The sequence below is a fragment of the Streptomyces sp. NPDC004838 genome, assembly GCF_053600955.1.
Window position 1 is genome coordinate 114,275 of record NZ_JBSGAW010000011.1, and the last position, 54,715, is coordinate 168,989.

The following is a 54,715-nucleotide window of genomic DNA, read 5'->3' on the forward strand; positions in this document are numbered from 1 at the left end:
GATCCGGCGACCCTCGCTGCCCGCGCTCTCCCCGCTCGGGGCCTCCGGAAGCCTCCCGGCCCCGCGCAAGTGACCCGGCGCCGACGCGCACAGCGCCGCCGCTGCGGTCGGATGGATTCGCCGGTCGGCCCGCGGCCCCGGTGCGGCGCCCCTCACGAGTGCGGCGCCCCTTACAAGGGGGAGGTCAGCGGCTCGTGCGTACGCGGCCGTGCCCGCGCGGTGCGTCAACACCGCGTGGGGCTTCCTCCGGGCCGCCGGGCCCTCACGGCGACGGGGATCCGGGCCGTCACGCGAGGGGGATCCGGGCCGTCACGCGAGGGGGAGCCGGGCCGTCACGGCGACGGGGAGCCGGGCGTCGCGGGCCGGTGAAATGCGCCGGTCACGGCGCTACGCAGAGGCCAGGACCTTCGCGGCGAACCCGTCCAGATTCCCCATGGCCCTGTCGATCTTCTCGTCCACCGTCAGGCTCTCCTCGTACCGCGCCGTCCGCAGCTTCGGCTGGCGCTTGCCCCGGATGTAGAGCGAGCAGGCGAGATCGGCGCAGAGGTAGAGCCCCACCGTGCTGCCCTCCCGGCCGCGCGTCCCCGCCAGCGGTGCGACGAGCAGGCTCACGCCGGAGGAGGCGTGGCCCGTCAGACAGACGTCGCAGAGGCTCGACTTGAACGCGCTGGACCTGGAGGCGCTGGGCACGCGGAGGGCGAGGCCCAGCGGGCCGTCCGTCTTCCTCGGGATGACGAGGTACGCCCGCAGGGGCGCGCCCGGATCTGTCCAGCCGAGGAAATCGAGGTCCTGCCAGGGCAGCTCGCCGAAGTCGAGCGGCAGCCGGAGCCGGTTCGCCTCGCCCTTGGTGCAGTTCACGAAGGACGAGCGGATCTCTTTGTCGCTGAGCGGGTCCACGGCTCGGACGCTACCGAGGTCCACCGGCCGGGTCATCCGATTTTCCGTGCGCCCGAGCGCGTGCGCCCGACCGCGTACGGCAGGGCGGGAGCGCGCAGGGCGCGTACGGCCACGGGGCGGCCCGGGGACGGAACCGGTCGCGGCAGCGCGGCGTCACGACCCCTTGGCCTCGTCGAGTGTGTGCTTGACGAGGGCGTTGGCGTGACCGTGGCCCATCCCGTGCTCCGTCTTGAGCCAGGCGACCAGTTCCATGTGCTTGGTCAGTGGGGAGGAGCGGATGAGTTCCTTCCACTCCGCGACGGGACGGCCGTACTTCTTCTCGATCGAGGGGAAGTAGCTGGCGGGGCCTTTTACGGGTTCGGTCATGGCGGCGGTGTCCTTTCGTGCGGTGCGCGCCGTCGCGGTGGTGCGCGCCGGCGAACCGGTCGGGCTTGTCACCTTGATGACCGTCGGGGCGGAGCGGAATCACCGCGCCGTGGGAGTGATGCATGTTACATGCGACGTGACGGGCCCCGTCGGCGGAAGGCCCCCGGCGGCCTCGGTACGTCGGCCGGGCCCGCCCGTCGACGAACTCACCGGAGGGGACATCAACGACGACACCGGCGGGGACTTCGACGACGATCACGCGACACCGCGGCCCCCGCTCACCTGGTGGGCTCGCGGTTGTAGAGCTTCTTGGCCCAGAGGTAGCCGCCCAGAGCGATCAGGGCGCACCAGCCGACGGCCAGGATTGCGCTGTTGTCGATCGGGGTGCCCATCAGCAGCCCGCGCAGGGTTTCGATGAACGGGGTGAACGGCTGGTACTCGGCGAACCACTTCAGCCCGTCCGGCATCGTGTCGGTAGGGGCGAACCCGCTGCCCATCATGGGCAGGATCATCAGCGGCGTCAGCATGTTGCTCGCGGTGGCGACGCTCTTCGCGACCATGGCCAGTGCGACCGAGAGCCAGGTGAGCGCGAGGATGATCAGGACGAGCACGCCGATCGCGCTGATCCATTCGCCGAAGTCCGCGGTGGGCTCGAATCCCACCAGCAGCGCGACCCCGATGACGGCGGCGATACTCAGCAGGGTCTGGATCAGGCTGCCCAGCACATGACCGGTGAGCACCGAGACCCGGGCGATGGCCATGGTACGGAACCGGGCGACGATGCCCTCGGTCATGTCGATGGATACGGAGATCGCCGTGCCCTGGGCCGCGGTCGCCACGGTCATCAGGATGACGCCGGGGACGACGTAGTCCACGTAGGCGTCCCGGCCGCCCGACGGCCCGCCGAGGCCGGTGCCGGTGCCAAGGCCGGTGCCGAGGCCGGTGCCGAGGATGCCGCCGAGCACGTAGACGAACAGCAGCAGGAAGACCACCGGAACCCCGGCGGCCGTCAGGATGAGCGTCGGATAACGCAGCATGTGCCGCAACTGGCGGCGCAACATGGTCGCCGAGTCGGCGAAGGCGAGCGAAACAGCACTCATCGGGCGGGCTCCTGCGCCGAGACCAGGTTGCCCGTCAGGGCGAAGAAGACGTCATCGAGGTCGGGGGTGTGGACCTGGAGTTCGTCCACGGTGAGCGCGGCGTGGTCGAGCCGGTCCAGCAGCGCGCGCAACGACCGCACATCGCCCTGATGGGGGACCTGTAGGGTGCGCGTCTCATCGTTGCGGGACACCACGTCCAACGTCCGGGCCGCGTGGTCGTAACCGTGTGGGTCGGCGAACCGCAGGGTGACATGGCCGCCGCCGACCTGCCGTTTGAGCTCCTCCGGCGAGCCCTGCGCCACCAGCTTTCCCCGGTGCAGCACCGCGATCCGGTCGGCGATCCGGTCGGCCTCCTCCAGATACTGGGTGGTGAGGAAGATCGTGACGCCCTCGTCGGCCACCAGCCCGCGGATGATCGCCCACATGGTCCGCCTGCTGCGCGGGTCCAGCCCGGTGGTCGGCTCGTCGAGGAAGATCACCCGAGGTCGGCCGACCAGCGTCATCGCGAGGTCCAGGCGGCGGCGCATCCCGCCGGAGTACGTCACCGCGGGCCTCCGGGCCGCGTCCACCAGATCGAACCGCGCCAGCAGGTCCGCGGCACAGGGTCGCCGTTCCCGGCGGGGCATGTGGTTCAGACAGGCCATCAACAGCAGGTTCTCCTCGCCGGTGAGGAAACCGTCCACCGCGGAGAACTGGCCGGTGACGCCGATCGCGGCGCGTACCGCGTCCGGATCCCGGACCACATCGTGGCCGGCGACCCGCATCTCCCCCGCGTCGGCGCGGATCAGCGTGGACAGGATCTGCACCACGGTGGTCTTGCCGGCGCCGTTCGGGCCGAGCAGCGCGAAGACGGACCCCGCGGGGATGTCGAGGTCGATGCCGTCGAGCACCACGTGGTCGCCGTACGCCTTGCGTAGCGCGGTCGCCGCGACCGCGGGTCGACCGAGATCGGTGGTCATGGGTTTCACTCCCGTCAGTGAGATCCGGCGCCGCATAAACGCCTTTACAACTTTACGGAAGTTACGTTGCATACACGAGATCGTCAATCACAACTATGTGAAGCAATGGCATAGTTGCAGGTAAGCTGCTTGAATCATTGCATGGGCTGTGTCCACTAATGCAACGGCGATCGTTGCATTAAGCTGGCCTCGACGCCGACAGCGGAGGACGCCCGATGCCTGGTGACAGACTCACCCTCCAGGACCGACAGCAGATCGCCGCGGGACTGCGCGAGGAGCTGACCTACGCCGCCATCGGCCGCCGCATCGGGCGGCCGACCTCCACCGTCACCCGCGAAGTGATGCGCAACGGCGGGCCGCGCGGCTACCACGCCGAGGCGGCCCACCGGGCCGGCGCACGGCACGCGCGCCGGCGCAGGACCACCGCGCCGACACCGTCACCGGGAAGGGCCGACCCCGGCGGGCGCGATCCACGGCTCGTGGACGAGGTGGAGGCGCAGAGCATGGAGCTGATGATTCAGGCCGGGCTCCCGCAGATGATGGCCAGGGTGCTCGCCGCGCTGTTCACCACCGACACCGGCAGCCTCACCTCCGCGGAACTCGTGCGACGCCTGCACGTCAGCCCCGCCTCCATCTCCAAGGCCATCGGCTACCTGGAGACCCAGGCACTCGTCACCCGCGAACGCGACCCCCACAGCCGCGCCGAACGTTACGCCGTCGACGACGACGTGGCGTTCCAGTCCGTCATCGCCAGCGCGCGCAACCAGACCCAGATCGCCGAGGCTTGCAAGGTCGCGGCCCAGAAGCTCGGCACCTCCACGCCCGCCGGCGCCCGACTGGAGAACACGAGCGAGTTCCTCCTCCACGTCATCGACGACCTGGTCCGCTCAGCCCGGCACTGGCACCGGATCTACTCCACCCACCCCGGGGAGACGTCCGAGAACGACGACTGAACAGATCACGTCGACCTCGGGTCCCGCCGTGTCACCAAGTCGGGCCGGTTCAGCGGCCGGTGGCCGACCCCAGCGCCTTCGCGATCTTGCGCGCGTCGATCGCCATCTCACGGAACATCCCGCTGATGGGGTTCGTGAAACCCGTGAAGTACAGCCCGGGGGCCTGCTTTGGTGTACGGCCTCCGTGCACCAGGGGCTTTCCCCGCGCGTCGAGCACGCCGAGGTGGCCGATCATGCCCTCCAGCCCGCGCCGGTAGCCCGTCGCCGCGATCACCGCGTCGGGGGAGACGCGCGTGCCGTCCTCGAGGACCGCCTTGTCCGCGTCGAAGGAGGCCAGCGCGGCGACCGGTTCGACCCGGCCCGTGCGTACCGCGTCGATCAGCCCGACGTCCTGGACCGGGATCGCGCCTTGCCTGGCCCGCGAGTACAGACCCTTGTCGGGGCGGGGCAGCCCGTGGGCGGTCAGGTCCGGTACCGCGACACGGGACAGCACTCCGGCCAGCCGGTCGACGAGCCACACGGGCAGCCTCCGCACCAGGATGCCGGTGCGCTGGGCGGGCCAGCCGACCGTGGAGCGGCGGACGATGTGCGGGGGCGTGCGGACCGCGAGCCGTACCCGCGCCGCGCCGCCCTCCGCCAGATCGACGGCTATCTCCGCGCCCGTGTTGCCGACGCCGACGACCAGAACGTCCTTGCCCTCGTACGGAGAAGGGTCGCGGTACTCGGCGGCGTGCAGCACTTCGCCGGTGTACGTGTCCCGGCCCGGCCAGTCGGGCAGTCGCGGGGTGTGGTTGTGGCCGGTGGCCACGACGACCGCGCGCCCGGTCAGCCGCCTGCCGCCCGTGGCGTGCAGCAGCCAGTCGGGACCGGCCGCCTCGACACGCGAGACCTCGACGCCGGTGACGATCTCCAGCTCGTGGAACTCCGCGTACTTCTCCAGGTAGCGGACCACGTCGTCGCGGGACACCCAGCGTCCGAACGCCCTCGGCATCGGGAGTCCCGGCAGCCCGGACAGCCGCCGGGTGGTGTGCAGATGGAGCCGGTCGTAGTGGCGTCGCCAGGAGTCGCCGGCTGCCTCGGACTTCTCCAGCACCACGGCCCGTACGCCCTTGTTCCGCAGCGCCGCCGCGGCGGCGAGGCCACCGGGGCCGCCGCCGATGACGTAGACGGGTCTGTCGTCGGTGCGGTCGATGCCCCCGCGTCGGTCCTTTGCGGACTTCCCTCTTTCACCGGCCATGAGGCGTGAGCGTAATACCGTGCTCGGTTGATGGGTCTCAGTCAAGATGGGAATCGGTTGCGAATTGATCACGTGCGTTCGGTCTCTTTCCGGCTCCTTCCGGCTCCTTCCGTTGTCTTCCGTCGCCTTGCGCCTCGTTTCCGTTGCGGCTCCGCTTTCCGCCGTGTTTCTGTCCGGTCCCTCATCCGGCCCCGCGCGTACGCCTGTTGCGTGCGGGCGGCCTCATCCGCTGAATTGACGTACAGTCAGAAACTGGTGGGAGAGGCCCCGACGGTGCCCCGTGCCCCCGACGGTGCCCCCGAAGGCGCTCGTCCCGCTCCTGGCACCACCGCGTGAACGACGGATCGTCCCGCCTCGGGCAGCGCCCGGCCGTACGTTCAAGGCCGTCGTCTACGGCCGTCGTTCAAGGCCGTCGTTCACGGCCAGAGCATCTCCCGTACCCACCCGTCATGGTCCGCCGGACGGCGGCGGTAGCGCAGCCGTACGTGCCGCCGCTCCGCGTCCCCCTGGAAGTACTCCACCTCGCGCGGCTCCAGCACATACCGCGTCCACGTCTCCACGGGCGCGTCGGGCTCGGCCCGCGCCCGCTCCCAAGCGGCCCGCGACGCCTCAGCCAGCTCCTCCCGGGAGCCCAGCACCTCACTCTGCCGCCCGGTGAGCGCGGCGGCCAGCGCCCCCGTCGACCGGGCCCGCAGATCGGCCAGGCTCTCCGCCGCCCCGGCCGCGGCGACCGTGCCGCGCACCCGGATCTGGCGGCCCTGCGCGGCCCAGTAGAAACCGAGGGCGGCCTCGGGCCGGGCGGCGAGCTGGCGGCCCTTCGCGCTGGTGGAGTGGGAGGCGAAGTGCCAGCCGCGTTCATCGGCGTCGTGCAGCATCAGCGTGCGCACATCGGGACGGGAGCGTTCGTCCACCGTGGCCAGGGTCATGGTGTGCAGCTCGGGCTGCCCCGCCGCCACCGCCTCGGCGAACCACCGGTGGAACAGCGGCAGCGGCGCGTCCGGCGCACCGGCCGGGTCGAACGCGGGCAGGTCGGTGTCCCAGACGCGCTGGGCGTGGAGGAGCTCCCGGAAGGCGGCCTGCTGATCGTTGTCCATCGCCTCAGTCAACCGCACGTGGCAGGGATCCTCAGTCGCGCGAGGTCTCGGCTACGTCGACCGTTTCGGAGCCTTCGCGACGCATCCGCGCGACCCCCCAGGTGCTGAGCGGCCTGAGCGCTTGATTGAGCGTGCGCCCGTGCTCGGTCAGGGAGTACTCCACCCGCGGCGGCACCTCGGCATAGACCTTTCGGTGCACGAGACCGTCCGCCTCCATTTCACGCAGGTGCTGCGTCAGCATCTTCTCGCTCACTCCCGGCAGACCGCGACGGAGTTCGGCGAAGCGGCGTACGCGATGGGCGTCGAGTTCCCAGAGGATCAGTCCCTTCCACTTGCCGCTCACCACGTCGAGCGCGGCGTCGATGCCGCAGATGTAAGGCCCGCGCCTCGGTGCCTTGGCCATCGCCGATCCCCCTTACGAAAAGGTGAGTACCGCAGAAAATAGTAGGTACTTCCGGAGGTGGTGACACTCTCCGAGCATGGAGGGGTGAACGAGCGACAGGACCACACCACCAGCCAGGACAGCGCTGTCACCGTGATCGGGCTCGGTCCGATGGGCCGGGCGATGACCCGCACCCTCCTCGCCGCCGGCCACCCGGTCACCGTCTGGAACCGCACCGCCGGCCGGGCCGACGGCGTCGTCGCCGACGGAGCGACGCTCGCGGCGACGCCCAGGGAAGCGGTCGAAGCGAGTGACCTCGTGATCCTCAGCCTCACCGACTACCAGGCGATGTACGACATCCTCGACGGCGCCACCGCATCGCTCGCCGGCCGGACGCTGGTCAATCTCAGCTCTGACACCCCCGACCGCTCACGCGAGGCGGCGACCTGGGCGGCGGGCCACGGCGCCGCCTTCCTCACCGGAGGTGTCATGGTCCCCGCGCCGATGGTCGGCACGGAGGCGGCCCATGTCTACTACAGCGGCCGCGACCACGTGCCGGCGAGCCATCTGGCGGCGTTGACACTGCTGGGAACACCCAGGCACCTGGGCGAGGACCCGGGCCTCGCCCAGATGATGTATCAAGCCCAACTCACGGTGTTCCTCACCACCTTGTCCGGACTGATGCACGCGACCGCGATGCTGGGTACCGCCGGAATGAAGGCCGAGGAAGCGCTGCCGGAGTTGCTCTCCTCCGCCGGCTCGATCGGCGACATCCTGAGCGCCGGTGGAGAGAATCCCGGCATCGCGCTCGACGCCGGGGAACATCCCGGCGACCTCAGCACGGTCACCATGATGGGCGCGACGTCCGACCACATCGTCGAGACCAGCACGTCAGTCGGCCTCGACCTCGCGCTCCCGCTGGCCGTGCAGGCCCACTATGGGCGCGCGATCGAGAACGGACACGGCGGCGACAACTGGACCCGCATCATCGACAGCATCCGAGGACCGCGCTGACCTGCTGGAACGTCTCGCTCCGTCTCGCTCTCCGTCTTGCCTGCGCCGGGTACGCCGGCATGGACACCGGTGTTCGCTGGTTCGCCCAAACGGGTGGTCGGGGCCCGGTGTCCGGGACGCGCCGCTGGTCGACGCGCGACGCTGGCCGACGGATACGAAGGAGACCCCGCCGTGCTGCCGACCCCGCCCCGATGCCCTCACTGCCCCCAGCGCCCGTCCCTGTGGAAGGACACGACCACCACGGGCGGCACCGGGGGAGGGCTCCGCTGGCGCTGGACCTGCGCGGGTTGCCGCAGGGCGTGGGAGCCGACCGCCGAACAGAAGGAGAGGTTCGTGTGCGGGCCGCCGGGAGGGGTGCGTCACGCCCTGCGGTGACGGCGGCCAGCGGAGGCCGAGGGGCTACGGAGGCCGAGTGGCTGTGGAATCCGCTGGATGAAGGCGACCGGATCGATCTCCGGGGTTCCGAGCCGCGAACGGACGGCCGATCCGACGCGGCGATGCCTGCCCCGGTAAGGCGAAGGCGAATGCGAAGGCGGACCCGGTACGGCGAACGCGAAGGCGATGTCCGATCCGGTACGGGGAGCGCGAAGACGATGCCTGTTCCGGCACGGGGGACGCGAAGGCGGACCTGGTACGGGGAGCGCGAAGGCGATGCCTGTTCCGGTACGGCGAATATGAACGCGGATCCGGTACGGCGGACGCGATGGCGGATCCGGATCCCGGTCTCGGTCCCGCGCCCGTGTCGGCGAAGGCGGATCCGGCTGGACAGGAAGGAAAAGGGGCGGGGCGAGGGACGCCCGTCGGCCCGACGTATGGCGCGGGCGAGCGCGCCTCCGCCGGCCTCTCTTACTTGAGCGGCTTCTTGCCCGTGATGCCGAGATGCACCAAAAGCGCGAGGTTCGGCCGCAGTTCGGCCTGCTTCACGCCCCAGGTGGTGAACCCCTTCTGATGCGAGGCCACGGCCGCCAGCATGGCCACCAGCGAACCGGCCATCGCCGCGGGGCTGACGTCCTTGTCGACTCTGCCCTTGGCCTGGAGTTCCTTGACCGCGTCAGTAAGGGAGTTGGTGACGGAGTTCAGGATCTTCATGCGGATCTTGTAGAACCGCTTGTCGCCCTCCGCCGCCCCGAGGTCCACAACCCGCAGGATCGCGTCGTTGCGACGCCAGAAGTCGAGGAATCCCTCGACGAGTTCCTCCGAGGTCTGCCAGGCCGCTTTGCCCACCCAGGCCCGCCCGGCGACCAGTTCGGTCAGTCCCGTCCCTTCCTTCGCCATCTCCTCGGCGATCTCCAGGACGGCGCCCTCGACGTCCGGGAAATACTGGTAGAAGGTCGCGGGTGAAGTGCCCGCTTTCCGTGCTACGTCGATGACTTTGACGTCCCGGTACGGCGATGAGCTGAGCATCTCGCTGAGGCAGTCGAGCAGCTTCTGCCGCGTCGCCTGTCCCCGTCGTCCGGCCACGCGGCCGTCGACAGTGCGTACTTGTCCTGTCATGCCGTCAGCTTACCGAGGGGTGATCCGCGCGCGATTCGGCCGAGTGCAAATGGGGTTGCCGGACCCGGAGATCGCTCGCGTGTTCGATTCATCCCCGCCGATTCATTCCTTTCGTGGTGGATTCCCTCTGCTGCAATGTCCGTGATGCCCGGTTAGCTTGGGTTGTGACGCTTACGTAGACAGGGAGCCGACGCCATGGCCGTATTCCCCGAGGGCGCGCCGTGCTGGGTGGACGCGGCGCTGCCCGACGTCGAGGCGGGCAGGCGTTTCTACGGCGGACTGTTCGGCTGGACGTTCCGGCAGGAGAACGGCGATCCGTATGTGGACGCCCTCAGTGACGGGAAGCTCGTGGCCGCCCTGGCCCCCAAGAGCGACGGCCGGATGCCCACGGTCTGGAATGTCTACTTCGCGACTCCGGACGCCGTGGCGCTCTCCCGGCGGATCGAGTCGGAGGGGGGCCGGCTGATCGTTCCGCCGCGACGGGTCGGCACCCTCGGCGGGGTGGCGGTGGCCGCCGATCCGGGCGGGGCGGTCTTCGGGCTCTGGCAGGCGGGGGAGCGGGTGGGCTTCGAGAAGCAGGCGCGGCCGGGCTCCTTCTGCTGGACCGAGGTCTATACGTGGGACAAGGAACGGGCCGACCCGTTCTACGAGACGGTCTTCGGCTTCACGGGCACGGACCTGCGATTCGCCGCCGCGCCCGGCGCCCCCGCCGACGCCGCCCCCTCCGGCGAGGCGGCCGAGGCCGATATCCGCGTCTGGTCCCCGCGAGGCGCCGAACCGGGTGAGGACACCGCCGTCGGCGGGCGCTGCGTACTCACCGAGCCCGCCTTCCCCGCCGAGCTGCCCGACCACTTCCTCGTCTATTTCTGTGTCAAGGATTGTGACGCGACGGTCGCGGCGGCCATCCGCCTCGGCGGCCGTGTCCAGGCCCGGCCCTTCGACATCCCCCACGGACGGATCGCCGTTCTCACGGACGATCAGGGCGCGACTTTCGCCGTACTGGCGGAACCACGTGCGGATACGGGTACGGAGAAGACGGCACGGAGCGCCGAGGCCCCCGAAGACCCCGAAGCCCCCGAAGACGACGCGGCAGACGCGGCAGACGCGGCGGACACGGAAGATATCGGGTCCGGTCCGCGCCCCGTGCCCGATTCCGGCTGAGACACCCCGATCCGCCCCCGGGTTAGCCACCGTCGACTCCGGCAGGAAGAATCGGGGTGCGCGACCGCTGAGGCGCTCGGTGGTGAGACGCTGCACAGGGCTGTGAATGACGGGCCCATAGGGATCCGGGGCCCGTACGGGGAGGTGGCAGGCAAGATGGAGCAGCTGACGCAGCACGATCCGAGACGGATCGGTCCGTTCGAGGTGCTGGGCCGGCTCGGTGCCGGCGGCATGGGGCTGGTCTATCTCGCCCGGTCGGCGTCCGGCCGGCGCGTGGCGATCAAGACCGTCCGTACCGAACTCGCCGAGGACCAGCTGTTCCGCGTCCGCTTCACACGGGAGGTGGAGGCGGCCCGTGCCGTCAGCGGCTTCTACACGGCCGCCGTGGTGGACGCCGACCCCCGTGCCGCCGTGCCCTGGCTGGCCACCGCGTACGTCCCCGCGCCCTCGCTCGAGGAGATAGTGAACGAGTGCGGGCCGATGCCCGCGCAGGCCGTGCGCTGGCTGGCGGCGGGCATCGCCGAGGCGCTCCAGTCCATCCACGGCGCGGGCCTCGTGCACCGCGACCTCAAGCCGTCGAACGTGCTCGTCGTGGAGGACGGCCCCCGCGTCATCGACTTCGGCATCGCGTCCGGCGTCTCCAACACCCGGCTGACCATGACGAACGTCGCCGTCGGCACACCCGCGTACATGTCACCGGAGCAGGCGCGGGACTCGCGGAGCGTGACCGGCGCGAGCGATGTGTTCTCCCTCGGCTCCACGCTCGTCTTCGCGGCGACCGGCCATGCGCCCTTCCACGGCGCGAACCCGGTGGAGACCGTCTTCCAGCTGCTGCGCGAAGGCCCCGATCTGACGGGCCTGCCGCCCGAGCTGCGCCCGCTGATCGAGTCCTGCATGGGGAGGGACGCCACGCGTCGCCCCACGCCCGAGGACCTTCAGGCCCAGCTCGCTCCGCATCTCTTCTCCTCCGGCAGCGACGACAGCGGCACGGCGTCCGCGTGGCTGCCGGGCCGGGCGACGGCGATGATCGAGGCGCGCCGGGGCGGCGGCCGGGCTCCCGTGCCCGTACCTCCGCAGCCCTCGCAGCCGCCTCCCAGGCCGTCCCACGCGCCCCCGGAGCCTTCGGAGGCCCCGACCCGCCGGAATCCGGACTGGGCCCGTCGCGGCGGCGCCGACCCACGGACGAACGCGGCCCCGGCCCCGGCGGGTCCCGTACGACTGCCGGGGGTGCAGACGCCGATCGGTCCGGGCCCCCGGGTCGCCGACAATCGGAGCGCTCTGGCGAAAGCGCCCGCCGCGACGGAGTGGGTCCGGCCCCCGTCCGCCCTGAACGGCTCCCCGGCCCCCGCTGCCGCCACCGCCTCCGCGCCCCCCGTGCCCGTCCAGCAGCCGGCCTCTCCCCCCGCCGACGGCGGCGCCCACTGGCGGCCGTGGCGGTTCCGGATGTCGAACGACGTCTGGGGCACCCCGGTCGTCGCGGGCGATTCGCTGTACGTCACCTCCTTCGAGGTCCACGCCCTGGACGTGGCCACGGGCCGCCGCCGGTTCAAGACGCGTGACGTGGCCTGGGCGATGGCCGTCGACGGCGGCCGTATCCACGCGGCCGACGGACCCACGCTGTACGCGCTCGACGCCTCCGACGGCCAGGAGCGGTGGCGGCTCCAGGCCGACGCCTGGGTCTACTCCCTCAAGACCGACCGCGGCACCGTCCTCACCGGGACGCGCGGCGGCGGCGTACAGGCGTGGGAGGCGTCCAACGGCGAGAAGCTGTGGGAGCTGACCGGCGCGCAGACCGATTTCGAGACCCCGGAGGCTGGTCCCGCGCTCCTCGGCGACACGGTGTACGTGTGGAAGGACGCGAGGCTGCGCGCCCTGGAGACCCGTACCGGCATCGAGCGCTGGTCGTACCCGATCGGCGACGCGGCCTCCTGCGGCAACGTCCCGGTCCGGGTGCATCCCGCGGCCGACGGCCATGTGTACGTCAGTGCGGGCACCCGCGTCCTCGCCATCGACATCGCGACCGGCCTGGTCCGCTGGCACTTCGAGGCTCCCGCGGTGTTCCTCTCCCCGCCCGCGTACGCGCCCGGCCCGGCCGTCTCGGGCGGCGGCGTCTACCTCGCGGACTACCTCGGCACGGTGTACGCCCTCGACGCGGCCACCGGCAAGGACCGCTGGCGCATCGCCACCGAATCCCGTCAGTCCGTCGAGCCGGTCCTCGTCACCGGCGGTAACGTCCACGTCGGCAGCGGATCCGCCCTCTACACCCTCGACTCCGTGACCGGCACGCCCATGTGGCGTTTCGCCGCCGGCGGCGAGGTCATCGGCGCGCCCGTCGTCGCCGACGGCCGCGTCCACTTCGGTTCCGCGGACCATGTCCTCTACACCCTCGACGCGAGCGGCGGCCAACTCCGCTGGAAGCTCGCCACGGGCGGGGAGATCACCGGCTCCCCGGTGGTGGAGGGCGGCGTCGTCTACGCCTGTAGCAAGGACCGCTGCGTCTACGCCCTGGACGCGGTGAAGGGGACGGCCACGGGCCGGGGCCGCTGAGACTCGGCGAGGCTCGGCTCACGGGTTGGGACCGCGCGGCTTGCGAGGCGCGTGTGGGGGGGCGAGGCCGCAGGCGCGGTGCGCCCGTGGTCAGGGCGGCGGGCGGTCGCGGCGACGGGCAGGATGTGGCGGATTTCGGCCCCTCCGCGTTAGGGGCGCGCGGTCCGGGACGGAGCCCCGGCTCACGGCTGTGTGCCGCGAGAAGACCCAAATCACCGGCAATCCTGTTACTAAACATCAGTTCCCCCATGGCTTGGCAAAGACCTTGCTCGGCCCTGGCCTCGCTGTCGGCGCCCGCTGCTAACGTGACGCGCGTCTCGCCAGGGGAGCGAGTACAACACGCCTTATTTAACCGGGGGGTTGAGACGTGAATATTCGTCATGCTCGTGCCATAGCCGTCTTCGGGATCGTGCTGATCACCCTGACAGGGGCGCGCGGTTCGGGCGGCGGAGGCTGCAAGAGCGACAGCGACAACGGCAGCAGCAGTAGCAGCAGTTCCAGCTCGGGTGGTTCCATCGGCTCCACGACCGGCGGCACGGTCAAGCACGATCCCATGCGTGATGTCACGATCGACAAGTGCGGTATGGCCGAGAGCGGGAAGCTCGCCGCGAACGTCACCGTGAGGAACCCGGACGCCAAGGCGTACTCCTACCTGGTCACCGTCGAGTTCAAGGGCGACCTCGGTGACGTCGACGTCCCGAGCGAGTTCGCGAGCGTCACCACACAGGTCGGGGCGAACGCCACCGTCGCGGCCGAGGCGTCGGCGCGGTACACCGGCACCGATCAGGGCCGCGAGTACAAGAAGTGCGAGCTGACGAGCGTCACCCGCACACCGGTCTGACCGCCGAGGTCCTTTCGTACGGCCCCGTCCGCCCGGAAGTCTGGACCGGACGGGGCCGTTCCGCCGGTTCCGATGATTTCGCGCCGCCGCGCCGGTCCCTCCTTCGGCCACCCCTACGAGAAGGTGCGACGATGACCGAACTCCGCGACGTTCTGACGTCGCACACCAGCAAGGGAACGGTGCCCGGAGCGGTGGGCCTGGTGGCCCGCGGCGACCGGATCGAGGTGCGGACGGCCGGCTCCGTCGACATCGACCGATCCGCTCCGATGGCCAGGGACTCGATCTTCCGGATCGCCTCGCTCACCAAGCCCATCGTCGCCGCGGCCGTCATGACACTGGTCGACGACGGCCGCCTCGGACTGTACGACCCGGTCGCCGAGTGGCTGCCGGAGTTGACGTCACCGATGGTCGTACGCACACCGCGGAGCCCGGTCGACGACGTGGTCCCGGCCGCCCGGCCGATCACCGTGTTCGATCTGCTCACCGCCCGCGCCGGCTACGGCTACCCCGCCGACTTCGCGCTCCCCGCCGTTCAGTCGCTCTTCACCGAACTGCGCCAGACCCCGCCGTTGCCCGACAACGTCCCGCCGCCGGACGAGTGGACGGCCGCGCTCTCCCGTATCCCTCTGCTGCACCAGCCGGGTGACGCCTGGCTCTACAACACGACCTCCGACATCCAGGGCGTCCTGGCCGCCCGCGCCTCGGGCCGTACGCTGCCGGAGCTGCTCGCGGAGCGGCTGTTCGAGCCGCTGGGCATGTCCGACACCGGCTTCGGCGTCCCGCCCGCGAAGCTCGGCCGTCTCACCAGCCTCTACCGTCCCGACGAGTTCGGCGGCCTCGTCCTGTGGGACGCGCCCGACGGTCAGTGGAGCCATGTGCCGAAGTTCCCGTCCGGCGGAGGCGGCCTGGTCTCCACCGCCGACGACCTGCACTCCTTCGCCCGGATGCTGCTGGCCGACGGAACGGCCGACGGCCGCCGCGTCCTGACGCCCGAGTCGGTGCGCCTGATGACGACCGACCACCTCACCCCGTCCCAGCGCGCGGCGAGCCACACCTTCCTGAATGGCCAGGGCTGGGGCTTCGGGGGCTCGGTGGACGTCGAGCCCATCGATCCCTGGAACATCCCGGGCCGCTACGGCTGGGTCGGCGGCACCGGCACGGCCGCGCATATCGTCCCGTCCACGGGAACGGTCACCGTCCTCCTCACCCAGGTGGCGCTGACGGGCCCGACGTCGCCCCAGTTGATGCGGGACTTCTGGCGCTGCACGGCGGACGCTTGACCGGCGCTGGGCGCTGGGCGCTGGGCGTTCGGTGCTCGGCGTTCGGCGTTCGGCGTTCGGTGCTCGGCGTTCTGGGTTGTGGGTTGTGGGTTCTGCTTACGCGCCGGGCGTCCGGGGCGGGGGCGGGGTTCACGTCCTGCGCCAGGCGCTGAGCAGTTCTTCGGGGCCGTACACCGCCTGAAGACCGGAACAACCGACCCCGTTGCGAGAGACCGCCACGAGCGGTACCGGCTCGTCGGTGATCGCGGCTCTGTGCTTCTGCAGCGCGGCCAGATCGTGGCTGTCGAACGCGGAATTCTCCAGCCACTTGACCGAGCCGAGGAAGAGCAGGCGCTTGGCCACAGGCTGCCTGTCGGCGCCCACCAAGTCGATTTCGACGTCGTTGCCACGGGTCCAGTACCCGCCGATCGCCGGGGCGGCGGGCAGGAGCCCGTCCGGCAGGAGGCGCGCGAGGGATTCCCGTACCAGGGGCTCGATCGCACGGCCCCGCCAGCTCGTCCATTGCTCCTTGATCCGGCTCAGGGTCAGATCTCCCCGCATCCTCTCGATCTCCGCCATATGCGGATCCAGGAACGCGAGCCAGAACCGCAGATAGGGGTCGGCCACTCGGTAGCGACGTTCCTTCGACGGCTTCGGCGAAAGGGGCAGCTCGCCCGCCACCACCCGTTTCTCGACCAAGACGCCGGTGGCTCGGGTGAGAGTGGTGTGGGCGATGCCGCCGGCGGCGCGCGCGATATTGGTGAAGGTCCGCTCCCCGGTTCCGATGGCTCGCAGGACCTCCCTGCTCATCGCCTGCGGTGGAAACTCCGCGGCGAGTGAACGCTCGGCGGAGACCAGAAGCGCCGAGGTCGGGTTGTCCAGCGAGTCGCGGAGGAAGTCCCAGACATCCGCTCCGACCTGCCACTCCGTGCAGATCAGCGGGAGTCCCCCCGTGATCAGAGCGGCGTCGAACGCGGCCGCCGGTGACAGGCCGAGCATCTCGCCGATGTCGGCCGGGTTCAGCGGTCCCACGACCATTTCCCGGCCGCGCTGATGGAAGGGACGGTCGTAGCTGTTCAGCGCTTCCATCATCGACAGGTCGGATCCGACCAGCAGGAGAAGTACCGGCTTTCGGCTGAGCAGGCGGTCCCATGCCCGCTGGAGCATGCCCTCGAAGGCGTCGATGCGGTTCATGAGATACGGAACCTCATCGATCACCACGACGCTCGGGGTGTCGTCGGGCAGGACCTCCGCAAGGAGCCTGAACGCCGCATTCCACTGATCCGGGGTCTCCTGCGAGTACAGTCCCCGCTCCGGCAGGGTGGATCTGGCGACGGCGTCGAGCAGCTCCGACAGTTCGTCCTCTGCCGTGCCGCCCGCCGCTGTGAAGAAGAGGTGGGGCGTCTCGGTGCGCCGGAGGAACTCCTCGACCAGGCTGGACTTGCCGACCCGCCGCCTTCCCCGCATGAGGATGCACTGCCCCGGCTTCGCCGACCCGACGGCATCGTGAACCGTCCGCAAGGCGTTGGCGAGAACGTTCAGCTCGCGGTCCCGCCCGATGAAACGTCGCACTGAGAATACCTCCACGAGAGATAGTATCTGTAGCGATACTATCTCTGCCGATACCATCGTGCTTCATTTATGCGTGGGGCTGTGGACGCGGAAGAGGTGAAAAACACGCTCGGCATCGCGCACGCGGCACTGGGCTTCGAGGCGGGGCGGGTCGAGTGCGGGTCGGCTGACCAGCACTGGCGCCTCGGCCGGCCGAGCCGGTGCCGCCGCCCCCCGGCGGCGGCACCGGGGATCGTCACCGTCGGGCGGGCCACCAGGCGGGGGTCTCGCGGAGGGTGTTCGTTCCGCAGTGCACTTCGCCCGATCCGACGTGGTAGCTGTAGTAGTCGTCGATGTACATGGTCTTGAATCCGGCCTTGCGGTAGGCCGTGCTGACGGCGTGGGTGAAGATGTCCTTGCCGTTGATCACCGGGCCCCACTGCTTGGGGGCGAGGTAGTGCTTCGGGCTCAGTACGACACCGTTGATAGGCCCGGGCACATACGCGACCTTCTGATTGTCCTGCGGACCCGGACGCTGGGACCGCTCCTGCTGTCCGTTGGGCTGGCCGAGGCGTCCCAGTGGGTCCGAGGCCATCCGCCGCAGCTTGCGGTTCTCGGAGGCCGCCGGCCCCGCCCCTGGGAGAACACCGAACTGACTGAACAGGGCGGGTACCCGGACGATCTCGGAGTCGGTGATGCCCGTTTCGCGCTTGATGGTGTCCAGGTTCGCCTTGATGCGGTCGGCGGCGAGCTTGTTGTCGGCCTGGAAGTCCTTGGAGGCCAGCACCTGGTCGATGGTCTGCTTGGGTGCGGGGAAGAGGCCGTCGCGCACGGAGAACATCCTGGTGTCGCCGTGGCCTGCCTGCTTGGCCTTGCGTAGCAGTTCCATGCCCGCCTGGGGGTCGGCCACTCCGACCCGCCAGCCGCGCCGGGTGTTCGCGGGCAGGAACTGGATGAACTCGTCGACATGGCCCACGGCCAGCCATGAGGTGTCCAGGAGCAGCGGCGACTGCATGCCTTGGGCCGAGAGGAAGTCGCGCATCGCCTTGGCGGGCTTTTCGCCGGTGTCCGCCCGTTGGCCCATGATGATCCGCCCGGCGGGGTAGTTCTTGCCTTTGTGCCGGTGGGGAGGGATGGATTCCAGGTTGCCCATGGAGTCCAGCGTCCCGCCCTCGGTGTCGAGCACTCCGCTGACCTGGACGACGCCCACACCCGGGCCGCGCATCCTCTCGTACAGCTCCCGGCCCGCCGTCCGGTCGGGCTGCGCCGAGCGGATCATCACGCGGATGGCGTGTGGTTTCCCGTCGGGGCCCGGCATGGTCGCGTAGCCGGGCTCGACGAAGTCCTGCACCCAGACGTCGTCCTTGTCCCTGGTGAACTTCTTGAGCGGTGTGCCGATCCCGGCCGCCTTGACGTGCTTGCTCAGATCCTTGACGAACTTGCGCTGGACCTTGGCCTCCGGCTCGTTGCCGGTCATCTCCTTGACCATCACCTGCTGCGCCTTCTGGAGGTGGTGGTGGGTGAGGACGGGGGCGACGCGCATCGTCACGTCGTCGGACACGGACGATCCGCTGTGGGAGACGGTGAAGCGGATGGTGACCCGTCCGTCCCAGGTAGCGTCGCGGCGTACGTCCTTGGCCTCGACGCCCAGTTCCACACCGGCCCGCAGTTCGGACCCGGTCAGCTTGTCGGTCGGCTTCAGATGGGCCCAGCGGCCGTCGCGTTTGACGAACAGGCGGGTCTTGGACGCGCCCTGTCCTACGGCCGTGACGGTGCCGGTGGCACCCTTCGGGGTGGCCGGGCGCGGGACGCTGCGCAGTCCGGCCAGGTCGTGGGCGTCCTTGGGGCCGTTGACGACGTTGTCGGAGGCGTCGTGGCAGGCCGCGAGCTTGGCGTCCGACAGCGGCTTGCCTTTGGCGTCCTTGAGGGGGCAGCGCTTGGTGTCGTCGTCGATGTTGGGGAGGAGGATCGCGCCGCGGGAGTCGGTCCAGGTGTCCTCTCCGGCCGTGTCCGAGTCTCCTCGCACGTCGACCCGGCCGTCGCGGTCGACGTCCGCCCTCAGATCGGGTCCCGAGGGCGGTGCGGCCACCGCCTGGGTGACACCGGTGGCTATGAGTGCCCCGGCCACGGCTGTGGCCAGGGCGAGCCCCTTCCGGTTCTTGACGCGCACGAACATGTCCTTCCGGTCGGTCGTTTTCGGTGGGGATGATGGCCGCCGTGGTAGGGGTTCACCAGGATCTGGCCATGTGGCTGTGACTACGGGGGCGGCGAGGGGGCGCGGTGGCCTTTCGCGCCGGATGTGACCCTGCGAAGCGCTGGGAATGTCCGGGTATGGCCACCCGCTGCTGCCCGCCGTCGGAGAGCTGGAAGGTGTCCCCCGTTGTCGTGGCCGGGCTCAGGGGGTCGCGGTTCCCCGCATCGTGTCGGTGATCCACTTCAGATGGGCGTGGGTGGAGGTGTAGACGGTGTTGTGTTCGTTCATGTTGGCGCCGCGGGAGACCGCGCCGAGTACGGTCCACTTGCCTTTGTGTTTGGCCAGGAGCGGCCCGCCGGAGTCTCCCGCGCGGCTGGTCTGGGGCCAGGGGTTGCCCGGGAGCGAGGCCACGCACAGCTCCTGCGACGTGGGGAGTTCGCCGCCGGTGCCGGGGCATCGGGTGCGGTCGACGATGTGCGAGTCGAGCTGGCGCAGCTTCTTCGGCTGAGGATGAGGGTTCCGCCGCAGATGTGTTCGCCCTGGCGGTCCTGGATCGATGCCATGAACGGATACCGTTTCCGGGCTTCTTCACCGCCGCTGATCGCCTGCGCCGGCTCCGCAGCGATAGCCAGCGCGGCGAACGTGGCCCCACCAGCCACCACACTCGTCACCGCCCGCCGCAGGCGGGAGGCGCGAGCAGGACGGAAGGAATGAAACTCTCGACTTGCGAACGGGGTCTTCATAGCGGGTCAGTTGAGCACAATGCCGATTGCAGCCGCGTAAGCGTGTTTCGGCAACCAGTTCGCCGGGTTTGGTACCGACGTGGGAGAGGGAAGTCCGGTTCCGCCGCCATCTGAGTCCTGCGGGCCGCCTCACTCGTCGGCGAGACCGAACCCGGTGTGCTCACCGGGGATGGGCCCCGGAGTGAGGAGCGGCACGCAGTGGGGACACGCGTACTGGAGGGAGCGTTCCGTCCAGCGGACGGGCACGGGCGCGTCGGTGGGGCGTTCACACCGCGCGCAAACGGCGGTGAGCGCGTCCGGCGGGGGAGCGGCGAGCGCGTCGGCTCTCATTCGCGTACCCCGGTGCGTACGGCTGCGGGTACTCCCGTGCGCACGGTTCCGGGCAGTCCCAGCCCGGTGGCGGCGTACACCAGGACCCGGCGCGGCCGTACCGGGCGGAGCCGCAGGGTGTCGTCGAGCGGAGCGTATGGGCGTACGAGCCGGGAGTCCTCACCCCGCAGCGGAGTGCGCCGTTCCCTGACATGGCCGGGTACCGGGGTGCTCCACGGCCGAGCCCAGGCACCGCCCGCGACGGTACGCGGAACGACCCGGCGCCGTCCCTCTCCGGGTAACACTTGTTCCAGGGCCCACTTCAGGGCACAGGCGATCCACGCACGCATTTCTCGTTCAGCTCCTTGCCCCACGGTCGGGAGGGCCCCGGCCTGCCGGGGGCTGGAAACGCAGGCCGGGGCCGGGGAAGCACCCCCGGCTCGCGGGGGCCGGGGGCGCGTGTGGTCTCAGCCGGAGGTGTCGTCCGTGTCAGGGATCAGCACGGGAACCATGGCCCCGGGGCCGGACCCGGTGTCCAGCCAGCGCATCTCCACGCGGCCGGACAAAGGTGCCTGGGGTGCCGCCGTCGCCCGGAGCAGGATGTCCGCCATCAGCTCCACCGCGTCCGCCCGCACCATGCCGAGCTGCACATAGGCCCTGCCCCGCGTGACTCTGGCCTCCACCAACCGCCACACCCGTTCCGGGATGCCGAGCGCCGCCATCGCGGTCCGCATCGCCTCGGCGGCGGCGACCGCCTCTGAGCGGGTGTCCCGCCAGACCTGCATATCCATCACTGCTCCCCCTGCGGTTCGTCCGCACAGCGTTCGCAGTCGCACGGCGGATAGGGGAGCGACCTGGGAGCTGGGCGCTGGTCTCGCTGCGGCACTAACACGGCGGCGCTCAGCGGCACCCGCTCCCCGGTCCGGGAATCCACCCGGTACACCTTGATCGTCATCACGGAGTGCCCGCTCCCGTCCGGCGACGGAGCCGCCCCGATGACTCGAAGGTATGGGCGATACAGTCAGGCATGTCGGCGCTCCTCGAAGCGTTGGCCATGCCCCCGGACCGTTCGCGCGGTCGCGGGGGTCTTACTGTCCGCCAGGATGCCGAAATCGGAAGACCAGAAGTGTCAGAGACGACTGATAGTTCAGGTCATGACATGACGCCCAGTCAATGGCCGAGCCAGGCACCGAAGTTGTGCAGCTCCTCCGGCATGCGCCGTTTCGCCGACTCCAGCCCCGCGTAGGTCTCCCGAACAATTGGGTGGTACCGCGTCTGTTGTGGGGCGAGCCGTCGCGCCTGCTGCAGGTTCTTGAAGGCCGCGTCGATACGGCCTATCCACAACTCGGCGCGGGCGATCTCCGCGTGGTGGTGGGCGGACCGGGACAGCGGCCAGTCCTCCGGGATTCGGGTGTCCTGGGCGATTCGCACCGCCTCCGGGTACTGGTCCAGTTCTGCCAGCACGCTCACTCGGTGGACGGCGACGTTCGTCGGTCCAAAGGAGAGCCAGTGCACCCTTTCGGCCGCCCCGGTGCGGTCCGCGATCCGCCGCGCCTCACCGAGGTGGCCTTCAGCCCTGTTCTGGTCCTTGTCCCGTCCCGCGAGTACGGCCGCGCCCAAATGGAGTTGCCCGGTCACCACATCGCGCACGTGGCCGGCCTCCGCCTGTTCCAGGACCGACAGGCCAAGCGAGATCAACCGCTGCCCTGCCTTGTACTCGCTGGCCCGGAAGTAGGCCAGGGCCCGCATGTACTGGCGCATTCCACCGAGTACCGGGTCGGACGCGCGCCGGGCGGCCCAGTCCATCCGGTCCAACGCGATGGTGGCCAGATCCTGGAAGCCCAGCTTCGTCGTCACGTCGTACGCCGTGCGGTAACAGCTCGCGAGAATTCGCCAGTTCCGGTCGGTGGGGTCGAGATGCGCCGCGGTCGTCGCCTCGGCCATCAGGCCGGGGAGATCGGCCGCGGCCTTCTTGATGTCGGTTGCGCGGACGAGAGCGCACAGCCTCTCCGCGTACTCCTCCAACTCCCGGATGGAACGGGGAACGACATCAGGGTCGGGGCCGAGGTCGTAGAGGTCCAGTGTTGTGCGAATGGGTTGGATGAACCTGTCGAGCTGGTCTTTCCGCAGCTCGTCCAGATAAGGCTGCCCGGTCAACTCCGTGACCGGAACCGAAAGGGCGCGCGCGAGCGCGCCGATGACCGAGGGACTCGCGGGCATGACGCCCTGTTCGATCTTGGTGAGGGCGCTGTACGAAACGTGCGACAGCTCGGCCAGCTCACGCTGCGTAAGCCTGCGGACCTTACGCGAATGAGCGATTCGTGTCCCAGCGTGGGTCTCGGAGTACGGGGGCATACAGGAGTCTCCGTTCCTGAGTGAGCACCGGAAACGGTACTCTCGCTTCCCGCTCAAGGGAGGCTGCCGAGTCTCGCGTGCATCTTCCACGGTGCGGCCAGGCACCTGAAACTGGGAGCCTCCGGCAGAACTGTGAGAATGCCGGTTCGCGGACGTGGAGTTGACCCTACGAGGAACCGGCAGGATGTCTCACGGGCGTCGGGAGGGAAAACCGGACATGCCGTGACCCAGAACCGTGAAGGACCGGGGACCTGGCCGCCCATGGTGCTCGTGTGGTTGTGACCGGGCTCGGCGGAGACGAGATGGTGGCCCTGTCACAGGCCGAGTATGCGCACAAGTCCATGGGTGAGATCAGCGATGGCCTACCCTGGATCGGAGACCGAGCGCGCGCCGCGCTGGAGTTCGCCGACGACGGCATTGCCCCGCCTGCTGCCGTCAACTCGATGACCTTACTCTCGCTGGAGACCACAGCACCCGTACTTATGCGGGCGGGTATCTGGCCCGTGCACCCGTTCGCCAACCCGGGCATGGTCCAACTTGGCGAATGGCTTCCTATGCACTGGCGTGAGCTGAAGCAGCTCCAACGGCGACGGCTGGCATCCCTCGGACTGAGCACAGACGTCACCGAATCCCGTGAGCGTGAGTCGTTCGCGGAGGTCGTACAGCACACGCTCACTACCATCGCGCGCCCCCTATTCGCCAAGATGCTCCACGACGGCTCGCCGCTCTTCGACGAGAAGCTAGTGGATCCCGACGGCCTGCGGGTGGCTGTTCGTCGGCTGGCCGAAGGGCCGTACCGCGAAGACGGAGACGCGCAGCTGCTCGAAGTCCTGGACCTCCACTTCGCCGCTCACTCCTTCCTATAGTCCTTCCCAGCCATCAGGAGACAGAGTGTTCGTCATGCGCCCGGCCACAGCCGATGACATCCCCGCCGTTGAAGACCTGATCCTCGCCCGTTCCGTCTGGCTGGAGGACCGAGGGCTTCCGAGCTGGCGGGAGAGTGCGGTCGGACTCGCGCGGCAGGCGGAGAATCCCGATGGTGATGTGTGGGTCCTCGCGGAGGGCGACGGGCGAATCATCGGGTGCACCACCGTTCAGGAGCAGACTCCCCCGTGGGGCTGGACGGAAGACGAGTTGAACGAGTCGGCCCACTACCTGTACTCGACAGTCACCGACCCCACTTGCCGAGACAAGAAGCCGGGAACCGTGATGGGGCTGTGGGCCGTGGACCGGGCGGCGCAGGAAGGGCGCACATGGGTTCGCCGTGGTTGTCACTTCCCCGAACTGGTGAGGTACAACGAGACCCAAGGCTTCAAGCTGGTGCACGAAGTGCAGCGCACCCACACCAAGGTCTATCTCATGGGCCGCCGAGCCGAGCGCGTCGCTGACTTGGTGGAGAGGTTCCGGGCGCTTTAGAGCACCCCGGCCCCGAGCCGCCCGAAGTCGCGCGGAAACCTCCGTGTGCCACGATGGCCGGATGCCCACCGCACGCGTAGTGTCCGCCGCCGTCGCTCTGGGCACCGCCCTCTCCCTCACGGCGTGCGTCGCGGTGGACGAGCGGAAGGCAGCGCTGCCCACCGCCCCGGCGCCGAGGGCTGTCTGCCCCGACGCGGGCGCGCCGCTGACCGCCGGTCACGCGGAGGCCGCGATGGGGCTGCGCGCCCTGACGGTGACGTTCATCAACTGTGGGAGCAAGGCGCAGCCGCTCAGCGGTTATCCGGTCGTGCGGCTCCTCGATGAGGACGGCGAACCGCTGGAGGTGGAGATCGACCGGGGCGCGACGTCGGTGACGACCGGGATCGACGACCCCGGTCCGCGGCCCCTGACCGTTCAGCCGGGGGCCTCGGCCGTCTTCTCGCTGGTCTGGCGCAACACCTACGACGACACCCGTGAACCTCCGCAGGTCGGGGCCACCGCGCTCGTCACCCCGGCCGACGGCGGCCCCGCACTGCGCCTCACCCCGGACGGGCCCTTCGATCTCGGCTCCACCGGCCGCCTCGGCGTCACGGCCTGGAAGGCGGCCCCGGCAGCGTCAACCACGGGGGACGGGGAGCGGCCCGCGCCCCGACCGGCGGGTTCGGGCGGCTGAACCGGCCCTGTCACGGCAGGCCCGCGCCACCCGCCCCGCCCGGAGCCGCGCCCCCGCCGCCTTCACCGCCCTCCGCGTCCCCGTCCTGCGGCGGCGACTGTTTCGAGACCACCGCCGCGAAGCCCTGGAACGCGCTGCGGTAGGTGCGCGGCGTGGTGCCCGTCATGCGGTGGAAGTGGTGGCGCAGATTGGCCGGTGAGCCGAAACCCGTCTGCACGGCGATCTGTTCGACCGGGGTGTCGGTGTTCTCCAGCAGCAACTGGGCCTGATGGAGACGCGCCCGGAGCAGGTACTGGAGCGGCGGCAGGCCCGTCTGGGCGCGGAAGCGGCGGGTGAGGCTGCTGACGCTGACGCGCGCGTGGGCCGCCATGTCGGCGAGGGTGAGCTGGCGGTGGAGGTTGGCCTCCAGCCAGGCGCGGGTCGGGCCGAGGTCGGTCCGGTCGGCGATCTCGCGTTCCCGTTCCTCCCGGTCCGCGACGGCCGAGTCGTGCAGGGGCATCACGAGCCGCCTCATGGTCGTGGCGGCGGCCTGCTCTCCGTGGTCCAGGTCGATCAGGTCGATGCAGAGGTCGAGTCCGCCGAACACGCCGGACGAGGTGATGAAGCGGCCGTCCTCCACCGAGGGCGTGCCCACGGGAACGACCTCGACGCGCGGGTGGAGATCGGCGAGTTCCGGGGAGTGCGGCCAGGCCGTGGTGGCCCGGCGGCCGTCGAGGAGACCGGTGGACGCGAGGAGGAACGTCCCCGTGCCGATCGCGGCCATCCGGCAGCCCCGCTCGGCACACGCCCGCAGCGCGTCGGCCGTCTCGGTCGGCGGCGGTTCACGGAAGGCGGCGCGGCCCGTCACCAGAACGGTGTCCGCGTCCGCCAACCCCTCAAGGCCCCAGGGCGTGGTGAATCCGAGCGCCGGCTCACCGGTGGTCACCGACCCCGTGGCCGAGCAGATCCGCACCTCGTACGCGACCTCGGGCAGTGCGGAGGCGGCACATGTGAAAACCATGCCGGGCGTGGTCAGCTGGTGGGCGGGCACTCCGTCCGACACGAGCACGGCGATCACAGACATGAGCAGAATTTTATCCAAGGTGACGCGGACGCCGCTTTTTCGAGGGTGCGTGCGGGACGCAGGATGAAGGCGGAGCACCGGAAGCGAGGGGACGCCCGGCAGCCCGAATCCCGTACACCCGACTGAGGGGACACCTCTGTGTTCAACCGCACTCTCCCTGTCCGAACGGGCCCCACCGACGCCGTCCCCGGGCGCCGCAGAGCCCGGTACGCGGCAGCCGTCGCCGTGGTCGCGGCGCTGGGGACGGCAGCCCCCGTCGTCGTCGCCGGACCGGCGTCCGCCGCGCCCGCCGCCGTCGCGGCGCAGAAGCAGGAGCGCATCGAGGGGGCCGACCGGTCGGATCCGGCCGGCCGCGCCGACCGCGCCGACCGCGCCGTCGTCGCCGGGATCGAACGCCACGCCCAACCCCTGCGCACCACCGAACCGGACGGCCCGAGCCGGGACCTGGCGGCGTTCTCCCGCATGGTCAAGGGCGTGGACATCGTCGGCGTGGGCGAGGCCACCCATGGGTCGAAGGAACTGTTCCAGCTCAAGGACCGCCTCTTCCGGCACCTGGTGAAGAAGGACGGGTTCACCACCTTCTCGCTGGAGGTGCACTGGTCGGCCGGCGTCCGTTTCGACACGTACGTACGGACCGGCCAGGGCGATCTGCGGCAGATCATGCGCGAGGAGTTCCAGTACAGCTTCGAGGACTGGCGCAACGAGGAGTTCCTGCGCCTGTTCACCTGGATGCGCGAGTACAACCGCACCGTCGCCCCCGACCGGCAGGTCCGGGTGATGGGCAACGACATCGGGGACGTCGGCCGGGAGCAGTACGAGCGCATCTTCACCTGGGCCGCCGAAAAGCAGCCCGCACTGCTGCCCGAACTGCGGCAGCGGTACGCCGCCCTGCTCGCCCTGCCCGCCGACATGGGGGAGCGGATGCAGGCCCTGATCGCTATGCCGATCCCCGAACGCCAGGCCATCGACGCGGACGCCCGCGCCGCGTACCGCCTGCTGGAGCAGGCACAGGTGAAGGACCCGTGGGTGCTTCAGGAAGCGCGCGTCATCCAGCAGGTGACCACCCTGTACGCGTTCGACATGATCAACGATCCTGCCCAGTACGCCGAGTCCAACCGGCACCGCGACCGCGCCATGGCCGAGAACACGGTGTGGTGGCAGCGGCAGACCGGGGACCGGATCCTCGTCTCCGCCCACAACGCCCACCTCGCCTACGAGACGCCCTTCGCCGAGACCCACCCCGTGGTGCAGGGCGCGTTCCTGCGGGAGCTGGTGGGACGCCGGTACCTCGCGGTCGGCACCACCATCCACAGCGGTGAGTACCGGGCGATGGACGAGAGGACCGGGAAGTACGGTGTGTTCTCGACCGGCCTCGCCGCCCCCGGCAGCAATGAGCACACCCTCGACAAGGTCCGCCACCGCGACTACTACGTGGACCTGCGCAAGGCGGGCCGCAACCCGGCCGTCGGCGGCTGGCTGGACGGCTCCCGGCCCACCTTCGTCGTACCGGGCGGGTACCCCAACGAGCCGCTGCCCGTCTCGCTGGGACGCTCCTTCGACGTGATCGTGCACCTGAACCACGTACGGGCGTCGGTGCCGGTCGACTAGGCACCTGGGCGGCTCGCACCGGCGTCCAGGGGGTCCGCACACACCGGCGGGGCTCTCCTGGTAAGCGCGAGGTGAGGAGAGGGGCGGTCCGGCGAGCGGGCCGCCCCTCTCCGTCCATACGGCTACCGCAGCCGCACCGGGATCTCCTGCCAGCCGTACGCGATGAACGACGGCACCTGCCGCAGCTCGTCCGCGCCCACCGCGAGCGTCATGTCCGGGAACCGCTCGAACAGCGCGGGCAGCGCGGTGCGCGCCTCCATCCGGGCCAGCGGAGCGCCGATGCAGCGGTGGACGCCGATGCCGAAGGCCAGATGGTCGTCCGCGCCGCGCGTCGCGTCGAAGGAGCCCGCGTCCTTGCCGTACTGCTCGGGGTCGTGACCCGCTGCCGCGTACGTCGTGAGGATCGCGTCGCCCGCCGGGATCGTGACGCCGTCGACGGTGATGTCGGAGACGGCGAACCGGAGTGGGAGGTTCGCGATCGACGGATGGACTCGCAGGACCTCGTCGATGACCGCGTCCCAGGTGATCTCGCCCGCGCGGACGGCCGCGAGCTGCTCGGGGTGCCGGAGCAGGGCGACGACCGCGTTGCCGATCAGATTGACCGTGGTCTCGAAGCCCGCGCCGATGACCAGGAGCAGGGTGTACAGCAACTCCTCGTCGCTCAGCCGGTCGCCGTCCTCGTCACGGACCCTGATCAGCTCGGTGGTCATGTCGTCGCCCGGATGCTCGCTCTTGTACGCGATGAGGGCGGGCAGCACGGTGCCTATCTGCCGCTGGACGAACGCCGCGTGCTCCGGGCTCGGGTCGGAGGTGTCCATGATGGCGGCGATGAGTCGGCCGGTGTCCTCGACCAACTCGTCGGGGACACCGAAGAGTTCGCAGATCATGCGCATGGGCAGCGGATGGGCGTACCCCGCGCGGAGATCGACGACGCCGTCCGGGAGGTCGCCGACACCATCGGCAGCACCAGCGGCACTTGCACCGGCGCCAGCAGCACCGCCCGCACCGGCAGCGCCCGAGGTGTCCGGCGCGCTCGACCCGCTCGGCGCGCTCGATGCGCTCGGCGCGCTTGCCGCGTCCAGCGCGGTCAGCAGCTCGGCGGTGATCGCCTCCACGCGCGTGCGCATCGCCTCGGTGCGGCGGGCCGTGAAGCTCGGCGCGACCAGCTTCCGCAGCCGCGCGTGATCGGGGCCGTACGTCGACAGCATGTTGACCACGCCGACCCAGCCCAGGATCCAGCCCCAGGCCGGATTCTCGGCGATCTCCCCGAAGCGGGACCAGTGTTTGCGCGGGTCCCTGCTGACCCGTGGGTCGAGGATCAGGGTGCGGAGGGTGTCGTAGCCGGTGGGGGCCCACGCGGGGATGCCGCCGGGGAGTTCGACCGGGACCACCGGGCCCAGCGCGCGCAGCCGGGCGCTCTCGGCGGGGATGTCGGTGCCGAAGGGGTCGATGGCCACGGGCGCGGACGGTGTGGTGGGCGCGGTCATCCGCGTTCTCCTGCCTGGTCGGGGGTGCGGGGGGTGAAGCGGACCGGCAGCGCGGTCAGCGAACGGTGGAAGGGGCCGGGCCGCCAGGTCAGACGCTCGCGCGGGGTCACGGGATCGAGATCCGGGAGCCACTGGGTCAGCCGCTCGATCGCCTCCGTGGCGATCAGCAGCGTGTGCTGCTTCACCGGGCACGCGTGCTCGCCCGCCGACCACGACAGGTGCGAGGCGTCGTGCGGATGGTGGGACCCTTCGTGCTCCTGCTCGGAGAAGTGGGCGAGCGCTCCGTACGAGATCACGACCGGTACGGCCGCCCGTACCCACACACCGTGGAAGCTGACGGGCTCACGCGCGAAGTGGATGCCGTAGTTCGCCAGCGGGGTCTCGTACCGCAGCACTTCGACCACCGCGTCCATGACGGGACGGGAGCCGCTGGTGAGGGTGGTGTAGTACGCCGGGTTGCCGAGGATCCGGGAGAGCGCGTTGGAGACCAGGTTGGCGGTCGGCTCGTGTCCCGCGCCGAGGGTGAGGAAGACCTGCCAGGTCACCTCCTCCGGGGTGAGGTCGAGGTGATGGTCCAGGAGCCAGCTGGTCAGGTCGTCGCCGGGTTCGGCCATCTTCGCGGCGATGAGTTCGAGTACGTACTTCCCGTACTCCGCCTCCCCCTGCGCGGACTGGTCGCCGCCCTCCATCATCTCGCCGAGGGAGTCGTTGAGCCGGACGCTCTCGCTGTCCGGCAGGCCGAAGAGGTTGTTGAAGATCAGCGCCATCAGCGGGCGGGAGAAGTCGGATACGAGATCCGCCGTGCCCGCCGGGCCGAACCGGCCCACCAGGATGTCCACCGCCCGGTGCACCCGCTCGCGCAGATCGTGCGGCTCGATCAGGCTGAACGCGTCGACCAGCGTCCGCCGGTAGCGGATGTGGTCGTCGCCGTCGGCGAAGAGGGTGTTCGGCCGCCAGCGCATCATGCCGAGGACCGGCGAGTCCTCGGCGACCGTGGTCTCCCAGGGGCGCGGGTCGTGCGACCAGGTCTTGTCGTCGTGCAGCAGATCGAGGGCGGCCCGGCGGTCGGTGACGATGTACGCGGGGACGCCGGGGGCGAGTTCGGCCCAGCCGATCGGGCCCTGGGCCTTGAGCGCCTCGTAGTAGGCGTGCGGGTCGGCGGCGAAGCCCTCCTCCCAGAGCCGGACCGGGGCGGTGAGCGCGAAGTCGCCCGAGGACAGGGGAACGCCCGTGCCTGGGCCGAACGACCCGCGGCTCATGGTGTTCGAGACGAGACCGTCCGGCGACGGGGTGTTCGCCGCCGGGCTCGCGGACGGATCCGGTGTCACCGGTGTCACCGGTTTCACCGGGGGCGTCCCTCCGTTCGGCTGCGGTGTCAGCGGGGATTGGTTCACCGGGGCTGGGTCTCCGTCTCCGGGCTTGTGCCCGTCTGCGAGGGGTTGCTCGTGCCGTGCCACGAGGGATCGTGCGAAGGGGATCGGTCCGAGAGGGGTCGGTCCGGGAGGGGCGCGCTCGGCGCGGGGCCGTTCGGCATGGGTTCGTGCGAGGCGGGTTCGTGCGAGGCGGGTTTGTACGTCGTGGGTCCGTCGGCGGGAGCGGCGCGTGCCAGCAGATGCTCGACCAGTGCGAGCAGCGCGTCGATGGACGCGTTGGTGTCACGGGCGTCGCAGGCCACCATCGGAGTGGACGGCTCCAGATCGAGCGAGCGGCGCAACTGCTCCTCCGTGTACTGGCGCGAGTCCGGGAACGTGTTGAGCGCGACTGCGTACGGCAGCCCCGAGTCCTCGACCAGCCCCAGCACCTCGAAGGAGTCGTCTATCCGCCGGGTGTCGACCAGGACGAGCGCCCCGAGCGCCCCGTACGCGATGTCCTCCCAGAGCGCGCGGAAACGCTCCTGCCCCGGCGTCCCGAACAGATAGAGCACGATGCCCCCGCCGAGGGAGATGCGCCCGAAGTCGATCGCGACGGTCGTCGTGGTCTTGTCCCGTACTCCGGCGAGGTCGTCCACGGACACGGACGCCTCGGTCAGCCGCTCCTCGGTGTGGAGCGGCCGGATCTCGGACACGGAGTCGATCAGTGTGGTCTTGCCGACTCCGAAGGGGCCCGCTACCAGGATCTTCACCAGCTCACGGGCGCTGTCCGGCAGATGCAGGCCGCCGGGGTCGGCGACGCCGGTGCTAGAGCTTGAGGGCGCGAAGGCCATCGGCGACTCTCTCCAACAGTTCAGGGCCGGGCAGGGCGGCGTACGGGACGGGTGGGCGGGCGGTCACCAGCCCCCGGTCGATGAGGTGCGCGGCGAGCACGCGTACGGCGGAGACGGGCAGTTCCAGCAGCGCCGCGGTCTCCACGACGGTGAGCGAGCCGCCGTCCAGCGCTTCGAGGAGGGTGAGCTGGGCGGCCGGTAGATCCGCCGGAACGGGTGGTGCGGAAGGCAGGGAGGCGGCGGGAGGGGCTGGAGGTGCGGGTCCGGCGGGACCGGGACCGGGATCGGGACCGGAGGCGCGGGAGGCCGGGGAGACCCCCGCACCCGACGGTTCCGGCTGAGCGGTCTCGGCGGTCTCGGCGGTCTCGGCGGGCTGGGCGGTCTCGGCCGACGGGGTCGGCGGCGAGCTACGGGAGGCGGGCAAAGGGACGGCGTTCTCGGGTGACCAGGCCGTTCCGGGGAGCCGTGCCGGCCCGCCGGAGCCGCCTGCCCCCGCCGCCCCCGTAGTCGACCCGGCCGACCCGAATGGCACGCCGGACGCGCCGGACGCGTTGTAACGGTCCTGCTCGCCGCGTCCGCCCTGTCCTTGGGGTCCTCGGGGTTCTCCGGGTTCGCCCGGTCTGACCAGCCCCGTCAGTACCGACAGCCGCTCCAGACTGTCGAAGCTCGGCCGTGTCTGCCCACCGGTCGACAGATACGCGGGCACCAGCGGCCTGCCGCCCCGGCGAGCGGTCATGCCGGACTGTCGTCGCCATCGGTTCCGCGCGGCGCGGCGGTCATGGCCTTCTCACCGAGCCTGGCCACCTGCGAGTGCACCCGGTGGGCGAGCAGATCGAGGCGTACCTCGGGATCGCCGTACGCGGCGACACAGGTCCCGTGGTTGGTGGGCGCGACCAGGATGTAACCGTGGTCGGACTCGACGACCACCTGGCGCACTTCGGCGCCGTCCTTGTCCGCGAAGGCGGCGGCCGCGGTACGGCACGCCCCCTGCACGGTGCTGATGATCGCGGCCGTGCGCTCGGCCGACGCGCGCGAGAGCCGGTCGGAGTAGCCGGAGACCAGACCGTCCCTGGTCAGCAGGACGGCTGCCCGTACATGCGGGATCTCCAGGATCGGATCGAGCACCCACGCGGTGTCGCCGGTCTCTCGGGAGGTACGGGTGGTCATCGGGCTTCGTTCCCTTCGATGTCGACCGCCTTCCGGGCGGCGGCGGTCCCGGCCTGCAACGCGCCGAGCGCGGCGGCGGCGTCCTCGGGAGTGAGCGCGGGCGTCCGGGGCCGGGACGGCTGCCGGGCGTCGGCGGCCGTGGTCATGCCACCCGCGTTGCCCGTGCTGCCCGCGCCGGGCGGTCTGGCACGGCGTCGGCGGCGGGGGAGCGCGTCCTCCTCGGGCGCGGTCGCCGGCTCGTGGGTGATCGCGTCGGCACGGGCGGGCGCGGGAGGAGTCGCCGGTACGGCGTGTACGGCGGGCGCGGCGGGTGGGTTACGCGAAGGGGCGGGTCCGGTATGCGAAGGGGCGGGCGCGGGGCGCGGGGGGATCCGGGTCCGGCCCGACGGCTCCTGAGCCGCCGCCTCGGCGGCCCCCGCTCCGGTCCCGGCTCCGCGTGTGGAGCGCGCGGCACTGGCGGCGGGCGGGCGCTCGGCCGGGTCGATATGGCTCAGCAGATGGTTCTTGACCAGCAGCACGGCCCGTACGCCACCGTACGGAGACGGCGACGACAGATCCACGGACAGATCGAACTGCCGGGTGAGTTGGCCGATCGCGGCCAGTCCCATCCGGGGCGGGTCGCCCAGTTCGGAGAGGAGGATGGGCTCGCTGCCGGCCACCATGCGCTGGGCGTAGGCCCGTTCGTCCGTGGCCATGCCGACGCCCGCGTCGTCCACGGTGATGGTGACGCCGTGGTGCGCGCGCTCCAGATTGACCGTGACGGCGGTCTCGGGGGACGAGTGGCGCAGGGCGTTGTCGAGGAGTTCGGCGACGATGATCGCGACGGGTTCGACGGAGTGGGAGACGAGCGCGGTGCCGTCCTCCAGGTGGTTGTTGACCTTCACCCGGTGGTAGCCGACGAGCCGTGACTGCCCGCCGGTCACCGCGTCCACGAGATGCGACTCCTCGCGGGCGAGCCCCACCCAGGCCCCGCAGACCACGGCGGCGACCTGGGCGCGGCGCAGGGACTGCTCGTTCTCGTGGTCGAGTTCGAAGAGGGTCTGCGCCAGTTCGGGGTCGTCGTAACGCTGTTGCATCCCGCGCAGTACATCCTGCAGCCTGTAGAGCCCGGCCTGGATCTCGCGGGTCGTCCCCCGCATTCCCGCGCGGGCGGCCGCGTCGACGCGCTTGCGCTCCTGCGCCAGCGCGGTCCGCAGTCCGTCAAGGACTTCGTCCAGACCCGCACCCAGGCCCGCGCCCAGACCCGTGCCCAGCCCACCGGCCACGAGATCCGGACGCAGCGGGCCCGGCACCTTGACGTGGGGATGGGCGGTACGGGTGGCCGCCGCCGGGACGCGCTGCCGCGCCAGGTGGAAGACCTCGGTCGCGTAGGTGTGCGCCGTGCGGTCGGCTTCCTGGCGTGCGACGTCCAGATGCGAGCGCAGGGTCGCTATCTCCTCGCGCTGCCGGGTCCGCGCGCGGCGGGACCGCAGGAGACCGCCCCCCAGTACGAAGGCCGACAGGGTCCCGGCGGCCAGGCCGGCGGCGGCCAGGTCCGGTAGCTCGATCATCGCATAGACCTCGGGGCAGGGCGGTGGTCGGGAACGTCGGGGGGCGACCCGCCCAAGTACACACCGTCATCGTTCGATAGCGGGAGGCTCTGCGGCAACAATTCGTGAACTAGTCATGAGAACTGATCATTTACGCCCGATGTATCTGGGATTGTGTCAGTCTCACGGTCTGACCTGCGGGTTGGGGAAGTAGCGGGTCTAGTCGGGCATAGGTTTACATGGAACGCATACGCATCATGAGCGCCATCTCATGAGTCTCCGCCTTGCGCAGCCCTACGGCGGCCCTGTGCATCCGGCCTCCGGGAAGCTCGTTACAGCGGCTGCCGGTGGGAACGACCACGGCCGGACGGGCACGCTGAGCCGCTGAGCCGCTGAGCCGCTGAGCCGCTGAGGTTCGCTGAGCCGCTGAGGTCCGCTCAGTCGCCTGGGGTTCGCTGAAACGGGGCCGGACCCGTCCGGGAGGGGATCGGCGAGTACGGCCAGGCCGTGAACAACGGCTTGACCTCAACCGCCGTACCAGCCCCGAGGCCGTCGCACAGCCCTATCGTTGGCCGATGCACGCACATCAGGTTGACCGCCCAGCCGATCTCGACGTGGTTCGTGAGTCCTATGACCGGGTCGCCGACAACTACGCCCACATGGTGGTGACGACGGGGATCGGCGACATCCGTCGCCATCCATGGCACAAGGCGTCGATCGACGCCTTCGCCGACACCGTGAGCGGACTCGGGCCCGTCCTCGACGTCGGCTGCGGACCCGGAACCGTGACCGCCTACCTCGCCGAACGCGGACTCGACGTGTCCGGGGTGGACCTCTCTCCTCGCATGATCGAGAACGCGCGCCGTCTTCATCCGCAATGCCGCTTCAGCGTCGCCTCCGCCACCGACCTCGAACTCGGTGAAGCGTCCCTCGGCGGTGTGCTCGGGTGGTGGTCGCTGTTCAATCTCCCCCGTGAGGTCCTTCCCCAGGTTCTCGCCATGTTCGCGCGCGCCCTGAAGCCGGGCGGACACTTCATCACCGCGACACACGTCGGCGACGAGGACATGCTGCGCACCGAGGCTTACGGAGGCGTACCCGTTCGCTGGACGACGCACAAATGGCGGCCGGAGCAGCTCGTGGACCTGATCGAGCAGGCGGGCCTGGACCCGGTCGCCGAACTTCGGCTTCCCCCGGAGGAGTACAGCGGGCCGGGTCTGGTCGTCATGGCCAAGCGACCCGGCTGAGGATCAGTCGTCCGGAGCGGCACGGGGTCTTCTGCCGGGCAAGGCTCCTCCGGACGGTCGCGAGCCGGTTGGACGCCGGTTGAAGGTGCCGCTCTGGTGGGCGATCCGCAGGCTTCGGCGGTGATGTCGGCGGGCGACGATTCGGTCGGTGAATCGTCAAGCGAAAGATGATGCCGACGTGATCGACTTGCGCCATTGGGCGATCCGGATCACCTTCGTAAGGAGGAAGCCGAACACCGAGATCGCAGTTAATATCCTGCATCCTCGACTCGGATAAATATCCTGCACCCTCGACTCGTTTTCGCGGATGTCAGGTGGTAGGTAAATGGTCGGTTCCGAGGCTGTCCTGGCGGACGCCGACGGTCGCACGATGCGAAAGTCGAGCCGGATTTAGGAGGAATCGATGGCCACCCAGACGAACTCCTATTACGTCGTCCAAAGCATACCCGTAGGGTCGCGGAGCGAATTGACATGGGGCCCTCACCCGTACTTCGACCAGGGAACGTTCAGTGTTTCCGCGCATCCGGTCACCAGCCTCCGGCAGACGCTCTTCTGGCTCACGGTCGACGACATCTCGATGGGCAAGAAAGACATCGGCTCCGGAGACATAGACAATATCCAGTCCTACCTCTGGGTGAAGGTGAGGAACAGCGGGCTGGCCGGTCAAGGAAATGTGGGTTCCTACACCGTCTACCTCACTCGGAATATTCCCTGATCGAGCAAGGCGCACAGTCTGGACGGTCATACGGCAAGCACCGGAGGGACAAGCCATGCACGTTTCCGTAACTCACGATGCCCAGGGGTTCATCACAGCTCTCGCGGCGTCTCCGCCCGATGCGCCGGCGGTGAGCCTCGCGCCGCAGGCAGGGGAGAGCGTCACGGAGTTGGATGTCCCGGAGGTCAGCGCCGAAGGCGACCCTCAGCAGATCGTCGAGCGTCTGACAGACCTGGTCGAGAACTACCGCGTCGACGTTCGCGCCGAGACGCTGACACGGACGCTGACACGCAAGTAGGACCGGCTGCCCCCTTGTTCGCCCGCAGGCCGAGCATCAGGCCATCGCACCTTCGGATGTCGGACCATCGGGCGCGCCCGCCGACCGTCGACCTCCGGCACGGAACGCACGAGTACGGCCACGACGGCTCCCCCTCCGCGCCGCCGCGGCCGTACTCGGTTGTGCTGATTCAGCTCGGTCGGGCTCGTGCGAGCCCTTACGGCCTCACGGCACCACCGGCCGGAGGTGCGGGCGGCGCGGGCGTGTGCCGATCGGTCAACGTGACGTCGCCGGCCGGGGGCGCGGGCGGTGCGGGTGTGTGGCGGTCCTGCGGGACGATGCCGGCGTCCGCGGGCGGTGCCGGGGGCGCGGGTGTGTGGCGGTCCGTCGACGTGACGTCGCCGGCCGGGGGCACGGGCGGTGCGGGTGTGTGGCGGTCCTGCGGGACGATGCCGGCGTCCGCGGGCGGTGCCGGGGGCGCGGGCGTGTGGCGGTCGGTCAACGCGACGAACCCGGCGGGCGGTGCGGGCGGCGCCGGCGTGTGGCGGTCCTGCGGGACGATGCCGCCGTCCGCCTCGGGCGACGGAGGTGACGGAGGTGACGGAGTATGACGGTCCAGAGTGGTGATGTCGTCGGTCGGAGGCACGGGCGGCGTGTGCCGGTCGCCCGTTGTGATGGAGTCCGCTGAGTTCCTGTCGCTCATTGCTCTGCCCCCCATGTGGGTCGTTCCCTATCCGAAACCAGAGGCGGCCTTCCGGCCGGAGACTCCCCCGAGGGTCGCCGGACGGAAGGCCGGAGGACCATCCCTCGCCCCCCGGAGAAGGGACGGTCCTCGTGGGATCCGTCTGCCCCCCGACGCGACGGATCAACTGCATAGAAGCATCCCGGATCGGCATAAACATTCGATGAACGTCCTGGCAGAAAGCTGTCACAAGGTGCTGAGCCATGGGGAACGGCCGGTCGGCACCCCAGCGGACGCCTCGGCCGACCTGGTCATCCGGCGGTCCGCCGGCCGACCGGGACGCCCACGGACGACGCCCCGACGGGAGCCCTGCCCGACACCCTCGCGCCGCGCCCGCCCGAACGCGGAAGGCCCGCCCCGACGCCTCCCACGCCGCGCCCGCGCCCGCGCCGAAAGCGGAAGGCCCGCCCCCGCCCCCGCACCCTCACGCCGCGCTGAGCGGAGACAGCAGTCTCCGTGCCTCCTCCGCCTCCGGCGCGCCCGACTCCGTGTGCAGGGCCAGGGCCTGCCGCCAGCAGGCGCGGGCGCGGTCCGCCTGGCCCAGCGCCGCGAGGGCCTGGCCCAGGGTGATCAGCACGTTCCCGCGGATGCGGTCTCCGCCTATGAAGCCGATGGCGAGCGCCTGCTCCGCGTGCTGCGCGGCCCGTGCGGCCCGCCGGGCGGCGAAATGGACCTGGGCGATACGGAAATGGGTCGTCCCCTCCCACAGCCGCTGCCGGTTCGTCTCGAACAGCTCCAGCGCTTCGAGGAGCTGCTCCAGCGCCTCCTTGTGCCGCCCCGCCTGAGTGAGCGCGATCCCCAGGGCGTAACGGCCGTTGGCCAGCCGCAGGGTGTGCCCGATGCACTCGTAGAGCTGGACGCCCTGCTCCGCCATGGCGATCGCCTCGGAGATCCGGCCCATGGAGATGTGGATACGGGAGAGATTGCAGAGCGCGCTGGCCTCGCCCGGCTGGTTGCCGTCGGCGCGGGAGCCCTCCGACGCGCGCCGCAGATGCCCCTCGGCCTCCTGGTAACGCCCCTGGTTGAAGGCGATGATCCCCCGGTCGTTGTCGGACCAGTACACGGATACGGGGTCGTCGACCGCCCTCGCGAGGGTCCCGGCCCGCTCCGCCTCCTCGTCCGCCTCCTGGTAACGGCCCGCCACCAGATGGACGTTGGTCACCGATACCCGCGCCCGCGCCTCCGCACGGCGGTCCCGGGACACGCGGGCCGCGTCCCGCAGCGCCAGCGCGACCATCTCGTACAGCTTGGAGTTGGCCCCCGACTCCGCCAGATCCCCGGCCGCCCACAGCAGGTCGACGGCGAGCCGCAGCCGGGTCGGGCCCGTGGCCTGACGGGCGCTCGCCAGCAGACAGTTGGCCTCCGCGTACAGCCAGTCCTGCGCCTGCTGACGCCCGGTGAAGACCCGGCCCTCGTGGGCGGCGGGCCCGAGATGGTCCACCAGCCGGTCACCCGGCCGCTCCACCGCGAACACCCGTACCACCGTGGCCAGATAGAAGTCCAACAGCCGCGACAGCGCGGACTCGCCCGCCTCCGGCCGATCGTCGCGCTCGGCGCACACACGCGCGTAGAGGCGTACGAGATCGTGGTACCGGTAACGGCCGGGCGCGGCCGACTCCAGCAGCGAGGTGTCGACCAGCGCCTCCAGCAGATCCTCGGTCTCCTGGAGCGGGCGCGCGAGGACCGCGGCGGCGGCCGACAGCGACATGTCGGGTCCGTCGGCGAGCCCGAGGAGCCGGAACGCGCGGGCCTGCTCGGGCTCCAGCTGCCCGTAACCCAGCTCGAAGGTGGCCTTCACGGCGAGATCCCCGGCCTGCAGCTCGTCCAGCCGCCGCCGCTCGTCGGCGAGCTTCGCGGCGAGGACGGAGACCGTCCAGGTGCGGCGGGCGGCCAGCCGGGACGCGGCGATCCGGATGGCGAGCGGCAGGAAGCCGCAGGCCGCGACCACGTCGAGCGCGGACTGCCGCTCGGCGGTGACCCGTTCGTCCCCCACGATGCGGGTGAAGAGCTGGAGGGCCTCCTCCGGAGACATCACATCGAGATCGACCAGATGCGCGCCGGCGAGATCGACCATCCTGACCCGGCTGGTCAGCAGGGTCGCGCAGCCCGCCGTGCCCGGCAGCAGCGGCCGGATCTGGGCCGCGTCCCGCGCGTTGTCGAGCAGGACGAGGACACGGCGTCCGGCGAGCGTCGAGCGGTAGAGCGCGGAGCGTTCGTCCAGCGTGTCCGGAATCGCCGAGTCCGGTGTGCCGAGGGCACGCAGGAACGCGCCGAGCACCGCTTCCGGTTCGGCGGGCCTGCTGCCCGTGCCCTGGAGGTCCACGTACAGCTGGCCGTCCGGGAAGTGCGGCCGGGCCTCATGGGCGACATGGACCGCGAGGGTCGTCTTGCCGACGCCGCCGATGCCCGCGAGCGCCGAGACCGCCATCACCGAGCCGTCCGCGGTCGCGAGCCGGCCGCTCAGCTCCCGTACGAAGGAGACGCGGCCGGTGAAGTCGGGCACGGTGGCGGGGAGCTGAGCGGGCTGGGCGATCCGCACCGTCTGGGGCTGCTGCTCGGTGGGCGCGGCCAGCTCCGCGTCGGCCCGCAGAATGCGCTGCTGCAACTGGGAGAGTTCGGCGCAGGGATCGACGCCCAGCTCCTCGGCGAGGAGTCTGCGGGTGTCCGCGTACACGGCGAGCGCCTCGGCCTGGCGTCCGCTGCGGTACAGGGCCAGCATCAGCAGCTCGCGCAGCCGCTCCCGCAGGGGGTGGGCGGCGGTGAGCGCGGTCAGCTCCGAGACCGACTCCGCGTGCGCGCCGGCCTCCAGATCGAGATCGAGCCGGGTCTCCAGGAGCTGGAGCCGCCACTCCTCCAGGCGGGCGCGCTGATTCTCGGCGTACGGCCCCGGCACATTGGCCAGCGGCTCGCCGTCCCACAGGCCGAGCGACTTGCTGATCAGCTCGCGGGCCTGATTGCGCTCCCCGGCCGCGCGCAGCTTCTCCGCCTCGGCGGCCAGTTCCTCCGCCACGGAGAGGTCGAGGCAGTCGCGCTGGATCCGGATCGCATAGCCGCCCGACTCGCTGACCAGGGCGTTGACCGCGAGGATCTTGCGGAGCCGGGAGGCGTACGTGCGCACGGCGGCGAGGGCCTGCGAGGGCGGGTCCTCGCCCCAGATGGCGTCGATCAGCTCCGAAGCGGTGGCGGTACGGCCGTCACGCAGGAGCAGCGCGGCGAGCAGGGCCCGCTGCTGCGGGGAGCCGGACGGCAGCGGCTCCCCGGCGGACCAGGCGCGCACCGGGCCGAGCACGCTGAAGCGCAGGTCGAGGACGTCGCTGCTGTCGCCGGGTGTCGGAACACGCTGTTCCGGAACGCGTGGCCCGCTGTCACGGTCCATTGCTGCCCCCTGCTCCCAACTGCCGGTTCGCCCCCGACAGTCTGCCTTGTGCACGGCTGGTACGTCAGCTAGGGAGCGCTTCCTTCCCGCACCTTGCCCCGGCCGGGCTGTGCGCTAACTACGGTTGGCGATCTTTCGCCACGCTTTCCGGACCGGTGCGAGACGGCGGAATTCCGCCGGTTCCGCGCCGCGTGGGCGGGCTTCGGCGGGGGTGGGCTCCCGCGCAGCCCTCTGCCCAGTAGTGCGCACTTCCGTAAGGTTGTGCGCATGGACACCTATCCCATCACCGAAGCGCGGAACAAGCTGGGGGCGCTCGCCCGGCAGGTCGGCGCTGAGCAGAAGCGCGTCGCCCTGACGGATCGGGGCCAGATCATGGCCGTGCTGATCAGCCCGGCCGAGCTTGAGGAACTCGAGTACCACCGGGTCAACGCCGAATATCTCGCTCGGAAGGAACGCGGCGAGACCGGCCCCGGCATCCCCCACGAGGAGGCCCGCCGCCGGATCCTCGGGGATACCGCGTGACCTACCGCATCACCTGGGAGCCCTCCGCCCTGGCCGCCGCGGAGAAGCACGCGGCCGACGACCGCCAGGGCATCCAGCAGGTCTTCCGCGCCGTCGACCTCCTGGCCGACGACCCGCGCCCCTCCGGCGCCTTCACCGTCGGGGCCAGCGGCGTCTACCGCATCCAGGTCGGCTTCTACCGCGTTCAGTACGAGGTCCACGACCAGACCGTGACCATCACCGTCTTCCACCTCGGCCGAGCCTGACCAGGGCCTGTTTCGGAAGCCGGGGCGAGCGTCGGTTCTGGAGGGAGGCTTTCGCCGTAGGGTGAAAGGCGGCCGAAGGCGGCCAACGGCCAAAGGAGCCATGGATGACGCGGTACCTGATCTCGTTCGACGACGGCGCGATGAACTTCACTGAAGAGGAGTTGCCCGAGGTGGCCGAGGCGTCGCTCGACGTGGTGCGTCAGGCTCGGGACGCCGGTGTGTGGGTCTTCGGCGGTGGACTGGAGAAGCAGCAGGCGAGCGTCGTGGCCGTCAACGGGACCGTCACCAAGGGCCCGTACCCGGAGACCAAGGCGGTGCTCGGCGGGTTCGCGGTCATCGATGTGCCCTCACGTGAGGACGCGCTGGAGTGGGCCGCCAAGCTCGCTGCCGCGTGCCGCTGTGCGCAAGAGGTCCGGGAGATCCTGCCCGACCCGACCGACTGAACGAAGACGGTACGCCGCGGCCGGGCCCGGTTCGGGGGTGGCTTGCGACTGAGGGATCGGCATGACGTCGGCCTGTGGGCGACGCGGTCGGGCGGCATGATCCGATGGACGAGGCCGCCCCTTCCGCCGGCCTTGCCTGGGCACCCGCTCAAGGAAGCGGCCTGCCCCCTCCACGAACTTTTCCCGAACTTCCCCGAACTTCCCCGGAGCAGCGCGAGTCGGGCGACGGCTCCGTGGCGTCCGGCCCGGTCAGGGCCTGTAGATCTTCCCCGGCTCGGCTTTCGCGGGTGCGAGGAGCTGAGAGACGGTGACGAAGGTGTATCCGCGCGCCTTCAGCTCGGTGATGATCCCGGGGACGGCGGGCACGGTTCCGGCGTAGATGTCGTGCAGCAGGATGATGCCGTCGCGCTTGGCCTGCTTGAGTATCCGCTTCCGGATCAGCGCGGAGTCGGTGGTCGAGTAGTCCTTCGCGGTGGCGTTCCACAGGATCTGCGCGAGTCCGAGTTCCTTGCAGACCTTGGTCACATCGTCGTTGATCCGCCCCTGGGGAGGGCGCATCAGGGTCGGCTTGCGGCCGGTGATCTTCTCCAGCTCGTCCTGCGTGCGGGTCAGTTCCGTACGTATCTCGTCCTGCTTCAGCTTGTCGAGGCGGGGGTGGGTCCAGGTGTGGTTGGCCACCTCGTGCCCCTCGTCGACGAATCGTTTCACCACTTTCGGCCACTTGGTGAGGTGGTTCTTGCCGAGGACGAAGAAGGTCACGGGGACCTTCTCCTTCTTGAGGAGGTCGAGCAGTTGCGGGGTGTCCTCGCCGGGGCTGGAGTCGAAGGTCAGCGCGATGCACTTGACCTTCTCGCAGTCCGTGCCGGACGTCACGGACCCCTCGGCGTCCTCGCGGGCGGCGGCGGGTGCGGTGGTGTCCATGGCGCATCCCCCGAGGGTCAGGGCCAGCGCCGCGACGGCCGCCGAGACGGCCGTGGTCCTGGCTCTTCCCCTGTTTTCGGGCATGACGGAAATCCCCCTCCATGGACGGTGCTGCTATCCGGATGGCGGTGGTCGGCCGCCGAATGCCGGTGAGAACTCGGCCGTACCCTACACACGGTGTATAGCGAACCCTTCGACTGGGGGTGGAGACGCGTTGATCGCGTTCCGGGTTGCCTGGGCGGGCGTACGGGGGCGTACGGGGGTGTGCGGCGGGCGTACGGAGAGCGTCGAGGACGGCCGTCGCGGACGCCGCCTCCGGGCCGTACGCACGGCGGGACGCCTCCGCTCATTCCCGACAAGTGGGCTGACGTATCGTCATCCCCGGGACCTCTCCGGGTGCCCTGGTCCCCGGCGGTCGAAGCGCGACGGTGGCGGTTACGCGGATCAACTACGAGCAGCTCGCCCCCTGTTGGCCGTCTGGCCCTACCGCGCGCGCACGTCGGTGCGACCGCGCCGCTAGACTGCCCGCCAGTTGGGCAGAAACCTGCCTCACTGGGTTGAAATTCCCCAATTCGTTAGAATGGGAAGAGCATGACTATCGTTTTACCGCCCGATGTCGGCACCGGCCTTGAGGGCGCCTTCGCCACTCTCAAGACGCCGTACAAGTGGCGCGCCGTCACCTCGTACTTCAAGAGCGAGGTCCCGCCCCGCGCCCACACCAGCAACGTGCACGTCGTGCCGTTCATCGGGGACCGGGTCGTCCTGCTGCATGCCAAGGAGTCCGGCTGGGGGCCGTCCGGCGGCACACTGCTCGAGGGTGAGGCCATCGAGACGGCCGTCACCCGCGAACTGGCCGAGGAGATCGGCGGTACGGCGTCGCGCTGTGAACTCTTCGGGCAGTGGGACAGCGAGACCACGGCCGAAGTCGCCTACCGGCCATGGCTCCCGCATCCCAGGTTCGCCATCGCGCTGGGCTGGGCGGACGTCACCATCACGGGCTCGTCAGGCGATGACGGCGGTGTCGAGATGGAATCGATCCTGGAGGTCTCGATCCTTCCCGTTCGGGCCGCCGTCGCGCGCCTGGAGCTGCACGGCGAACATCACCTGGCCGCGCTGTACCGCGTCGCCTCCGAGGTGCGCCGGGCAGCCAGGGGCTGAGCCGCGTACGGTTTTACGGGCCGCGACGGCTTACGGACCGACGGCTTACGGACCGACGGCTTACGGACCACCTACGGCTTACGGGCCACCCAGAGACCGCGCTTGAACAGGGGCGCGGTCTCTTCGCGTACGTCGACGAAACCCGCCGCCCTGATGGCCGCCTTCACCTCGTCCGCGCGGTGGAGCGTGAAGTCGTAGTGCTCCTCGAAGGTACGCAGGCCCTCGTCCGTCCCGATGGTGGTGTGGAAGTCGATGCTTCCGCCGGGGTGGCCGTAGGCGACCCGCACCACCGTCACCCCGACGCCCCGGTGGTGGGCGACGCGAACCTTCCTCGGCTCCCAATCCTGGGGGGTGTACCAGGGTTCGACGACGAGAAGGCCGCCGCTCACCAGATGCCGGGCGAACGTGGCAAAGGTCGGATCGAGTTCGCTCGGCCCCGCGTACCCGATCGCTCCGTCCAGGAGGAGCAGCACATCGGCGAGGAGCGGCGCATCGGCGCCCGGCCCCGGCAGCCGGAAGTCCCGCATCCTCCCGTGGACGAGCGTCACCTGGTCGCCGAGCTTCTCGCGGGCGACGGCCAGCATCGGCTCGCTGACGTCCACCCCGACGCGGTCGTACTCCGGGAGCCGCGCGAGCAAAGTTCCGGTGCCGCAGGCGACTTCGAGAACGGTCTTCGCCCGCGGGGCGTACCGCTGGACGAGCCCGCGGACGGATTCGGCCTCGGCCTCGTAGTCGCGGTGCGACTTCACGAGGTCGTAGAAGGGCGCGATGTCGGTGAACACCCTCATCCTTTCCGCTCTTGGAGATCTCTCGGCTCTTTCAGCCGAGTCGGCCCGAGCCGGACGAGGAGCGGCTTGATGCAGCCGGGGTCGTCGCCGTCGAGCGAACCGTTGACGTGCAGGCGCATCGCCGGGCACTCGGCATGGCAGGTGGTGTGACGCGAGCAGGACCCGCACTCCTTGTTCTCGGGCAGGCTCCGCATCCGGTGGAACGCGGGGGCGTCGGCCCAGAAGTCGCCGAGGCTTCCCGGCGTCCAACGACCCGCCTGGAAGTCCGACCCCAGGAACGTGCACGGAGACACCGAGCCGTCCTCGTCCACGAACATGATCCGCGTGCCCGCGCCGCAGTCGTTCTCGGACAGCAGGAGGGGTTCCTTGGCTCCGGCCTCGACGTTCATGAGGTCTTCCACGCCGCAGTGGGCGGCCTCGTTCAGCTTGACCACGGCGTCGTAGTAGGCGGGCGTCCCCTCGGTGATGATGTCCGTCGTCCCGATGACCCGCCCGGAGGGCTTGGCCCGCCGAGCCTTCACCGGCACGCCCAGCTCTGCGCAGAGATCGAGCACGGCGTCCACGTCGCGGAGGTTGGAGTTCATCAAGGTGAAGCGGATGGTCGGTGTGATCCCGGCGTCCAGCATGGCGCGGACACCGTTGACGGTGCGCCGGAAGGATCCTTCGCGGCCCCGGATGCGGTCGTGGTTCTTCTCGGCTCCGTCGATGCTGACGTTCACCCGCACCTGATGACGGAGGAACCCGCGGAGGTCGCGCGGCCTCGTGACCGTGCCGTTGGTCGTCAGCGACACGCCCATGCCCTCGGCGCGCATGGCGCCGACGAGCCGCCATATGTCGTGCCGCAGCAGCGGTTCACCGCCGCCGACGACGACCAGGAAGACACCCAGCTCTCCGGCTTCACGGATGAGTGCCAGCAGCTCTTCGGTGGTCGGCTCCGTCCTTCCGGTCGGAGACGAGTCCGACATGCAGTGCAGGCAGGTCAGGTTGCAGCGGTTGGAGACGCTGACGAACAGCTTGAGCGGGGCGGACAGCGCACCGGGCAGCGGTGGCCGCTGAATGCGCCGGACTGATCTGCCGGACGCTTCCAGCCCGGCCACGTCCTCCTCGGTGACGGGCTCGACCGAGTGCTTCACGCAGTCGAAGAGCAGCCAGTTCTCCCGTTCCCGTCGGGCGAGGAAGTCGAAGCGGGCCACATCGGTGTCGGTGTCGGAGTCGGCGTTGGTGTCGGCGTTGGTGTCGGTGTCGGCCGGAGCGGTTGACACGATGGCACCTCTCGGAAGTGAAAGTCGGGGCGTCGGTGCGGCTCGGAGGTGAGTCGGGGTGTTCGTGCGGCCCGGAGATGAGTCGGGGTATTCGTGCGGCGTACCGCTCAGAAGCGAGTCGGCGCGTCTGTGCGGCGGATCAAGCCGGTACCGCCGTCGACGAACGCTTCGACGCCTTCACCGGCCGCGAGCTGAGCGAGCGGAGTGCCCGCCACGGAGATGTAGGCGAACGCCCGGCGGTGCGGGATGGTCTCGGGAAGGTGCCGGGGGTCATGGCTCAGCCGGAAGCCGTCGAGCGCGTCGACCACCAGCGTGGGATCGCCGCGGTGGAGACGCGCCACGATCGCCGGGCAATCGGCCAGTGCCGTCGTCCGCTTCACCATGACGGCCGGGCGTCCGGGAACGTCCTCGTCCACGACGCGCGGTTCGCCGGTCCAAGAACCCCAGATCCACGGTGTGCGGTGCCAGTCGGCCCGCGGGCGCGGCAGACGAGCCGGATGCAGCACGCGCGGCATGTCCTTCGGGATCGGCCGGAGTTGTACGGCGATCACGCCCGGAGGCGACACGAACCCCTCCATGTCGAGATCGAACCCGACCACTTCGCGCAGGCCGCTGATCACCCCGTACAACTGGAGTGGGTCGGCCTCGACGACGCTGCCCGACCGGATGTGGTCGCCGGTCACGGTGGCGTGGTCGACCACCTCTCCGCCCCGTACCTCCGTGAACGTGCGCCGCCTGTTACTGGTGGACTCCACCAGGAGCCGACGCCGGTAGCCGTAGGCGAAGAAGACGCCCGACAGCCCGTCGGTCTTGACGTACTGCTGGAACGCGAGGCTCCGTGTCCCTGGTGGCGCGTGCGCGATCGCCTCGGCCACCATCTGGCGGGCCAGACCGACGTCGACGCCGTCCCAGAAGCGGCGACGGGACGAGTAACGCCCCCTCGTGCACGCGGGCGAGAAGCTCTCCTCATGACCGGAGTACTTCAAGGCGAAGCCGGCTGAGAGCGAAGAAGGGAGTGTCGCGACCAGTTGGTCCGCCCCGATACGAGCGGCGTCCTCGAGGCTCAGGATCAGATCGTCGGGGACGATCAGATCGAGGGACGCGGCGGCCCGCCGCAGAAGCGCCAGCCCCAGAGCGGAGCCTCCCTTCCGCCAGTACAGATCGATCAGGGAAGCGTCCGTGATGCCCACGCGGCTCAGATGCCGAGCCGCGGTGTCTAAGCCGATTCCCGCTACTTCATGCGTACCTGAGTTCACTCGTCCCCCAAGGTCATCTCAAGGTGGAAGGTCAAGGAGGGACCAAGTATGCGGAGTGCGAAGGCATGCGCATAGGCTCCGGGCAGATGGCCGGAACGCGCTCTTCGGGGCTTGCCTCCGGCATCACCGGCACCCAACTCGCCGACGCGCGCAACAGGAACGGCCAGGGCTTCGCAGCGGAAGCACACGCCCTGGCGCCGGTCGGCGAACGAGCCCGCCCCCGGCCGCTCGTCTTGGCCGAGCGCCGCCCCACCACAGAGAGTCGCCCATCGCCTCCCCCCTTGAGCCGAGGCGAGATGTGTCAAGAAAACTAGACCCGACGTAAAGAATGCTTTACATTCGATGGTGTCAAGTTTCTTTAACATGCGGGGGTGTGGTCATGGCGTTCGAGGAGAAGCGGGCGTGGATCTCGGGGGTGATCGCGGTCGTGGGGTACGCGATCTATCTGGCGGTCGTGTCGGCGCGGGTGGACGGAGGTCCGCTCGTGGAGGTCGCGTACGAGGCGGCGCTGCTGTGGACCGTCGGCTCGGGCATCGTCGCGGCGATCGTGCTCGAAATGGTCGTCGCGATGACGTCGGGGCGTGAGACCAAGAGGAAGGACCAGCGCGACCGCGAGATCGGCCGGTTCGGCGAGTACGTGGGGCAGTCGTTCGTCGTCATCGGCGGACTCGCGGCGCTGGTGCTGGCGATGGTCGAGGCGAGTCACTTCTGGATCGCGAATGCCGTGTTCCTCGCGTTCGTGCTGTCCGCCGCGCTCGGGGCCGTCGCCAAGATCGCCGCGTACCGCCGGGGGCTGCCCGCATGGTGAAGCCGACCCGCGTCACGAACTCGATCCGGTCCCTGCGGTTCGAGCACGGCCAGATGACCCAGGCGGAACTCGCGGACCGTATCGGCGTCACGCGACAGACCGTCATCGCCATCGAGGGCGGGCGCTACTCGCCGTCTCTCGAAATGGCCTTCCAGATCGCCCGGGTCTTCAAGGTGCCGCTCGACGCGGTGTTCCAGTACCCGGACGGCGACCTCGGCAGCGGCAGTGACGGTAATGGGGGATCGACGGCATGAAGGCGATCGCGCAGGACACCTACGGCTCGGCGGACGTCCTGCGACTGCGGGACATCCCCCGGCCCGTGCCGGGTGACGGCGAAGTACTCGTACGCGTCCACGCGGCCGGCGTCGACCCCGGAGTCTGGCACCTCATGACCGGCCTGCCCTACCCCGTCCGCGCCGCCGGTTACGGGCTGCGCACGCCCAAGATGCCCGTCCGGGGCCGGGCTCTCGCGGGCCGCGTCGAGGCGGTCGGCGCGAACGTGACCGGATTCGAGCCGGGTGACGAGGTGTACGGCACCGGCGAGGGCTCCTTCGCCGAGTACGCCTGCGCCCGGTCCGACCGGCTCGCCGCCAAACCCGCCAACCTCACCTTCGAACAGGCCGCCGCCGTCCCCATCTCCGGGCTCACCGCCCTGCAAGCGCTCCGCGACGCGGGGAAGGCGCAACAGGGACAACGAGTCCTCGTCATCGGCGCCGGGGGAGGCGTCGGCACGTTCGCCGTCCAACTCGCCAAGACCTTCGGCGCGCACGTCACCGGCGTCTGCAGTACGACCAAGACCGACCTGGTCCGATCGCTGGGCGCGGACGAGGTGATCGACTACACCCGCGAGGAGTTCGCCGACGGAGTACGCCGCTGGGACCTCATCCTCGACACCGCGGGTAACCGCCCGCTCTCCCTGCTGCGCCGCGCGCTCACTCCCAAGGGGACCCTCGTCCTCGTCGGAGCCGAAGGCGAGGGACGGTGGTTCGGCGGCATCGAACGCCTGCCCGCCGTCGCGCTGTTGTCGCCGTTCGTGAGCCAGACCCTCCGTAACCTCCTCGCCAAAGAACGCGCCGAGGACCTCGACGTCCTGCGGGAGATCATCGAGGACGGCAAGGTCACGCCCGCGATCGACCGGACGTATCCGCTCGGCGAGGCCCCCGACGCCATCCGATACGTGCAGAAGGGCCACGCGCGAGGCAAGGTCGTCGTCACGGTGGTTCCGCCGGCCCCGCCTGGACACGATGCTCGTCGTGGCACGGGTCTCCGGCCCAGGCCCGGACCGGTCAGAAGGTGAGACCGGAGCGAGCGGCCAAGCCCCGCAGCTCGGTCGTGGTCCGGCCCGAGACGAGAAGGCCCTGAACCATGGAGCGCACGGCCGACCGGGTGTGGGTCTCCTGCGGGGCCATGCGTTCGGCGGCCAGGAGGGCGCGCACGCAGTCGTCGCGCCGCCCCCATGCCGCGTAGGCGGTGGCCACGTCGCTGTAGTAGCGGGCCTGCCGCTCCACCGTCGGAAGCTGCCGGGGGATCAGGGCCTTGGCGGCCGTCAGGGCGCGGCTGGGATCGCCCGCGGCGTTCTCGGCCGAGACGAGGTGGAGTTGGATGGTGGCGGGGGAGAAGCCGCCGCCGTGGTGGCGGAGCCGGGTGATGCCGCGCAGGGCAGTGGCGATGGCCACGGCCTCGTCGGTCAGCTCCCGCATTCCGTCGGCGTCGCCGGCGCGGGCGGCGGTGTAGGCGGCGGTGTAGGCGGCGGACTGGACGAGGAGGCCGCGTTGGGCCGCGCCGTCCGGGCCGGTCGTGCGAAGCGCGGGGTCGTCGGCGGCGGCCAGCGCGATGGACAACGCTTGGTCGTGCCAACCGGCGCGACGCGCCAGCACGGCGAGCTGCCGGGCGGCCTCCGCCGACTGCATTGGGTCGCCCGTCGAGCCCGCGTACTGGCGGGCGCGGTCGGCGGCCATCCACCCCAACTGCTGCTCGTCCAACTTCACGAGCATCCGGGTGGCGAGGACATAGGCGCGGGCGAGGCAGGTATCGGTGCCGTCGGCATGGCCGGTGCGGATGGCGGCCGGGAGCAGGACCGCCAGCGCGGTGTAGTCGCAGACGTGGAACGCCGCGAGCGCCCGCTCCAGGAGCGTGTCCGGGAGTTCCGTACCGGGCGGGCGGGCGCCGATGCCGAGCATGGCGTCGCGGAGTCCGGCCACCAGGGCGTTGCCGGCGGCGGCGTCGGTGTCGGGCTGCGGGCTTCCGGAGGGGAGGGGGATACCGGCTGCGGCGGCGGCCGTGACCGCCAGGCCACCCAGCAGGCGCCGTCGCCTCACAGGGTCGTCTCCTTCTCGTTCCGCTGGGCACGGGTCGGGGGGTGTCCGGCGCGGCCATGGTCCCACGGCGCCGGATCGGCCGCCCGCACTCTCCGCAGGCGTCGGCGCGGGGGCGGCGCGCGCCAGGCCCAGTTCGACGGGGTCGATCCCGAGCACGGTCGCGAACCCGCGCAGGACGTCGATGTCGGTCAAGGGGGTCAGGCCCCGTTCGTAGCGAGACAACTGTCCCGCCGAGTAGCCGGTCCGCTCGGATAACCGGGCCAGCGAGGACGGCCTGCCGGACGGCGGCCTGCTCGGCCTCCCTGAGCACCTGGTGCACCCGACCGGCTTGCCACGCGGCCGCATGACCAGCGCTTCCCGGCCGCCGTCCCGCCACTTCGTCCACCAGATGTCGACCGCTTTCAGCGACACCCCGAACACTGCTGCCACGTGCTCACGGTCCCGCCCGCCGCCAACGCAGCCACCGCCCGCAGCCGCAGGGCCTCCTGCGCCGACGGCGACAGATGCCGCACGACCCCCGCCAGATCGCTCACACCCCTCCAACGACCCAGAACACAGAGCATTTCTGATCAATAGAAGATGGAGCTGAGAGCTGCCCGCATCTGGGCGGCGCTCCGGTACCGGGCGTCAGGCTGTGGTGCTAGAGCCTTCTCCAGGACCTTCTCAACAACAAGGGGCACCTCGGGTACGAACTCGCGGGTCCTGATGGTTGGAGGAGTGGTTCCGATCTCATAAATGTCCCGACCTGGCGGATGCAGGCTCTGGCCAGTGACCATTTCATAGAGGGCTGCCCCTGCACCGTAAATGTCCCGCTGCACATCCGGGGGAGCACCCCGCCATGCCTCAGGCGACATATAGACCGGAGTGCCGATCACCCGATCCTCATGATGCATGGACGCATTTATGCTGGAGATTCCGAAATCGAGAATCTTCACGCGTCCGCTTTGGCCTAGAATGAAGTTTGCCGGTTTGACGTCGCAGTGAATAACCCCGGCGGCGTGCGAGTGATCAAGCCCGTCGAGGACATCCAAGATAACGGCTACAGACTCGACGACCGTCAGGCGCGCTGCAGACAGAACAACTTTCATGTCCCATCCTTGCACGTACTCCATGACAATAAACTGCCCCGTCGAATCATCGATCAGATCATAGACGGACCCGATGGACGGATGATTGAGAGCGGCCGCAGCGCGCGCTTCATAGTAGAGGTGATGTTTGAGTTCATGTCGACCTTGCAGGAGATACGAATGAAGGCTTTTGAGCACGACAGCCCTCCCCAACAAAGAGTCTTCGGCAAGAAATATCGATCCCATTCCACCACTAGAGACCCTCGTTGGGTTTACGTACCGGCCGCCGCCAGGATTTCCGTCAGGTTCATCGGGTGGCAACCCATTCCGCCCAATGAACCCTGTTTTATCACGGAAAATGGAGTGCTCCACAGTAGTGGAGCTGCGGCGGAGGGTGGTCGGGAGAGAGCCTAACTGCTGCAGGCGTGCCACGAGTTCTTTTAGTGATTCGCGCGGCGAGAGGGAAGTAGTCGACCCCACAGGATCAGGGATGTACGCCTGGTTGATCGCCAGCCCCATGCGCCCGGAGGTGTCGCTGCCCGTCTTGTCGGGGCGGGGCCGCCCCTTCGCGGCGAGAGCATCCTTGATGCTCTCATAGACTTGGTCAACGCTGAGGACCGATGGCCCGCCCTCGATCCCTTCGCTGAGAACAGAAAGAAATTCACCAGTGAACGCGGTATATTTCTCACCCTCGGGGGCAAGGGCAACCCGATCGTCTCTGGCTGAAGTGATGACGACCGTTCCTGCAGCTGCCGCCTGCGACTTCACTGCTTCAGAAGTCCCACCCATGACGGCCTGAGCCTTGCCGCTGAAGCAGCTGTCGATCACCGCGATCCTGCTCTTGGCTCGCGAGCGAGCAACGAAATTCCGAATCCACTTATAGGAAACACCGGTCCACGGCTCATCTAGTCGCGACGCAGGCAGTGAGAGTACGAATTCTAGATCCTCGTCGAGAATTCCGTGCCCCGCGTAGTAGAGCAAGAGGGTGTCACGCGCTGCGGAAGTCGCCTCCCGCAGCGGCGCAATAAGGTCCGCTGCATCTTCAGCACCGTCGATAACCACGCAATGTTCCGACGGCAGGCTCCAGCCTCGGGGAGAGGTGAAGAATTCACGCAATCCCTCAAGGTTGTTCTCAACTGCCGGTAGATCGGGGGCTTCGCTGTAGTCGGAGAAGCCGATGAGCACCACACGTGACCGTAGCGGGTCCGGTAGATTCGTCATATCCGCAGGCGTCAGGACGGGTCGTCAAGTGCTTGAGCAATCCGCCTGATTTGTTCCGGATCATCGGTGTCGACCGTAACGCGGACTTGATTCCGTTCAATGACGACCTTGCCGTTCGCCGGCCCGGTGCGACGCCATGCCGCGATAGCCACGATGAGGCTCGCCAGCTGAAATCCGCTGTCAGCAACAACTCGAACAGCCTCGAAGGCTGCACCCATGTCGCCGCTACGTATGGGTGCTCGACTCAGCTCGATCTCTGCCTGGTGGCCGACGACTTCGTCCCCTCGGAGCCAGTCGGCCAGCCGATGCAGGCTCGGCTGGTCTACGCGGCCAGGCCCTTCCACCGTCAGTCGATACACCGTCATCAGTCGCCCCCCGCCTCGCCTTCGTGCCTGAAGGATACGCAATGAGCTCCACAGCAAGCGGCCGGTTCTTCGGCAGGATGCGCTCGTCCACACTCGGCGCCCAGTTGCGGATCACCGACGCCGACGTCCTGTGGGGGATCACCGAGGACGGCGAGGTCACGCCAGTCGTCGGCCGGACGTATCCGCTCGGCGAGGCCCCCGGCGCCATTCGATACGTGCGGGAGGGCCATGCCCGGGGCAAGGTCGTCGTCACGGTGGTGTGAGGCGGGGGCCGCGTTCGGGTGCCGTGCTCAGGCGCGGTACTCAGACCCGGTGCTCAAGTCGCTTGCTCAAAACCGGCGTTCAGGTACCGGATTCCGTACGCGGCGGGTACATGACCGCCAGGGCGCGCGGCAACGGGCTGGGCAGCAGGACCATGTCGGGCCACGGATCGGCGAGCCCGCCAGGCCGGGGCGGCAATATGGCGTGGCCGGTGTCCTCCGTCTCCTCCGGCTGTTCGCGAGAGTGGCACTGCTGACTCATACGGTTCCTCCGAGGAGGGTCTTCAACGCCTGCTGGGGTGCGGGGAGCGGGCGGTGCTGGTGGAGTGCTCGGCGGAGCATGGCGGGGCCGACGAGGTAGTGGTGCTGGCAGGGGCGTAACCAGTATGGGCCTCCGCCGCCGCCCGGCCCGTGCCGGTCCAGCGGTGGCAGGGTGATCGTGGCGGGCGCGCCGACGCAGAGTCCGTACGGGTGGTGGGCCCATCGGCGGGTCGTGCCGGGCGGCACGAGGAAGTAGAGCCAGGGCCGGTCGGGGTCGGCGATGACCGGTCCGCAGCCCTGGGGATGCGTGGCGTCGATGGTGTCGGCGACCGCGTGCCCGGCGGCCCCGGCGGCGCTGACCACCACGTCGAACAGCCCGCCGCCGAGCGGCATGACGGCCCCACGACGGGCGTCGGCGGCCAGCAGCGCCCGTACCCGCAGGGTCAGTTCGCCCATGTCCGAGGCGACCGGGCCGACCAGTTCGACCGGTTTGACCGGGCCGGTCGGTTCGGAGTCTCGCGGGAACATCACGGGCTCCCGGGCGACAGCGTCAGCGCGCACCACGTGCCGGTGCCGTCGGGGGTGACGCCCCAACCGTCCGAGCAGGCCGCGACGAGGTGGAGACCCCTGCCGTTCTCGTCCAGCGGGCCGGCCCGCCGTGTCTGCGGTACGCGCATGCTGTCGCTGCCCACCTCGATGCACAGGTGCGCGTCGGTACGCCACAGCCGCACCCCGACCGCGCCTTCGCCGTGCTCGAACTCATTGGTCACCAACTCCGAGATCAACAGCTCGGCGGTGTCCGCGAGTCCGTCGAGCCCCCACAGCCGCAGATGCGCCTGCCCCACCCGGCGCATGAGGGCGGGCCACAGCCGGTCGGCGTCGGTGAGGGGATCGCCGGGCTTTCCGGACCGGCACAGTCTCACTTCGAATCCGGCCATAGCCGTCGAGTCCGGTGGGGTGGCGGTCATAGGCATGGGCGGGTCCTCTCGCAAGCCTGTGGTGGTGGCGCGCAGACGTGCGAATAAACACCCTGGCGAGTGCTGAATCCCGCAAGGTCGTGCCTGCTTGTGCGTCCTCAACTACGTTGACCGCCAGGAGGAACGGGTCGCAACCAGAACGCCGCTGAATACCCAGCGTGGGTACGAAATGGACTATGCGAGCACGTGCGCAGCGGCCCGAACTGCCTGCGCAGGGATGCAACACACCTGCGCAAGGTGATACTTACAAGCGCAAGCGCACTGGAGGGTGCACAGTGGGAGCCAAACGCGGGGCGTCAGGTCGTCGTCTGGAACTGGGCCTTCAGCTACGCCAGTTACGGGAGAACTGCCCGCCGGTCGAGAGGGCCGGAGCCAAGGGCATGAGTCGGAAGGAAGCGGTCCGAGGGTTGAAGGACTTTTCCGAGGCGACCCTCACCCGGATCGAGCTGGGCGAACTCAACTTTCGCCGCAACGTCGGGGTGCTCCGGACGCTGCTGAAGCGGTACAGCGTGACCGACGAACAACTGATCCAAGAGTTGGTCGAGTTGAATCGCGAGGCACCGAATGAAGACTGGCTGACGCAGTACCGCAGCCACATGCCTCCGGGGATGCCGCACTTCGTGGGGCTTGAAGCGGAGGCGGTCGCGATCATGGCGTACCACCCCACGGTGGTCTATGGCCTGCTCCAGACTCCGTCGTACGCGAAGGCGCTGTGTGAAATGGCTCGCCCGGTCGAGGACACGACCGCCGAGTTCATCAAGCGTAGCGTCGACCTCCGGATGGAGCGGAAACGGCGGGTCCTGACCCGTGAAGATCCTGTACGCCTACGGATCATCCTGGGAGAAGCCGCTTTGCGAATCCCGATCGGCGACGGCGAGGTAATGAAC

At 69.8% G+C, this 54,715-nt stretch carries 53 protein-coding genes and 3 pseudogenes (2 of these 56 cut by a window edge); 23 read left to right on the plus strand and 33 right to left on the minus strand.

Going from position 1 to position 54,715, the window contains the following annotated elements:
* Positions 1–73, plus strand: partial view of an MFS transporter gene (locus tag ACWEFL_RS15095; protein WP_451711879.1) — the 3' end only. The gene continues 1,277 nt to the left of window position 1, outside the view; the window shows 73 of its 1,350 coding nt (coding positions 1,278–1,350); the start codon falls outside the window, past its left edge; it ends in the stop codon at positions 71–73.
* A 314-nt stretch (positions 74–387) separates the two neighbouring features.
* Here the strand turns inward: ACWEFL_RS15095 and ACWEFL_RS15100 are convergent, their stop codons facing one another.
* The 4 genes from ACWEFL_RS15100 to ACWEFL_RS15115 form a co-directional block, all read right to left on the minus strand.
* Positions 388–933 carry an FBP domain-containing protein gene (locus tag ACWEFL_RS15100; RefSeq protein ID WP_451711881.1) on the minus strand — a complete coding sequence of 182 codons (546 nt, stop codon included), beginning with the start codon at positions 931–933 and terminating at the stop codon, positions 388–390.
* Positions 934–1,050: 117 nt separating this feature from the next.
* Positions 1,051–1,263, minus strand: coding sequence for a DUF4287 domain-containing protein (locus tag ACWEFL_RS15105; protein ID WP_451711883.1), 213 nt, complete (start codon positions 1,261–1,263; stop codon positions 1,051–1,053).
* Between the two features lie 278 nt (positions 1,264–1,541).
* Positions 1,542–2,363: an ABC transporter permease gene (locus ACWEFL_RS15110; protein WP_451711886.1), complete on the minus strand. Its 822-nt coding sequence runs from the start codon at positions 2,361–2,363 to the stop codon at positions 1,542–1,544.
* Entirely contained in the window at positions 2,360–3,322 is a 963-nt protein-coding gene (locus ACWEFL_RS15115) for an ATP-binding cassette domain-containing protein (RefSeq protein ID WP_451711888.1), read from the minus strand. Before ACWEFL_RS15115 ends, ACWEFL_RS15110 begins: the two co-directional genes overlap by 4 nt.
* A 215-nt stretch (positions 3,323–3,537) precedes the next feature.
* Here ACWEFL_RS15115 and ACWEFL_RS15120 point away from each other — a divergent pair, with 215 nt between their 5' ends.
* Positions 3,538–4,275, plus strand: coding sequence for a helix-turn-helix domain-containing protein (locus tag ACWEFL_RS15120; RefSeq protein WP_451711890.1), 738 nt, complete (start codon positions 3,538–3,540; stop codon positions 4,273–4,275).
* A 49-nt stretch (positions 4,276–4,324) separates the two neighbouring features.
* Here ACWEFL_RS15120 and ACWEFL_RS15125 read toward each other — a convergent pair whose 3' ends face one another.
* The 3 genes from ACWEFL_RS15125 to ACWEFL_RS15135 form a co-directional block, all read right to left on the minus strand.
* The gene (locus ACWEFL_RS15125; protein ID WP_451711891.1) at positions 4,325–5,512 is read right to left on the minus strand and encodes a flavin-containing monooxygenase; all 1,188 of its coding nucleotides are present in this window, start codon (positions 5,510–5,512) and stop codon (positions 4,325–4,327) included.
* A gap of 416 nt (positions 5,513–5,928) precedes the next feature.
* Entirely contained in the window at positions 5,929–6,606 is a 678-nt protein-coding gene (locus ACWEFL_RS15130) for a pyridoxine/pyridoxamine 5'-phosphate oxidase (RefSeq protein ID WP_451712118.1), read from the minus strand.
* Positions 6,607–6,637: 31 nt separating this feature from the next.
* Positions 6,638–7,009 carry a winged helix-turn-helix transcriptional regulator gene (locus ACWEFL_RS15135; RefSeq protein WP_451711893.1) on the minus strand — a complete coding sequence of 124 codons (372 nt, stop codon included), beginning with the start codon at positions 7,007–7,009 and terminating at the stop codon, positions 6,638–6,640.
* An 84-nt stretch (positions 7,010–7,093) separates the two neighbouring features.
* Here ACWEFL_RS15135 and ACWEFL_RS15140 point away from each other — a divergent pair, with 84 nt between their 5' ends.
* Positions 7,094–8,002: an NAD(P)-dependent oxidoreductase gene (locus ACWEFL_RS15140; protein ID WP_451711896.1), complete on the plus strand. Its 909-nt coding sequence runs from the start codon at positions 7,094–7,096 to the stop codon at positions 8,000–8,002.
* 846 nt (positions 8,003–8,848) lie between these two features.
* Here ACWEFL_RS15140 and ACWEFL_RS15145 read toward each other — a convergent pair.
* Positions 8,849–9,496, minus strand: coding sequence for a TetR family transcriptional regulator (locus tag ACWEFL_RS15145; RefSeq protein WP_451711899.1), 648 nt, complete (start codon positions 9,494–9,496; stop codon positions 8,849–8,851).
* 195 nt (positions 9,497–9,691) lie between these two features.
* Between ACWEFL_RS15145 and ACWEFL_RS15150 the strand changes: the two genes are divergently transcribed.
* The 4 genes from ACWEFL_RS15150 (at position 9,692) to ACWEFL_RS15165 (ending at position 15,325) form a co-directional block, all read left to right on the plus strand.
* Positions 9,692–10,657 carry a VOC family protein gene (locus tag ACWEFL_RS15150; protein ID WP_451711902.1) on the plus strand — a complete coding sequence of 322 codons (966 nt, stop codon included), beginning with the start codon at positions 9,692–9,694 and terminating at the stop codon, positions 10,655–10,657.
* Between the two features lie 156 nt (positions 10,658–10,813).
* On the plus strand, positions 10,814–13,204 hold the full coding sequence (locus ACWEFL_RS15155; protein ID WP_451711909.1) for an outer membrane protein assembly factor BamB family protein: 2,391 nt from the start codon (positions 10,814–10,816) through the stop codon (positions 13,202–13,204).
* A gap of 367 nt (positions 13,205–13,571) precedes the next feature.
* Positions 13,572–14,045 carry a hypothetical protein gene (locus tag ACWEFL_RS15160; protein WP_451711911.1) on the plus strand — a complete coding sequence of 158 codons (474 nt, stop codon included), beginning with the start codon at positions 13,572–13,574 and terminating at the stop codon, positions 14,043–14,045.
* 131 nt (positions 14,046–14,176) lie between these two features.
* The gene (locus ACWEFL_RS15165) at positions 14,177–15,325 is read left to right on the plus strand and encodes a serine hydrolase domain-containing protein (RefSeq protein WP_451711914.1); all 1,149 of its coding nucleotides are present in this window, start codon (positions 14,177–14,179) and stop codon (positions 15,323–15,325) included.
* 129 nt (positions 15,326–15,454) lie between these two features.
* Here ACWEFL_RS15165 and ACWEFL_RS15170 read toward each other — a convergent pair whose 3' ends face one another.
* From ACWEFL_RS15170 to ACWEFL_RS15200, 7 genes are all read right to left on the minus strand, one after another.
* Positions 15,455–16,876, minus strand: coding sequence for an ATP-binding protein (locus ACWEFL_RS15170; RefSeq protein WP_451712120.1), 1,422 nt, complete (start codon positions 16,874–16,876; stop codon positions 15,455–15,457).
* Positions 16,877–17,111: 235 nt separating this feature from the next.
* Positions 17,112–19,031 carry a protein-arginine deiminase domain-containing protein gene (locus tag ACWEFL_RS15175; RefSeq protein WP_451711916.1) on the minus strand — a complete coding sequence of 640 codons (1,920 nt, stop codon included), beginning with the start codon at positions 19,029–19,031 and terminating at the stop codon, positions 17,112–17,114.
* Between the two features lie 219 nt (positions 19,032–19,250).
* Entirely contained in the window at positions 19,251–19,607 is a 357-nt protein-coding gene (locus ACWEFL_RS15180; RefSeq protein ID WP_451712122.1) for a trypsin-like serine protease, read from the minus strand.
* Positions 19,608–19,921: 314 nt separating this feature from the next.
* On the minus strand, positions 19,922–20,122 hold the full coding sequence (locus ACWEFL_RS15185) for a hypothetical protein (protein ID WP_451711918.1): 201 nt from the start codon (positions 20,120–20,122) through the stop codon (positions 19,922–19,924).
* Positions 20,119–20,451 carry a hypothetical protein gene (locus ACWEFL_RS15190; RefSeq protein ID WP_451711920.1) on the minus strand — a complete coding sequence of 111 codons (333 nt, stop codon included), beginning with the start codon at positions 20,449–20,451 and terminating at the stop codon, positions 20,119–20,121. The genes ACWEFL_RS15185 and ACWEFL_RS15190 overlap by 4 nt, the downstream gene beginning before the upstream one ends.
* 117 nt (positions 20,452–20,568) lie before the next feature.
* Positions 20,569–20,892, minus strand: coding sequence for a hypothetical protein (locus ACWEFL_RS15195; protein WP_451711923.1), 324 nt, complete (start codon positions 20,890–20,892; stop codon positions 20,569–20,571).
* 379 nt (positions 20,893–21,271) lie between these two features.
* The gene (locus ACWEFL_RS15200) at positions 21,272–22,456 is read right to left on the minus strand and encodes a helix-turn-helix domain-containing protein (RefSeq protein ID WP_451711925.1); all 1,185 of its coding nucleotides are present in this window, start codon (positions 22,454–22,456) and stop codon (positions 21,272–21,274) included.
* Between the two features lie 272 nt (positions 22,457–22,728).
* Between ACWEFL_RS15200 and ACWEFL_RS15205 the strand changes: the two genes are divergently transcribed.
* From ACWEFL_RS15205 to ACWEFL_RS15215, 3 genes are all read left to right on the plus strand, one after another.
* Positions 22,729–23,322: a hypothetical protein gene (locus ACWEFL_RS15205; RefSeq protein ID WP_451711928.1), complete on the plus strand. Its 594-nt coding sequence runs from the start codon at positions 22,729–22,731 to the stop codon at positions 23,320–23,322.
* Positions 23,323–23,356: 34 nt separating this feature from the next.
* Entirely contained in the window at positions 23,357–23,872 is a 516-nt protein-coding gene (locus tag ACWEFL_RS15210; RefSeq protein ID WP_451711931.1) for a GNAT family N-acetyltransferase, read from the plus strand.
* Between the two features lie 61 nt (positions 23,873–23,933).
* Positions 23,934–24,545 carry a DUF4232 domain-containing protein gene (locus ACWEFL_RS15215; protein WP_451711933.1) on the plus strand — a complete coding sequence of 204 codons (612 nt, stop codon included), beginning with the start codon at positions 23,934–23,936 and terminating at the stop codon, positions 24,543–24,545.
* A gap of 10 nt (positions 24,546–24,555) precedes the next feature.
* Here the strand turns inward: ACWEFL_RS15215 and ACWEFL_RS15220 are convergent, their stop codons facing one another.
* Positions 24,556–25,608, minus strand: a complete 1,053-nt coding sequence (locus ACWEFL_RS15220; protein WP_451711936.1) for a GlxA family transcriptional regulator — start codon at positions 25,606–25,608, stop codon at positions 24,556–24,558.
* Between the two features lie 138 nt (positions 25,609–25,746).
* On the opposite strand from ACWEFL_RS15220, the gene ACWEFL_RS15225 reads away from it, so the two are divergent.
* The gene (locus ACWEFL_RS15225) at positions 25,747–27,216 is read left to right on the plus strand and encodes an erythromycin esterase family protein (RefSeq protein WP_451711939.1); all 1,470 of its coding nucleotides are present in this window, start codon (positions 25,747–25,749) and stop codon (positions 27,214–27,216) included.
* Between the two features lie 122 nt (positions 27,217–27,338).
* Here ACWEFL_RS15225 and ACWEFL_RS15230 read toward each other — a convergent pair whose 3' ends face one another.
* The 6 genes and pseudogenes from ACWEFL_RS15230 to ACWEFL_RS15255 all read right to left on the minus strand — a co-directional run bounded on the left by ACWEFL_RS15230 (position 27,339) and on the right by ACWEFL_RS15255 (position 33,623).
* Positions 27,339–28,703, minus strand: a complete 1,365-nt coding sequence (locus ACWEFL_RS15230) for a cytochrome P450 family protein (protein WP_451711942.1) — start codon at positions 28,701–28,703, stop codon at positions 27,339–27,341.
* Entirely contained in the window at positions 28,700–29,962 is a 1,263-nt protein-coding gene (locus ACWEFL_RS15235) for a cytochrome P450 (RefSeq protein WP_451712124.1), read from the minus strand. Before ACWEFL_RS15235 ends, ACWEFL_RS15230 begins: the two co-directional genes overlap by 4 nt.
* Positions 29,963–30,294: 332 nt before the next feature.
* A pseudogene (locus ACWEFL_RS15240) lies at positions 30,295–30,906 on the minus strand (GTP-binding protein); the annotation flags it as partial.
* Positions 30,881–31,191, minus strand: a pseudogene (locus ACWEFL_RS15245) (DUF742 domain-containing protein). The pseudogenes ACWEFL_RS15245 and ACWEFL_RS15240, both read right to left, overlap by 26 nt.
* Positions 31,192–31,638: 447 nt before the next feature.
* A complete protein-coding gene (locus ACWEFL_RS15250; RefSeq protein WP_451711944.1) occupies positions 31,639–32,073 on the minus strand; it encodes a roadblock/LC7 domain-containing protein in 435 nt (144 codons plus the stop codon).
* On the minus strand, positions 32,070–33,623 hold the full coding sequence (locus ACWEFL_RS15255; protein WP_451711946.1) for an ATP-binding protein: 1,554 nt from the start codon (positions 33,621–33,623) through the stop codon (positions 32,070–32,072). Before ACWEFL_RS15255 ends, ACWEFL_RS15250 begins: the two co-directional genes overlap by 4 nt.
* A gap of 554 nt (positions 33,624–34,177) precedes the next feature.
* Here ACWEFL_RS15255 and ACWEFL_RS15260 point away from each other — a divergent pair.
* The 3 genes from ACWEFL_RS15260 (at position 34,178) to ACWEFL_RS15270 (ending at position 35,859) form a co-directional block, all read left to right on the plus strand.
* On the plus strand, positions 34,178–34,846 hold the full coding sequence (locus ACWEFL_RS15260; protein WP_451711948.1) for a class I SAM-dependent methyltransferase: 669 nt from the start codon (positions 34,178–34,180) through the stop codon (positions 34,844–34,846).
* A 403-nt stretch (positions 34,847–35,249) separates the two neighbouring features.
* On the plus strand, positions 35,250–35,561 hold the full coding sequence (locus ACWEFL_RS15265) for a hypothetical protein (protein ID WP_451711950.1): 312 nt from the start codon (positions 35,250–35,252) through the stop codon (positions 35,559–35,561).
* Between the two features lie 55 nt (positions 35,562–35,616).
* Entirely contained in the window at positions 35,617–35,859 is a 243-nt protein-coding gene (locus tag ACWEFL_RS15270; protein ID WP_451711953.1) for a hypothetical protein, read from the plus strand.
* A 1,145-nt stretch (positions 35,860–37,004) separates the two neighbouring features.
* Here the strand turns inward: ACWEFL_RS15270 and ACWEFL_RS15275 are convergent.
* On the minus strand, positions 37,005–39,956 hold the full coding sequence (locus ACWEFL_RS15275) for an AfsR/SARP family transcriptional regulator (protein ID WP_451711956.1): 2,952 nt from the start codon (positions 39,954–39,956) through the stop codon (positions 37,005–37,007).
* Between the two features lie 267 nt (positions 39,957–40,223).
* On the opposite strand from ACWEFL_RS15275, the gene ACWEFL_RS15280 reads away from it, so the two are divergent.
* From ACWEFL_RS15280 to ACWEFL_RS15290, 3 genes are all read left to right on the plus strand, one after another.
* On the plus strand, positions 40,224–40,478 hold the full coding sequence (locus ACWEFL_RS15280) for a type II toxin-antitoxin system Phd/YefM family antitoxin (RefSeq protein ID WP_451711958.1): 255 nt from the start codon (positions 40,224–40,226) through the stop codon (positions 40,476–40,478).
* Positions 40,475–40,723: a type II toxin-antitoxin system RelE family toxin gene (locus ACWEFL_RS15285; RefSeq protein ID WP_451711961.1), complete on the plus strand. Its 249-nt coding sequence runs from the start codon at positions 40,475–40,477 to the stop codon at positions 40,721–40,723. The genes ACWEFL_RS15280 and ACWEFL_RS15285 overlap by 4 nt, the downstream gene beginning before the upstream one ends.
* Positions 40,724–40,827: 104 nt before the next feature.
* Positions 40,828–41,166: a YciI family protein gene (locus ACWEFL_RS15290; protein ID WP_451711964.1), complete on the plus strand. Its 339-nt coding sequence runs from the start codon at positions 40,828–40,830 to the stop codon at positions 41,164–41,166.
* Positions 41,167–41,415: 249 nt separating this feature from the next.
* On the opposite strand, the gene ACWEFL_RS15295 is transcribed toward ACWEFL_RS15290, so the two are convergent.
* On the minus strand, positions 41,416–42,171 hold the full coding sequence (locus ACWEFL_RS15295; protein WP_451711967.1) for a polysaccharide deacetylase family protein: 756 nt from the start codon (positions 42,169–42,171) through the stop codon (positions 41,416–41,418).
* A 507-nt stretch (positions 42,172–42,678) separates the two neighbouring features.
* On the opposite strand from ACWEFL_RS15295, the gene ACWEFL_RS15300 reads away from it, so the two are divergent.
* Complete coding sequence (locus ACWEFL_RS15300; RefSeq protein ID WP_451711969.1) at positions 42,679–43,245, plus strand: NUDIX domain-containing protein; 567 nt, start codon at positions 42,679–42,681, stop codon at positions 43,243–43,245.
* 71 nt (positions 43,246–43,316) lie between these two features.
* On the opposite strand, the gene ACWEFL_RS15305 is transcribed toward ACWEFL_RS15300, so the two are convergent.
* From ACWEFL_RS15305 to ACWEFL_RS15315, 3 genes are all read right to left on the minus strand, one after another.
* Positions 43,317–44,033, minus strand: a complete 717-nt coding sequence (locus tag ACWEFL_RS15305; RefSeq protein ID WP_451711972.1) for a class I SAM-dependent DNA methyltransferase — start codon at positions 44,031–44,033, stop codon at positions 43,317–43,319.
* Positions 44,030–45,295 (minus strand): radical SAM protein, encoded by a 1,266-nt coding sequence (locus tag ACWEFL_RS15310; protein ID WP_451711975.1) that lies wholly within the window; start codon positions 45,293–45,295, stop codon positions 44,030–44,032. The genes ACWEFL_RS15305 and ACWEFL_RS15310 overlap by 4 nt, the downstream gene beginning before the upstream one ends.
* A gap of 107 nt (positions 45,296–45,402) precedes the next feature.
* Complete coding sequence (locus tag ACWEFL_RS15315; RefSeq protein WP_451711977.1) at positions 45,403–46,485, minus strand: hypothetical protein; 1,083 nt, start codon at positions 46,483–46,485, stop codon at positions 45,403–45,405.
* A 445-nt stretch (positions 46,486–46,930) separates the two neighbouring features.
* Here ACWEFL_RS15315 and ACWEFL_RS15320 point away from each other — a divergent pair, with 445 nt between their 5' ends.
* From ACWEFL_RS15320 to ACWEFL_RS15330, 3 genes are read left to right on the plus strand one after another with little or no spacing between them, the layout of a single operon-like run.
* A complete protein-coding gene (locus ACWEFL_RS15320; RefSeq protein WP_451711979.1) occupies positions 46,931–47,359 on the plus strand; it encodes a hypothetical protein in 429 nt (142 codons plus the stop codon).
* Positions 47,353–47,613 (plus strand): helix-turn-helix transcriptional regulator, encoded by a 261-nt coding sequence (locus tag ACWEFL_RS15325; protein ID WP_451711982.1) that lies wholly within the window; start codon positions 47,353–47,355, stop codon positions 47,611–47,613. The genes ACWEFL_RS15320 and ACWEFL_RS15325 overlap by 7 nt, the downstream gene beginning before the upstream one ends.
* A complete protein-coding gene (locus ACWEFL_RS15330) occupies positions 47,610–48,656 on the plus strand; it encodes an NAD(P)-dependent alcohol dehydrogenase (protein WP_451711983.1) in 1,047 nt (348 codons plus the stop codon). Before ACWEFL_RS15325 ends, ACWEFL_RS15330 begins: the two co-directional genes overlap by 4 nt.
* Here ACWEFL_RS15330 and ACWEFL_RS15335 read toward each other — a convergent pair.
* From ACWEFL_RS15335 to ACWEFL_RS15350, 4 genes and pseudogenes are all read right to left on the minus strand, one after another.
* Positions 48,646–49,677, minus strand: coding sequence for an XRE family transcriptional regulator (locus ACWEFL_RS15335; protein WP_451712126.1), 1,032 nt, complete (start codon positions 49,675–49,677; stop codon positions 48,646–48,648). The genes ACWEFL_RS15330 and ACWEFL_RS15335 overlap by 11 nt on opposite strands.
* A gap of 189 nt (positions 49,678–49,866) precedes the next feature.
* Positions 49,867–50,022 (minus strand): annotated as a pseudogene (locus ACWEFL_RS15340) (hypothetical protein); the annotation flags it as partial.
* Positions 50,023–50,246: 224 nt separating this feature from the next.
* Positions 50,247–51,929, minus strand: coding sequence for a caspase, EACC1-associated type (locus ACWEFL_RS15345; protein WP_451711986.1), 1,683 nt, complete (start codon positions 51,927–51,929; stop codon positions 50,247–50,249).
* 47 nt (positions 51,930–51,976) lie between these two features.
* Entirely contained in the window at positions 51,977–52,330 is a 354-nt protein-coding gene (locus ACWEFL_RS15350; protein ID WP_451711987.1) for an effector-associated constant component EACC1, read from the minus strand.
* A gap of 41 nt (positions 52,331–52,371) precedes the next feature.
* On the opposite strand from ACWEFL_RS15350, the gene ACWEFL_RS15355 reads away from it, so the two are divergent.
* Positions 52,372–52,593, plus strand: a complete 222-nt coding sequence (locus tag ACWEFL_RS15355) for a zinc-binding dehydrogenase (RefSeq protein WP_451711990.1) — start codon at positions 52,372–52,374, stop codon at positions 52,591–52,593.
* 255 nt (positions 52,594–52,848) lie between these two features.
* Here the strand turns inward: ACWEFL_RS15355 and ACWEFL_RS15360 are convergent, their stop codons facing one another.
* Both ACWEFL_RS15360 and ACWEFL_RS15365 read right to left on the minus strand, forming a co-directional pair.
* Positions 52,849–53,379, minus strand: a complete 531-nt coding sequence (locus ACWEFL_RS15360; protein ID WP_451711993.1) for a hypothetical protein — start codon at positions 53,377–53,379, stop codon at positions 52,849–52,851.
* Positions 53,379–53,825 carry an ATP-binding protein gene (locus tag ACWEFL_RS15365; RefSeq protein WP_451711996.1) on the minus strand — a complete coding sequence of 149 codons (447 nt, stop codon included), beginning with the start codon at positions 53,823–53,825 and terminating at the stop codon, positions 53,379–53,381. Before ACWEFL_RS15365 ends, ACWEFL_RS15360 begins: the two co-directional genes overlap by 1 nt.
* Positions 53,826–54,235: 410 nt before the next feature.
* Here ACWEFL_RS15365 and ACWEFL_RS15370 point away from each other — a divergent pair, with 410 nt between their 5' ends.
* Positions 54,236–54,715 carry the 5' portion of a DUF5753 domain-containing protein gene (locus ACWEFL_RS15370; RefSeq protein WP_451711999.1) on the plus strand. It continues 282 nt past the right edge of the window, so only the first 480 of its 762 coding nucleotides appear in the window; the start codon lies at positions 54,236–54,238; its stop codon lies off the right edge, out of view.

Bases quoted from the DNA above. Each gene is read 5' to 3' on its own strand.
- ACWEFL_RS15100 (WP_451711881.1), bottom strand. From the start codon at position 933: ATGACCCGGCCGGTGGACCTCGGTAGCGTCCGAGCCGTGGACCCGCTC.
- ACWEFL_RS15105 (WP_451711883.1), bottom strand. From the start codon at position 1,263: ATGACCGAACCCGTAAAAGGCCCCGCCAGCTACTTCCCCTCGATCGAG.
- ACWEFL_RS15110 (WP_451711886.1), bottom strand. From the start codon at position 2,363: ATGAGTGCTGTTTCGCTCGCCTTCGCCGACTCGGCGACCATGTTGCGC.
- ACWEFL_RS15115 (WP_451711888.1), bottom strand. From the start codon at position 3,322: ATGACCACCGATCTCGGTCGACCCGCGGTCGCGGCGACCGCGCTACGC.
- ACWEFL_RS15120 (WP_451711890.1), top strand. From the start codon at position 3,538: ATGCCTGGTGACAGACTCACCCTCCAGGACCGACAGCAGATCGCCGCG.
- ACWEFL_RS15125 (WP_451711891.1), bottom strand. From the start codon at position 5,512: ATGGCCGGTGAAAGAGGGAAGTCCGCAAAGGACCGACGCGGGGGCATC.
- ACWEFL_RS15130 (WP_451712118.1), bottom strand. From the start codon at position 6,606: ATGGACAACGATCAGCAGGCCGCCTTCCGGGAGCTCCTCCACGCCCAG.
- ACWEFL_RS15135 (WP_451711893.1), bottom strand. From the start codon at position 7,009: ATGGCCAAGGCACCGAGGCGCGGGCCTTACATCTGCGGCATCGACGCC.
- ACWEFL_RS15145 (WP_451711899.1), bottom strand. From the start codon at position 9,496: ATGACAGGACAAGTACGCACTGTCGACGGCCGCGTGGCCGGACGACGG.
- ACWEFL_RS15150 (WP_451711902.1), top strand. From the start codon at position 9,692: ATGGCCGTATTCCCCGAGGGCGCGCCGTGCTGGGTGGACGCGGCGCTG.
- ACWEFL_RS15155 (WP_451711909.1), top strand. From the start codon at position 10,814: ATGGAGCAGCTGACGCAGCACGATCCGAGACGGATCGGTCCGTTCGAG.
- ACWEFL_RS15165 (WP_451711914.1), top strand. From the start codon at position 14,177: ATGACCGAACTCCGCGACGTTCTGACGTCGCACACCAGCAAGGGAACG.
- ACWEFL_RS15175 (WP_451711916.1), bottom strand. From the start codon at position 19,031: ATGTTCGTGCGCGTCAAGAACCGGAAGGGGCTCGCCCTGGCCACAGCC.
- ACWEFL_RS15185 (WP_451711918.1), bottom strand. From the start codon at position 20,122: ATGAGAGCCGACGCGCTCGCCGCTCCCCCGCCGGACGCGCTCACCGCC.
- ACWEFL_RS15190 (WP_451711920.1), bottom strand. From the start codon at position 20,451: ATGCGTGCGTGGATCGCCTGTGCCCTGAAGTGGGCCCTGGAACAAGTG.
- ACWEFL_RS15195 (WP_451711923.1), bottom strand. From the start codon at position 20,892: ATGGATATGCAGGTCTGGCGGGACACCCGCTCAGAGGCGGTCGCCGCC.
- ACWEFL_RS15200 (WP_451711925.1), bottom strand. From the start codon at position 22,456: ATGCCCCCGTACTCCGAGACCCACGCTGGGACACGAATCGCTCATTCG.
- ACWEFL_RS15210 (WP_451711931.1), top strand. From the start codon at position 23,357: ATGCGCCCGGCCACAGCCGATGACATCCCCGCCGTTGAAGACCTGATC.
- ACWEFL_RS15215 (WP_451711933.1), top strand. From the start codon at position 23,934: ATGCCCACCGCACGCGTAGTGTCCGCCGCCGTCGCTCTGGGCACCGCC.
- ACWEFL_RS15220 (WP_451711936.1), bottom strand. From the start codon at position 25,608: ATGTCTGTGATCGCCGTGCTCGTGTCGGACGGAGTGCCCGCCCACCAG.
- ACWEFL_RS15230 (WP_451711942.1), bottom strand. From the start codon at position 28,703: ATGACCGCGCCCACCACACCGTCCGCGCCCGTGGCCATCGACCCCTTC.
- ACWEFL_RS15235 (WP_451712124.1), bottom strand. From the start codon at position 29,962: ATGAGCCGCGGGTCGTTCGGCCCAGGCACGGGCGTTCCCCTGTCCTCG.
- ACWEFL_RS15250 (WP_451711944.1), bottom strand. From the start codon at position 32,073: ATGACCACCCGTACCTCCCGAGAGACCGGCGACACCGCGTGGGTGCTC.
- ACWEFL_RS15255 (WP_451711946.1), bottom strand. From the start codon at position 33,623: ATGATCGAGCTACCGGACCTGGCCGCCGCCGGCCTGGCCGCCGGGACC.
- ACWEFL_RS15260 (WP_451711948.1), top strand. From the start codon at position 34,178: ATGCACGCACATCAGGTTGACCGCCCAGCCGATCTCGACGTGGTTCGT.
- ACWEFL_RS15265 (WP_451711950.1), top strand. From the start codon at position 35,250: ATGGCCACCCAGACGAACTCCTATTACGTCGTCCAAAGCATACCCGTA.
- ACWEFL_RS15270 (WP_451711953.1), top strand. From the start codon at position 35,617: ATGCACGTTTCCGTAACTCACGATGCCCAGGGGTTCATCACAGCTCTC.
- ACWEFL_RS15275 (WP_451711956.1), bottom strand. From the start codon at position 39,956: ATGGACCGTGACAGCGGGCCACGCGTTCCGGAACAGCGTGTTCCGACA.
- ACWEFL_RS15280 (WP_451711958.1), top strand. From the start codon at position 40,224: ATGGACACCTATCCCATCACCGAAGCGCGGAACAAGCTGGGGGCGCTC.
- ACWEFL_RS15290 (WP_451711964.1), top strand. From the start codon at position 40,828: ATGACGCGGTACCTGATCTCGTTCGACGACGGCGCGATGAACTTCACT.
- ACWEFL_RS15295 (WP_451711967.1), bottom strand. From the start codon at position 42,171: ATGCCCGAAAACAGGGGAAGAGCCAGGACCACGGCCGTCTCGGCGGCC.
- ACWEFL_RS15300 (WP_451711969.1), top strand. From the start codon at position 42,679: ATGACTATCGTTTTACCGCCCGATGTCGGCACCGGCCTTGAGGGCGCC.
- ACWEFL_RS15305 (WP_451711972.1), bottom strand. From the start codon at position 44,033: ATGAGGGTGTTCACCGACATCGCGCCCTTCTACGACCTCGTGAAGTCG.
- ACWEFL_RS15320 (WP_451711979.1), top strand. From the start codon at position 46,931: ATGGCGTTCGAGGAGAAGCGGGCGTGGATCTCGGGGGTGATCGCGGTC.
- ACWEFL_RS15325 (WP_451711982.1), top strand. From the start codon at position 47,353: ATGGTGAAGCCGACCCGCGTCACGAACTCGATCCGGTCCCTGCGGTTC.
- ACWEFL_RS15330 (WP_451711983.1), top strand. From the start codon at position 47,610: ATGAAGGCGATCGCGCAGGACACCTACGGCTCGGCGGACGTCCTGCGA.
- ACWEFL_RS15350 (WP_451711987.1), bottom strand. From the start codon at position 52,330: ATGACGGTGTATCGACTGACGGTGGAAGGGCCTGGCCGCGTAGACCAG.
- ACWEFL_RS15355 (WP_451711990.1), top strand. From the start codon at position 52,372: ATGAGCTCCACAGCAAGCGGCCGGTTCTTCGGCAGGATGCGCTCGTCC.
- ACWEFL_RS15360 (WP_451711993.1), bottom strand. From the start codon at position 53,379: ATGTTCCCGCGAGACTCCGAACCGACCGGCCCGGTCAAACCGGTCGAA.
- ACWEFL_RS15365 (WP_451711996.1), bottom strand. From the start codon at position 53,825: ATGCCTATGACCGCCACCCCACCGGACTCGACGGCTATGGCCGGATTC.